The 56,954-nt window shown below is 66.1% G+C and carries 53 protein-coding genes (2 of these 53 only partly in view); 44 read left to right on the forward strand and 9 right to left on the reverse strand.

The features are described from left to right. On the forward strand, window positions 1-1,009 hold the 3' portion of the coding sequence (locus RCAP_RS07450) for a DegT/DnrJ/EryC1/StrS family aminotransferase (protein WP_013067228.1). Its footprint begins 188 nt before the window's first position; only the last 1,009 of its 1,197 coding nucleotides appear in the window; the start codon falls outside the window, past its left edge; it ends in the stop codon at window positions 1,007-1,009. Here the strand turns inward: RCAP_RS07450 and RCAP_RS07455 are convergent. The 3 genes from RCAP_RS07455 to RCAP_RS07465 form a co-directional block, all read right to left on the reverse strand. After that, the gene (locus RCAP_RS07455; RefSeq protein ID WP_013067229.1) at window positions 1,000-1,719 is read right to left on the reverse strand and encodes a hypothetical protein; all 720 of its coding nucleotides are present in this window, start codon (window positions 1,717-1,719) and stop codon (window positions 1,000-1,002) included. The genes RCAP_RS07450 and RCAP_RS07455 overlap by 10 nt on opposite strands. Window positions 1,720-1,833: 114 nt before the next feature. After that, on the reverse strand, window positions 1,834-4,512 hold the full coding sequence (locus tag RCAP_RS07460) for a hybrid sensor histidine kinase/response regulator (RefSeq protein WP_013067230.1): 2,679 nt from the start codon (window positions 4,510-4,512) through the stop codon (window positions 1,834-1,836). A 33-nt stretch (window positions 4,513-4,545) separates the two neighbouring features. After that, window positions 4,546-5,103: a hypothetical protein gene (locus RCAP_RS07465; RefSeq protein ID WP_013067231.1), complete on the reverse strand. Its 558-nt coding sequence runs from the start codon at window positions 5,101-5,103 to the stop codon at window positions 4,546-4,548. 242 nt (window positions 5,104-5,345) lie between these two features. Between RCAP_RS07465 and RCAP_RS07470 the strand changes: the two genes are divergently transcribed. Beyond that, window positions 5,346-5,966 carry a response regulator transcription factor gene (locus RCAP_RS07470; RefSeq protein WP_013067232.1) on the forward strand — a complete coding sequence of 207 codons (621 nt, stop codon included), beginning with the start codon at window positions 5,346-5,348 and terminating at the stop codon, window positions 5,964-5,966. A 119-nt stretch (window positions 5,967-6,085) separates the two neighbouring features. Here the strand turns inward: RCAP_RS07470 and RCAP_RS07475 are convergent, their stop codons facing one another. Further along, on the reverse strand, window positions 6,086-6,337 hold the full coding sequence (locus RCAP_RS07475) for a hypothetical protein (protein ID WP_013067233.1): 252 nt from the start codon (window positions 6,335-6,337) through the stop codon (window positions 6,086-6,088). Between the two features lie 211 nt (window positions 6,338-6,548). On the opposite strand from RCAP_RS07475, the gene RCAP_RS07480 reads away from it, so the two are divergent. The 32 genes from RCAP_RS07480 (at window position 6,549) to RCAP_RS07635 (ending at window position 37,445) form a co-directional block, all read left to right on the forward strand. After that, on the forward strand, window positions 6,549-7,709 hold the full coding sequence (locus tag RCAP_RS07480) for an acyl-CoA dehydrogenase family protein (protein ID WP_013067234.1): 1,161 nt from the start codon (window positions 6,549-6,551) through the stop codon (window positions 7,707-7,709). Then, on the forward strand, window positions 7,706-8,209 hold the full coding sequence (locus RCAP_RS18440; RefSeq protein ID WP_013067235.1) for a lysozyme inhibitor LprI family protein: 504 nt from the start codon (window positions 7,706-7,708) through the stop codon (window positions 8,207-8,209). The genes RCAP_RS07480 and RCAP_RS18440 overlap by 4 nt, the downstream gene beginning before the upstream one ends. Further along, window positions 8,206-9,810: a carboxyl transferase domain-containing protein gene (locus tag RCAP_RS07490; RefSeq protein ID WP_013067236.1), complete on the forward strand. Its 1,605-nt coding sequence runs from the start codon at window positions 8,206-8,208 to the stop codon at window positions 9,808-9,810. The genes RCAP_RS18440 and RCAP_RS07490 overlap by 4 nt, the downstream gene beginning before the upstream one ends. Before the next feature lie 144 nt (window positions 9,811-9,954). Then, on the forward strand, window positions 9,955-11,877 hold the full coding sequence (locus RCAP_RS07495) for an acetyl-CoA carboxylase biotin carboxylase subunit (RefSeq protein ID WP_013067237.1): 1,923 nt from the start codon (window positions 9,955-9,957) through the stop codon (window positions 11,875-11,877). Continuing rightward, window positions 11,874-12,521, forward strand: coding sequence for a glutathione S-transferase family protein (locus RCAP_RS07500; RefSeq protein WP_013067238.1), 648 nt, complete (start codon window positions 11,874-11,876; stop codon window positions 12,519-12,521). The genes RCAP_RS07495 and RCAP_RS07500 overlap by 4 nt, the downstream gene beginning before the upstream one ends. Then, a complete protein-coding gene (locus RCAP_RS07505; RefSeq protein WP_013067239.1) occupies window positions 12,514-13,377 on the forward strand; it encodes a hydroxymethylglutaryl-CoA lyase in 864 nt (287 codons plus the stop codon). The genes RCAP_RS07500 and RCAP_RS07505 overlap by 8 nt, the downstream gene beginning before the upstream one ends. Then, window positions 13,370-14,155, forward strand: a complete 786-nt coding sequence (locus RCAP_RS07510) for a crotonase/enoyl-CoA hydratase family protein (RefSeq protein ID WP_013067240.1) — start codon at window positions 13,370-13,372, stop codon at window positions 14,153-14,155. Before RCAP_RS07505 ends, RCAP_RS07510 begins: the two co-directional genes overlap by 8 nt. 287 nt (window positions 14,156-14,442) lie before the next feature. After that, window positions 14,443-14,799 carry an NADH-quinone oxidoreductase subunit A gene (locus RCAP_RS07515; RefSeq protein ID WP_044033652.1) on the forward strand — a complete coding sequence of 119 codons (357 nt, stop codon included), beginning with the start codon at window positions 14,443-14,445 and terminating at the stop codon, window positions 14,797-14,799. Further along, complete coding sequence (locus RCAP_RS07520; protein WP_013067242.1) at window positions 14,790-15,323, forward strand: NuoB/complex I 20 kDa subunit family protein; 534 nt, start codon at window positions 14,790-14,792, stop codon at window positions 15,321-15,323. Before RCAP_RS07515 ends, RCAP_RS07520 begins: the two co-directional genes overlap by 10 nt. 11 nt (window positions 15,324-15,334) lie before the next feature. Continuing rightward, window positions 15,335-15,934: an NADH-quinone oxidoreductase subunit C gene (locus RCAP_RS07525; protein WP_013067243.1), complete on the forward strand. Its 600-nt coding sequence runs from the start codon at window positions 15,335-15,337 to the stop codon at window positions 15,932-15,934. Between the two features lie 45 nt (window positions 15,935-15,979). Beyond that, entirely contained in the window at window positions 15,980-17,221 is a 1,242-nt protein-coding gene (locus RCAP_RS07530) for an NADH-quinone oxidoreductase subunit D (RefSeq protein ID WP_013067244.1), read from the forward strand. Then, window positions 17,221-18,390 (forward strand): NADH-quinone oxidoreductase subunit E, encoded by a 1,170-nt coding sequence (locus tag RCAP_RS07535; RefSeq protein ID WP_013067245.1) that lies wholly within the window; start codon window positions 17,221-17,223, stop codon window positions 18,388-18,390. Before RCAP_RS07530 ends, RCAP_RS07535 begins: the two co-directional genes overlap by 1 nt. A 99-nt stretch (window positions 18,391-18,489) precedes the next feature. Continuing rightward, complete coding sequence (locus RCAP_RS07540; RefSeq protein WP_013067246.1) at window positions 18,490-18,933, forward strand: hypothetical protein; 444 nt, start codon at window positions 18,490-18,492, stop codon at window positions 18,931-18,933. A gap of 192 nt (window positions 18,934-19,125) precedes the next feature. Beyond that, complete coding sequence (gene nuoF, locus RCAP_RS07545) at window positions 19,126-20,421, forward strand: NADH-quinone oxidoreductase subunit NuoF (protein ID WP_013067247.1); 1,296 nt, start codon at window positions 19,126-19,128, stop codon at window positions 20,419-20,421. A 6-nt stretch (window positions 20,422-20,427) separates the two neighbouring features. Next, window positions 20,428-20,904 carry a hypothetical protein gene (locus RCAP_RS07550; protein WP_013067248.1) on the forward strand — a complete coding sequence of 159 codons (477 nt, stop codon included), beginning with the start codon at window positions 20,428-20,430 and terminating at the stop codon, window positions 20,902-20,904. Then, window positions 20,904-21,188: a hypothetical protein gene (locus RCAP_RS07555; protein ID WP_013067249.1), complete on the forward strand. Its 285-nt coding sequence runs from the start codon at window positions 20,904-20,906 to the stop codon at window positions 21,186-21,188. The genes RCAP_RS07550 and RCAP_RS07555 overlap by 1 nt, the downstream gene beginning before the upstream one ends. Continuing rightward, the gene (locus RCAP_RS07560) at window positions 21,185-21,958 is read left to right on the forward strand and encodes a class I SAM-dependent methyltransferase (protein WP_013067250.1); all 774 of its coding nucleotides are present in this window, start codon (window positions 21,185-21,187) and stop codon (window positions 21,956-21,958) included. The genes RCAP_RS07555 and RCAP_RS07560 overlap by 4 nt, the downstream gene beginning before the upstream one ends. A gap of 57 nt (window positions 21,959-22,015) precedes the next feature. Then, window positions 22,016-24,013 (forward strand): NADH-quinone oxidoreductase subunit NuoG, encoded by a 1,998-nt coding sequence (gene nuoG, locus RCAP_RS07565; protein WP_013067251.1) that lies wholly within the window; start codon window positions 22,016-22,018, stop codon window positions 24,011-24,013. Window positions 24,014-24,016: 3 nt separating this feature from the next. Next, window positions 24,017-24,424 (forward strand): hypothetical protein, encoded by a 408-nt coding sequence (locus tag RCAP_RS07570; RefSeq protein WP_013067252.1) that lies wholly within the window; start codon window positions 24,017-24,019, stop codon window positions 24,422-24,424. Window positions 24,425-24,457: 33 nt separating this feature from the next. Continuing rightward, entirely contained in the window at window positions 24,458-25,495 is a 1,038-nt protein-coding gene (gene nuoH, locus RCAP_RS07575; protein ID WP_013067253.1) for an NADH-quinone oxidoreductase subunit NuoH, read from the forward strand. Then, window positions 25,492-25,779: a hypothetical protein gene (locus tag RCAP_RS07580; protein WP_013067254.1), complete on the forward strand. Its 288-nt coding sequence runs from the start codon at window positions 25,492-25,494 to the stop codon at window positions 25,777-25,779. Before nuoH ends, RCAP_RS07580 begins: the two co-directional genes overlap by 4 nt. Next, the gene (gene nuoI, locus RCAP_RS07585; protein WP_013067255.1) at window positions 25,779-26,270 is read left to right on the forward strand and encodes an NADH-quinone oxidoreductase subunit NuoI; all 492 of its coding nucleotides are present in this window, start codon (window positions 25,779-25,781) and stop codon (window positions 26,268-26,270) included. The genes RCAP_RS07580 and nuoI overlap by 1 nt, the downstream gene beginning before the upstream one ends. Further along, on the forward strand, window positions 26,267-26,677 hold the full coding sequence (locus RCAP_RS07590; protein WP_013067256.1) for a carboxymuconolactone decarboxylase family protein: 411 nt from the start codon (window positions 26,267-26,269) through the stop codon (window positions 26,675-26,677). The genes nuoI and RCAP_RS07590 overlap by 4 nt, the downstream gene beginning before the upstream one ends. Next, a complete protein-coding gene (locus RCAP_RS07595) occupies window positions 26,674-27,282 on the forward strand; it encodes an NADH-quinone oxidoreductase subunit J (protein ID WP_013067257.1) in 609 nt (202 codons plus the stop codon). The genes RCAP_RS07590 and RCAP_RS07595 overlap by 4 nt, the downstream gene beginning before the upstream one ends. A gap of 43 nt (window positions 27,283-27,325) precedes the next feature. Further along, complete coding sequence (nuoK, locus tag RCAP_RS07600; RefSeq protein ID WP_013067258.1) at window positions 27,326-27,634, forward strand: NADH-quinone oxidoreductase subunit NuoK; 309 nt, start codon at window positions 27,326-27,328, stop codon at window positions 27,632-27,634. Between the two features lie 4 nt (window positions 27,635-27,638). Next, a complete protein-coding gene (gene nuoL, locus RCAP_RS07605) occupies window positions 27,639-29,777 on the forward strand; it encodes an NADH-quinone oxidoreductase subunit L (RefSeq protein WP_013067259.1) in 2,139 nt (712 codons plus the stop codon). Further along, entirely contained in the window at window positions 29,777-31,315 is a 1,539-nt protein-coding gene (locus RCAP_RS07610) for an NADH-quinone oxidoreductase subunit M (RefSeq protein ID WP_013067260.1), read from the forward strand. Before nuoL ends, RCAP_RS07610 begins: the two co-directional genes overlap by 1 nt. 12 nt (window positions 31,316-31,327) lie before the next feature. Next, complete coding sequence (gene nuoN / locus RCAP_RS07615) at window positions 31,328-32,764, forward strand: NADH-quinone oxidoreductase subunit NuoN (RefSeq protein ID WP_013067261.1); 1,437 nt, start codon at window positions 31,328-31,330, stop codon at window positions 32,762-32,764. Next, on the forward strand, window positions 32,754-33,512 hold the full coding sequence (locus RCAP_RS07620; RefSeq protein WP_031321144.1) for a biotin--[acetyl-CoA-carboxylase] ligase: 759 nt from the start codon (window positions 32,754-32,756) through the stop codon (window positions 33,510-33,512). The genes nuoN and RCAP_RS07620 overlap by 11 nt, the downstream gene beginning before the upstream one ends. A gap of 9 nt (window positions 33,513-33,521) precedes the next feature. Further along, entirely contained in the window at window positions 33,522-34,298 is a 777-nt protein-coding gene (locus tag RCAP_RS07625) for a type III pantothenate kinase (RefSeq protein WP_013067263.1), read from the forward strand. A gap of 47 nt (window positions 34,299-34,345) precedes the next feature. Beyond that, window positions 34,346-35,971 carry a ribonuclease J gene (locus RCAP_RS07630; RefSeq protein ID WP_115503943.1) on the forward strand — a complete coding sequence of 542 codons (1,626 nt, stop codon included), beginning with the start codon at window positions 34,346-34,348 and terminating at the stop codon, window positions 35,969-35,971. A gap of 187 nt (window positions 35,972-36,158) precedes the next feature. Further along, on the forward strand, window positions 36,159-37,445 hold the full coding sequence (locus RCAP_RS07635; protein WP_013067265.1) for a DUF3422 family protein: 1,287 nt from the start codon (window positions 36,159-36,161) through the stop codon (window positions 37,443-37,445). 219 nt (window positions 37,446-37,664) lie between these two features. Here the strand turns inward: RCAP_RS07635 and ilvN are convergent, their stop codons facing one another. Beyond that, a complete protein-coding gene (gene ilvN / locus RCAP_RS07640; RefSeq protein WP_013067266.1) occupies window positions 37,665-38,225 on the reverse strand; it encodes an acetolactate synthase small subunit in 561 nt (186 codons plus the stop codon). A gap of 81 nt (window positions 38,226-38,306) precedes the next feature. Then, on the reverse strand, window positions 38,307-40,052 hold the full coding sequence (locus tag RCAP_RS07645; protein WP_013067267.1) for an acetolactate synthase 3 large subunit: 1,746 nt from the start codon (window positions 40,050-40,052) through the stop codon (window positions 38,307-38,309). Window positions 40,053-40,652: 600 nt separating this feature from the next. On the opposite strand from RCAP_RS07645, the gene RCAP_RS07650 reads away from it, so the two are divergent. The 5 genes from RCAP_RS07650 (at window position 40,653) to RCAP_RS07670 (ending at window position 46,912) form a co-directional block, all read left to right on the forward strand. Further along, window positions 40,653-41,225, forward strand: a complete 573-nt coding sequence (locus RCAP_RS07650; RefSeq protein WP_013067268.1) for a TRAP transporter small permease subunit — start codon at window positions 40,653-40,655, stop codon at window positions 41,223-41,225. A gap of 2 nt (window positions 41,226-41,227) precedes the next feature. After that, a complete protein-coding gene (locus RCAP_RS07655; RefSeq protein WP_050759969.1) occupies window positions 41,228-43,060 on the forward strand; it encodes a TRAP transporter large permease in 1,833 nt (610 codons plus the stop codon). Window positions 43,061-43,491: 431 nt separating this feature from the next. Continuing rightward, window positions 43,492-45,135 (forward strand): long-chain fatty acid--CoA ligase, encoded by a 1,644-nt coding sequence (locus tag RCAP_RS07660; protein ID WP_013067270.1) that lies wholly within the window; start codon window positions 43,492-43,494, stop codon window positions 45,133-45,135. Window positions 45,136-45,225: 90 nt separating this feature from the next. Next, window positions 45,226-46,353 carry a peptide chain release factor 2 gene (gene prfB / locus RCAP_RS07665; protein ID WP_013067271.1) on the forward strand — a complete coding sequence of 376 codons (1,128 nt, stop codon included), beginning with the start codon at window positions 45,226-45,228 and terminating at the stop codon, window positions 46,351-46,353. A gap of 4 nt (window positions 46,354-46,357) precedes the next feature. Continuing rightward, a complete protein-coding gene (locus RCAP_RS07670; protein ID WP_013067272.1) occupies window positions 46,358-46,912 on the forward strand; it encodes an AAA family ATPase in 555 nt (184 codons plus the stop codon). A 196-nt stretch (window positions 46,913-47,108) separates the two neighbouring features. On the opposite strand, the gene RCAP_RS07675 is transcribed toward RCAP_RS07670, so the two are convergent. The 3 genes from RCAP_RS07675 to RCAP_RS07685 all read right to left on the reverse strand — a co-directional run bounded on the left by RCAP_RS07675 (window position 47,109) and on the right by RCAP_RS07685 (window position 49,592). Beyond that, complete coding sequence (locus RCAP_RS07675; RefSeq protein ID WP_013067273.1) at window positions 47,109-47,615, reverse strand: bactofilin family protein; 507 nt, start codon at window positions 47,613-47,615, stop codon at window positions 47,109-47,111. Continuing rightward, the gene (locus tag RCAP_RS07680) at window positions 47,605-48,915 is read right to left on the reverse strand and encodes a DUF5930 domain-containing protein (RefSeq protein WP_013067274.1); all 1,311 of its coding nucleotides are present in this window, start codon (window positions 48,913-48,915) and stop codon (window positions 47,605-47,607) included. The genes RCAP_RS07675 and RCAP_RS07680 overlap by 11 nt, the downstream gene beginning before the upstream one ends. A 200-nt stretch (window positions 48,916-49,115) precedes the next feature. Then, window positions 49,116-49,592: a peroxiredoxin gene (locus tag RCAP_RS07685; RefSeq protein WP_013067275.1), complete on the reverse strand. Its 477-nt coding sequence runs from the start codon at window positions 49,590-49,592 to the stop codon at window positions 49,116-49,118. Between the two features lie 99 nt (window positions 49,593-49,691). Between RCAP_RS07685 and RCAP_RS07690 the strand changes: the two genes are divergently transcribed. The 5 genes from RCAP_RS07690 to lpdA all read left to right on the forward strand — a co-directional run. Beyond that, the gene (locus RCAP_RS07690) at window positions 49,692-53,015 is read left to right on the forward strand and encodes an AsmA-like C-terminal region-containing protein (RefSeq protein WP_013067276.1); all 3,324 of its coding nucleotides are present in this window, start codon (window positions 49,692-49,694) and stop codon (window positions 53,013-53,015) included. Further along, window positions 53,012-54,064, forward strand: coding sequence for a tRNA preQ1(34) S-adenosylmethionine ribosyltransferase-isomerase QueA (queA, locus tag RCAP_RS07695; protein WP_013067277.1), 1,053 nt, complete (start codon window positions 53,012-53,014; stop codon window positions 54,062-54,064). The genes RCAP_RS07690 and queA overlap by 4 nt, the downstream gene beginning before the upstream one ends. A gap of 24 nt (window positions 54,065-54,088) precedes the next feature. Beyond that, a complete protein-coding gene (locus tag RCAP_RS07700) occupies window positions 54,089-55,339 on the forward strand; it encodes an MFS transporter (protein ID WP_013067278.1) in 1,251 nt (416 codons plus the stop codon). A 136-nt stretch (window positions 55,340-55,475) separates the two neighbouring features. Further along, window positions 55,476-56,039, forward strand: coding sequence for a DUF924 family protein (locus tag RCAP_RS07705; RefSeq protein ID WP_013067279.1), 564 nt, complete (start codon window positions 55,476-55,478; stop codon window positions 56,037-56,039). A 119-nt stretch (window positions 56,040-56,158) separates the two neighbouring features. Further along, window positions 56,159-56,954, forward strand: partial view of a dihydrolipoyl dehydrogenase gene (gene lpdA / locus RCAP_RS07710; RefSeq protein WP_013067280.1) — the 5' portion only. The gene runs 599 nt beyond the window's last position; 796 of the gene's 1,395 nt are visible here — the first part of the coding sequence; it begins with the start codon at window positions 56,159-56,161; its stop codon lies beyond the right edge, outside the window.

Genomic DNA, 56,954 nt, shown 5'->3' on the forward strand with positions numbered 1-56,954 from the left:
CGCCGTCGCCTCGGGCGGCTATGCGATGGGCTGCGCTTTGCGCGCCGCGGGGGTTGGCCCGGGGGACCGGGTGCTGACGAATGCCTTCACGCTCGCGCCGGTGCCGGGGGCGATTGCCGCGCTCGGCGCCGCGCCGGTCTTCGTGGAAACCACCGAGGATCTGGTGATCGACCTTGAAGACCTTGATCTGAAAGCGAAAACCGCGGGCGCCCGAGTGCTTTTGCTCTCCCACATGCGCGGCCATATCTGCGACATGGATCGGCTGATGGAGATTGCCACCGCCGCCGGGCTTCTGGTGATCGAGGATTGCGCCCATACGATGGGGGCCAGCTGGCGCGGCGTGCCCTCGGGGCGGCATGGGGCGGTGGGCTGCTATTCGACGCAGACCTACAAGCACATGAATTCGGGCGAGGGCGGGCTGATCGTCTCGGACGATCCCGTTTTGATGGCAAAAATGATCCTGCTGTCCGGGTCTTACATGCTTTATTCCCGCCATGCCGCCGCCCCCCCGCCCGAGGTGTTCGAGGGGCTGAAATACGACACGCCCAATGTCTCGGGGCGGATGGACAATCTGCGCGCCGCGATCTTGCGGCCGCAGATCCCGGTGCTGCCGGACCGGATCGGGCGCTGGAACGCGCTTTACCGGGCGCTGGAGGCGGGGCTTTCTGCCACGCCGGGGCTGCGGCTGATCGAGCGGCCCCAGGCCGAGGCCTTTGTCGGCTCGTCCTTCCAGTTCCTTTTGCCCGGCTGGTCGGGCGATCGCATCCTGTCCCTTGTCAAGACTTGCGCTGCGCGGGGGGTGGAGCTGAAATGGTTCGGGGCAGAGGAACCCGTCGCCTTCACCTCGCGCCATCAAAGCTGGCGCTTTGCCCCCGCGCAGGCGCTGCCGCGCACCGATGCGGTGCTGGCCGGGCTGCTCGATCTGCGGCTGCCGCTCACCTTCTGCGAGGCCGATGCGGCGCTGATTGCCCGTATTGTCGATGACGAGGTGCGCGGGCTTCAGCGCTGATCGCCCAGAAGCCTTTCCTGCCAGGCGGCATTGTTGATCGGCGCCTCGGCCAGGGCGAATTCGAAACTGGCGAAAGCGCAGGGCAGGCGCAGCGTGATATCGGCCAGCACCAGCCGCTCGGTGCCGAAATCATGCGTCTCGACCTCTTCGCTCAGCAGCACCACGGAAATGTCGGGGCGGCCAAGCCGCAGCCGCATCAGCGGTTCCGTCATCTCCGAGATCCCGCCCAGCGTGTCGAGATCGACCAGCAGCAGCGCGCCCTGCGGCGCCGACCAGACCGGCGCGGTCGCGTGCAGCGCGCCGATGCGGCGGAACGGCAGGCCGTGATCGGCAAGCCAGTCGAGGCAGGTCAGACCCGCGCCGCTGCGATGCGACAGCACATAGACGACCGAGACCGCCTCCTCGTCGAGACCGTAAAAGCGGGCGGCTGCGGGGGCGATGGCGACCGGCGCCGGGGCGCCCCCCCGCAGGCTGGCAGTGGGGGTGATCGCGGGCGTTGCTGCGGCGTGGCGACCGATGCGCCGAAGGCCGATGCCGGGGGCGTCGGTTCCGGGCAGCTGATCGGCGGCGGCGATCACCGCGGCGGGCCATCCCGGGGCGGTCGGCGCGGGGCTCAGCGCGGCGCGCAGCCGCATCAGGATCCGGCCAAGCCAGGGCCCGAAAACCGCCGTCGTCGCGACGGGGTGCGAGGATGTATGCGTCCAGACCATGCGGCCCTCCCAGTGCTTAACCTGAGTGAAAGGTTAATTGCCGTTAGGGAATCCGGGCAATGTGTCGGAGGGATGACAGCGCGCGCGAAAGGATAGGTCCGTGGCCGCGGGCGCTCAGACCTGCGGCGCGGCGGAGGTTTCAAGCTCGGCGCAGGTATCGATCCAGATCGGGCCAAGGGCGTCGAGGGCGGCCCCCGTCGCCGCATCGGGGGCGGTTCCCGGCGTGGCGGGGCGCAGCGCCAGCTCGATCGTCTTGAGCCGGTGATGCAGCCGTTCCGCCCCGAGCAGCGCCGCCGAACCGGCGAATTTATGCGCCAGAGCCGCGGTTTCCGCCGGGCGCTCCTGCGCCGCCGCCCGCGTCAGCGCCGCGATCATCGCCGCACCCTCGGTCAGGAAGCGCTGCAGCGTCTGCGCCATCATCTCGGGGCCAAGCGACTGCGCCAGCTCGGCCCGGGTTTCGGCCTGCACCAGCGGCCGCTCGGCCTCCGCCTCGGGCTCGGGCGGGATCGACAGATTCTGTTGGCGCAGCCGCGGGCAGAGTTCTTCAGCCAGCACCTGATCCAGCATCTTGCGGGTGATCGGCTTCGAGATCACCCGGCAGACCCCGGCCGCCTCGAGCCGGTTGCGCGCCTCGGGCAGGACATTCGCCGTGACCGCGATGATCGGCGTCTCGTGGTTCGGCCCGGTTCCGGCCCGGATCGCCTCGGTCGCGTCGACGCCGTTCATCCGCGGCATGTTCAGGTCGATCAGGATCACGTCATAGCGCCGCTCTGCCGCCTTTTCGACCGCCTCGACGCCGTCGCGGGCCTCGGCGATGCTGTGCCCGGCGCGGCGCAGCATTTCGCACAGCACGACGCGGTTGATGTCATTGTCCTCGACCACCAGCACCTCGATTGGCGTCGACAGACGCAGCGCCGGGCTGCCGTCTGCGGAACAGGGGGCGGAACCGGCGGCGGCCGCGGTAGCAGGAGGCGCGGGCGGCTTCACCACCGGCACCGGCGCGACGGGGGCGGGCATGCTCAGCACCACCGGAGCGGGCAGGGTGATCCAGAAGGCCGAGCCCTGTCCGGGGTCGCTTTCCACCCCGATCTGGCCGCGCATCGCCCGCATCAGCCGCCGCGCGATCGACAGACCCAGCCCCGATCCCGTCGCCTCGCGCGAGAGTTCGGGGTCGAGCGTGACGAAATCGTCGAAGATCCGCTCGGTTTCGCCCTGGGGAATGCCGATGCCGGTGTCGATGACCCGGTATTCCAGCTGGCCCTGATCGCGGTGATATTCCGCCTCGAGGGTGATGGTGCCGTCGCGGGTGAACTTGATCGCATTGCCGACGAGATTCAGCAGCACCTGCCGGATCCGCATCGCATCGCCCTCGACCGCGTCGGGCAGGCGGCCGACCGCGCGCGTCTCAAGCCGGTTGCCGCGCGCCCCGGCCCCGGCGGCCTGCATCTGCACGATCTCGTCCAGCACCGACATCGGCGCAAAGGGCTCGCGTGAGAGCGAGAGCTTGCCCGCGTCGAGCCGCTCCACATCCAGCGTGTTGTTGACATGCGACAGCAGGATTTCGCCCGCCTTCTGCATCGAGCCGAGCAACGCGGCCTGGCTGGCATCGAGCGGGGTCTCGCGCAGAAGTTCAAGCGTGCCGAGCAGGCCGTTCAGCGGCGTGCGCATCTCGTGGCTCATCACCGCGACGAATTCGGCCTGCGCCTGTTCGCCCGCCATCGCGGCGTCGCGCGCGTCGATCAACTCCTTTTCGGCGGCGACGCGGTCGGTGATGTCGCGCATGTAGCCGACGAAGATTTCCTTGCGGCCGATCCGGGTCGCGGTCACCGAAATCTCGGCCGGAAAGACCGAGCCGTCCTTGCGCCGCGCCTGCAGCCCGATCAGCCCATGCCCCGCGATCCGCGGCACGCCGCCGGTGCGGTAGCGCTTGAACCCCGCCACCTTCGCCGATTTCATCGCCTCGGGCACGATCAGGTCGTTGAGATGCTGCCCCACCGCCTCGGCGTGGCTGTAGCCGAAGACCCGTTCGGCGGCGCCGTTGAATTCCAGCACCTTGCCCTCGTGATCGACGACGATCACCGCATCGAAAGAGGTGCCGATCACCGCTTCCAGCCGCGCCTTGGCCGCCGAGAGCGAGCCCGTCTGCCGCATCCCGAAGCGCCAGAGCGACCAGGTGATGACAAGCCCCGCGGTGATCGCGGCCAGAAGCGCCGTGGTCAGCGAGGCGAGCAGCATCAGCGAGGTGAACACCCGTTCGCGCTGCGCCATCGAGCGGGCGGCGAATTCGCGCACGCCTTCGAGCGAGATCGTGCGGACGTCGTCTTCAAGCGCCCCGGCGCGGCTGCGCAGTTCGGGCAGGACCGGGGCGAGCGCCTCGGGTCCGGCATCGACGAGCGTCGCGGTCTCGTGCAGGAAGGCGTCGATGCGGGCGATTTCGGGGCCTGCGACCTCGGGGGTGACGATCGCCGCAAAGCCGCGCCCCTCCATGATCGTGTGCACGCGGCTGTAGAAGACATCGAAGCTGCGGGAGAAGTCCGCCATCGTTTCAGGCGCTTCCGGGCGGGCGCGCAGCAGCGCCCCGTCCATGTGGAAATATTCGACCTCGAGTTGCGCCAGCGTCCATTGCAGGCTGTCGGAATTGGCGATGGCAAGATTGTCGATTTCCGACTGCACCATCACGCCGTAGCGATAAAGCGCCCCCACCGCGCCAAGGAACACCACGACAAGCCCCGCGAACAGGAACGGGCGCAGGCGTCGCGGAGGGTCGAGAAACGAGGGGAATCTGTCCGACATGAAACCGATGCGAGAGGGGGCAGGCACCCCGGGTTAAGGCAGGACCTCGATCCGGTCGACCTGCCAGACGGACCGGGAATAGACGATTTCGTTTCTGAATTCTGGCGCCGAATCATAGGGATAGACAAGCCAGAGCGGGCCCTTGTCGCGCACTTTCATCGGCTTGCCGTCGCGCAGGTCGGCCAGCAGGGCCCCGCCCGCGACCACCTCGGAAACCGGGATCTGCACCGAATAATCATTGACCGCGGTGATCTTCAGCGTGCCGCCGGTGACCCCCAGATGATCGATCAGGCTGCGCAACTCGACCCCCGAGAAGCTTTGCACGCCCTCGGTCCAGATCGTCGAGGTGGCGAAGCTCCGCCGCGGCAGCGCGGCCAGCATCGCGGCGTCGAATCTGGCAACCCCCGGGCCGTCGCTTCCCGCGATCCGGCCGGTAACCGTCAGCATGACCTGCCCCGCGGGGGCGGTCTGCGCGGAGGGGGGCGCGGGCTCGGCCAGCACGGCGGGCACCGCCAGCGCAAGGCCCGCGGCGACAGGAAGGGAGCGGCTCAGGATCAGCACGGCCTTGGCCGTCTTGGTGAAGATAGGCATGTCTTTCCCCCGTTGGATCATGCACGATCGCGGGATTGTCGCATAGCCCTCCGGTCAAGCCATGCGGAATTAAGTATGTTTACCTATCCGAAAGGATAGGAGTACCCTTCGATAGGGGGCGTCCGCAGCGCTTAGGGCGAGCGCGTCAGAAACTTCCCGTCGCGGTCTTGAAATAGCCCGCTTTCTTTAAGATTACCTTTCCGCAACCCCTGCGGGAGAGGCTCGGGCCGGGATTTTCGGAGGTGAAGGTGAGATTGCTGATTGCCGACGACCATGATCTCGTGCGCGATGCGATCGCGGCGCTGTTGCGCGCGGGCGGCTGCGACGAGGTCGCCGTGGCCGGAACCCTGCCCGAGGCGCTGGCGGCGGTGCAGGCCGCGGTGCAGGCGGGGGGCGGCTACGATCTGGTGCTGCTCGATTACGACATGCCGGGAATGGACGGGCTCGAGGGGCTGGCGCAGATGAAACGCGCCTTTCCCGCGCAGGCGGTGGCGATCATTTCGGGCGTGGCCCGGCCCGCCGCCGCGCGCGAGGCGCTGGAGGCCGGGGCGATCGGCTTCGTGCCGAAGGCGATGCCCGCGCGCTCGATCATCGGGGCGGTGACGCTGATGGCCTCGGGCTCGGTCTTTGCGCCTTTCGACTTTCTCAAGCAGGAGGAGCCGCCGGTGCAGGGCGGGCTGACGGCGCGCGAAACCGAGGTGCTGCGCGGCATCTGCGCCGGGCGGACGAACAAGGAAATCGCCCGCGAGATGGACCTGCAGGAGGTCACGGTGAAGCTGCATGTGCGCACGCTGACGCGCAAGATCGGCGCGCGCAACCGCACCCATGCCGCGATGATCGCGCGCGAAAACGGCTGGTTCTGAACGCCAGCCCGCTGTTCTCAATGATAAAGGCGGTGCCGAAGCACCGCCTTTCGCCGCCGGATCGAGTGGGACGGCGGCGTTGGGTCCGCCGATTGGGTCAGGCGCGGACCGACATGGGGTCATCTTCGGATCGGGAAGGGCAGCACCTCTGCGGTGCGGTCGCGCTCGGCGCGCGAGGTGAAGGGCGAGACCCGCCGCGGCCGCAGCGGTGCGGGGGCGGGTTGGGGAAACACCACCGGTTCCATCCGCTCGATCGCCCGGGTGAGGGCGGCGGAGACCTCGCCCAGCCCCTCGTTGCGGCAATAATCGTTCATCTCGATCAGCACGGCATAGATCCAGGCGTGCTGACTGGCAGTGGCGATCGGGCTCATGGCGCGGCTTTCTGTCGTTATCCTTGACACGATATTTACCAAACCCCGCCGCCCGTGGCGCCTGCGCCGAAGGTCAGCGGCCGCGCGCGAAAGCGTCTGCGCCATCCTTTCGGATAGTCGCCCCGCGCCGTGACGTTGCGGCACCTCGGCTTGACGGAATCGCCCGATGCGGGAATAAATGAACAATCGTTCAATAACCGGGGAGGGGAAGATGGTCGCGGGCTCGATGCGGTTCGATCTGGGGGAGGACATCGCTGCGCTGCGCGACATGGTGCAGGCCTGGGCGCGGGACCGGCTGGCGCCGATGGCGGCGGCGGTCGACCGCGACAACCTGTTCCCGAACGAGTTGTGGGCCGAGATGGGGGCGCTTGGCCTTTTGGGCATCACCGTGCCCGAGGAATACGGCGGCGCGGGGATGGGCTATCTGGCCCATGTGGTGGCGACCGAGGAGATCGCCCGGGTTTCGGCCTCGATTTCGCTCTCCTACGGGGCGCATTCGAACCTTTGCGTCAACCAGCTGAAGCTGAACGGCACGGCGGAACAGAAACGCAAATACCTGCCCGATCTGGTCTCTGGGGCCAGGATCGGCGCTTTGGCGATGAGTGAATCGGGGGCGGGCTCCGATGTCGTCGGCATGAAGCTGCGGGCGGAACGGCGCGGCGACGTTTACGTGCTCAACGGGCACAAATACTGGATCACCAATGGCTGCGATGCCGATACTTTGGTGGTCTATGCGAAAACCGATCCGGCCGCGGGCTCAAAGGGCATCACCGCCTTCATCGTCGAGCGGGGGATGAAGGGGTTTTCGAGCTCGGCGCATTTCGACAAGCTCGGCATGCGCGGCTCGAACACGGCGCAGCTGTTCTTTGACGATTGCGAGGTGCCCGCGGAAAACGTGCTGGGCCTTGAGGGCAAGGGCGTGCGGGTGCTGATGTCGGGGCTCGATTACGAACGCGTGGTGCTTTCTGGGATCGGGACCGGCATCCTGATGGCCTGTCTGGACGAGGTCTTGCCCTATGCCCGGACGCGCGAGCAGTTCGGCCAGCCGATCGGGAGCTTCCAGCTGATGCAGGCGAAGATCGCCGACATGTATGTCGCGGCGAATACCGCGCGCGCCTATACCTACGAGGTGGCCAAGGCCTGCGATCGCGGCGAGGTCACGCGTCAGGATGCCGCCGCGACGGTGCTTTATGCCTCGGAACAGGCGATGGTGCAGGCGCATCAGGCGGTTCAGGCGCTGGGCGGGGCCGGTTTCCTCAATGACTCGACCGTGTCGCGGCTCTTCCGCGATGCCAAGCTGATGGAAATCGGCGCTGGCACCAGCGAAATCCGGCGTATGCTGATCGGACGTGAACTGATGGAGAAATCATGATGCGTTCCGAACCGATTGTCTTTGCCCTTGCTTTTGCCCTTTCCGCGCCGCTTGGTCTGGCGCCCCTTGGCGCGCGCGCGCAGGATCTGCCGCCCGCGGCCACGGCCGACATTCCCGAGGCGGTGAAAGAGTGTTTTGCCGATTACGACCCGCGCGCCGGGGGGCCAAGCTGCCTTGGTCAGGCCGCGCAGGGCTGCACCGCCGCCGCCACCGACACGACGCGTGACACCATCGCCTGCATCGAGGCCGAGACCGCCGCCTGGGACGGGCTTCTGAACGCCGAATACAAGGCCCGCCGGGCCGAGATGACCGCGCCGGGCCTGGCCGAGCGGTTGCAGAATGCCCAACGCGCCTGGATCGCCTATCGCGACGCCGAATGCGGGCTCGAGTCGGCGCGCTGGGGCGATGCCACACTTGCGGGCGTGGTCGGGGCGAATTGCCGGATGGAGATGACCGCCACCCGCGCGTCGGAACTGCGTGACAAGAAGGCTGATCCATGAAGCTGACCTCCTCTGTTCTGTCCGGTTCGGACAGCTTCCGCGCCAATCGCGCGGCGCATCTGGCGCTATTGGACACTGTGCGCGCGGCCGCCGCCCAGGCGGCCGCAGGCGGCGGGCTTGACGCCACGAAACGTCACACCGCCCGCGGCAAGATGGCGCCGCGGGAGCGGGTGGCGGCGCTTCTGGACCCCGGCAGCCCGTTTCTGGAAATCGGCGCCACCGCCGCGCATGGGATGTATCACGGCGCCGCCCCTTGCGCCGGGGTGATCGCGGGCATCGGGCGCGTGATGGGCCAGGAGGTCATGGTGGTGGCAAACGACGCCACCGTGAAGGGCGGCACCTATTACCCGATGACGGTGAAAAAGCACCTGCGCGCGCAGGAGATCGCCGAGGATTGCGCGCTGCCCTGCGTCTATCTGGTGGACAGTGGCGGCGCCAACCTGCCCAATCAGGACGAGGTCTTCCCCGACCGCGATCATTTCGGCCGCATCTTCTACAATCAGGCGCGGATGTCGGCCAAGGGCATTCCGCAGATCGCGGTGGTGATGGGGTCCTGCACCGCGGGCGGCGCCTATGTGCCCGCGATGTCGGATGTGACGATCATCGTCAAGGATCAGGGCACGATCTTTCTGGCGGGTCCGCCCTTGGTGAAGGCGGCCACCGGAGAGGTCGTCTCGGCCGAGGATCTGGGCGGCGGCGACGTGCACACCCGGCTTTCCGGCGTGGCCGATTATCTGGCCGAGGATGACGCCCATGCCCTGGCGCTGGCCCGCCGTGCCGTGAGCCACCTCAACCGCGCCAAGCCCGCGACGGTGCAGTGGCAGGCGCCCGAAGACCCGGCTTACGACCCCGAAGAGATCCTCGGCATCGTCCCCGCCGACCTGCGCACGCCTTACGACATCCGCGAGGTGATCGCCCGGGTGGTCGACGGCTCGCGGTTTGACGAATTCAAGCCGCGCTTCGGCGAAACCATCGTCACCGGTTTCGCCCATGTGCAGGGCTGCCCCGTCGGCCTCATCGCCAACAACGGGGTGATCTTCTCGGAGGCCGCGCAAAAGGCCGCGCATTTCGTCGAGCTTTGCTCGATGCGCAACATCCCCTTGGTTTTCCTGCAAAATGTGACCGGCTTCATGGTCGGGCGCAAATATGAAAACGAGGGCATCGCCCGGCATGGGGCGAAGATGGTGACGGCCGTCGCCACGACGAACGTGCCGAAGATCACGCTGCTGGTGGGCGGCTCGTTCGGGGCGGGCAATTACGGCATGGCGGGCCGGGCCTATTCGCCCCGGTTCCTGTGGACCTGGCCCAACTCCCGCATCTCGGTGATGGGCGGCGAACAGGCGGCGGGGGTGCTTGCCACGGTCAAGCGCGAGGGGATCGAGCGCAAGGGCGCCACCTGGTCGCCCGAGGAAGAGGCCGAATTCAAACGCCCCACGCTCGAGATGTTCGAACGCCAAAGCCAGCCGCTCTACGCCTCGGCGCGGCTTTGGGACGACGGCATCATCGATCCGCGCAAGACCCGCGAGGTGCTGGCGCTCAGCCTCTCCGCCAGCCTCTGCGCGCCGATTGAGCCCACCCGCTTCGGGATCTTCCGGATGTGACTTTCGATGCCTCCGGCGGGGATATTTGGGGCAAGATGAAACCCATCCCTTTCATCTTGCCCCAAATATCCCGGGGGGCCCGGGGGCGCCCCCCGCCACTTCCGCCACGGGGCAGCGCCCCGGCCGTTGACGAAGGAGACCGCGATGTTTCAAAAGATCCTGATCGCCAACAGGGCCGAGATCGCCTGTCGGGTGATCGACACCGCCCGCCGTCTGGGCGTCGCCACGGTCGCGGTCTATTCCGATGCCGATGCGGGGGCGCGGCACGTCGCGATGGCCGATCAGGCCGTGCATATCGGCGGCCCGCGCCCGGCCGACAGCTACCTGCGCGGCGATGCGATCATCGCGGCCGCGCTCTCCACGGGGGCGCAGGCAATCCATCCGGGCTACGGCTTTCTGTCCGAAAACCCCGATTTCGTCGATGCCGTTCAGGCGGCGGGATTGGTCTTCATCGGTCCTTCGGGCGATGCGATCCGGGCGATGGGGCTCAAGGATGCGGCGAAGGCGCTGATGGCGCGGGCGGGCGTGCCCGTCGTGCCGGGCTATCACGGCGACAATCAGGACCCGGAGCATCTGGCGGGCGCGGCCGAGGCGCTGGGGTATCCCGTTCTGATCAAGGCGGTGGCGGGCGGCGGCGGCAAGGGCATGCGCCGGGTGGACCGCGCCGCAGATTTCGCGGCGGCGCTCTCCGGCGCGCAGGGCGAGGCGCAGACGGCCTTTGGCAACCCTTCCGTCCTGATCGAAAAATACGTCGAAAAGCCCCGCCATATCGAGGTACAGATCTTTGGTGACGGCACCCGCGCCGTGCATCTTTTTGAGCGCGACTGTTCGCTGCAACGCCGCCATCAGAAGGTGATCGAGGAAGCCCCGGCGCCCGGCATGACCGAGGAGATGCGCGCCGCCATGGGCCAGGCCGCCGTCCGCGCCGCCGAGGCGATCGGCTACAGCGGCGCGGGCACGGTCGAATTCATCACCGATGCCTCGGACGGGCTGCGGCCCGACCGGTTCTGGTTCATGGAGATGAACACCCGCCTGCAGGTCGAACATCCGGTGACCGAGGCGATCACCGGCGTCGATCTGGTGGAATGGCAGCTGCGCGTCGCCTCGGGCGAGCCCTTGCCCGCCCGGCAGGAGGATCTGCAGATCAGCGGCCATGCGTTTGAAGCGCGCCTTTATGCCGAGGATGTGCCCGCAGGCTTCCTGCCCGCCACCGGCACGCTGAAGCATCTGCGCTTTCCGCCCGGGCTGCGCGTGGAAACCGGGGTGCGGCCCGGGGACACGATCAGCCCCTGGTATGATCCGATGATCGCCAAGGTGATCAGCCACGGCCCGACGCGCGCCGCGGCGCTGAATGCGCTGGCGCGCGGGCTGACGGGAACGCAGGTGGCGGGCACGGTGACGAACCTTGGCTTTCTGGCCCGTGTTGCCCGCCATCCGGGTTTTGGCGCGGGCGATGTCGACACCGGGCTGATCGCCCGCGATCTGCAGGTGCTGACCGACCCGCAGCCGGTGCCGCCCGCCGCGCGCGCGCTGGCCGTGATCGCCGCCGCCGGGCTGCACGAGGCCACCGGCACCGGCTTCAGCCTTTGGGCGCCCCTGCGCCGCCCGGTGCCCTTCGAGGAGCCCGCGCAGCTGCAGGTCACCGGCCCGAACCGGATCACCGTCGAGATCGGCGGGCAGATGCACGATTGCGCGCGGCACCCGGACGGCTGGTGGGTCGATGGCGCCAAGACCGGGGCGCAGATCCATGTTGCCGCCGACGAGATCACCGTCTTTTTGCAGGGCGCGCATCGCTTTGCCCGCCCCGATCCGCTGGCCCGCGAAAGCCGCGGCTCCGCCTCGGGCCTCACGCTTGCGCCGATGCCCGGTCTGGTGAAAGCTGTCTTCGTCGCGCCCGGGGCGCAGGTGGCGGCGGGCGACCGGCTGGCCGTGCTGGAAGCGATGAAGATGGAACATACGCTTTGCGCGGCGCGGGCGGGCCTTGTGGCCGAGGTGCTGGCGGGCGCGGGCGATCAGGTGGAGGCCGGGGCGGCGCTGATCCGTCTGGCCGAGGAGGAAGCGGCATGACGATTCTGCATCACATCCCGGGCTCGCGTTCGCATCGGGTGCTGTGGCTTTTGGAAGAGCTGGGCGAGGAGGCCGAGATCCGGGTCTGGTCGCTGACCGACGGCAGCCTGCGCAGCCCCGAATTCCGGGCGCTCTCCCCGGCGGGCCGGGTGCCCGCGCTGGAGATCGACGGAAGGGTGATCTTTGAATCCGGCGCCATCACGCAATATCTGACCGAGACCCGCGGGCGGCTGGCGCCGATGCCGGGCGACCCCGAGCGCGGCGCCTTCCTCGAATGGGTGCATTTCGCCGAAACCCAGGGCAACATCCTGCAGGCGCTGAACATTCATCACATCTTCCTGCGTCCCGAAAGCGCCCGCTCGCTGCCCTTGATGCGGCTCGACACGAAGCGGCTCGAAATCACCCTGCATGCGCTTGAGGCCCGGCTGAGCGGGCGGGACTGGATCCTGGGGCCGTTCTCGGCCGCCGATTGCATGTTCGGCTTCAACATGGATGCGATGTTCCGCTTCGTCGCGCGCGCGCGCTTCCCCGCCATCGCCGACTGGATCGCCCGGGCGCAGGCCCGGCCCGCGCATCAGCGCGCCGTCGAACGCGGGGGGGCCACGATCTATGCCCGCGATTTCTACGAGCTGCCCGATGGCTGAGCGCGTCGAGATCGTCGAGATGGCGCCGCGCGACGGGCTGCAGAACGAGGCCGGTTTCATCGCCACCCCCGCCAAGATCGCGCTGGTCGATGCGCTTTCGCAGGTGGGCTTTCCGCGCATCGAGGTGGCCTCTTTCGTCAGCCCGAAATGGGTGCCGCAGATGGCCGATGGCGCCGCCGTGCTGGCGGGGATCGCGCGGCGTCCGGGCACGCGCTATGCGGCGCTGACGCCCAATCTGCAGGGCTTTCAGGCGGCACTCGCGGCGGGGGTGGACGAGGTGGCGATCTTCGCCTCGGCCTCCGAGGGGTTTTCGCGCGCCAATCTGAATTGCACCATCGCCGAAAGTCTGGCCCGCTTCGCCCCGGTGCTGCAGGCGGCGCAGGCCGGGCTGGTGCCGGTGCGGGGCTATGTCTCGATGGTCACCGATTGCCCCTTTGACGGGCCGATTGCGCCCGCGCAGGTGGCGCGGGTGGTGGCGGCCTTGCGCGATCTGGGCTGCTACGAGGTCAGTCTGGGCGACACGGTCGGGCAGGGGGACCCCGAGCGGGTGACGGCGATGCTGCGCGCGGTCCTGAACGAGATGCCGCCCGAGCGGCTGGCCGGGCATTTTCACGACACCGCCGGGCGGGCGCTGGAGAATGTCGAAGCCGGTCTGGCGCTGGGCCTGCGGGTTTTCGACGCCGCGGCGGGGGGCTTGGGCGGCTGTCCCTATGCGCCCGGGGCGGCGGGGAATGTGGCGACGGAAAAGCTCGCCGCGCGGCTGATGGCGCTGGGCTATGACACCGGGCTGGACCCGGCGGCGCTGGCGCGGGCGGCGGCGCGCGCGCGCAGGATGAAGGGGGGACAGGATGTTTGAGACGATCCGGATCGAGACCGATCCCCGCGGCGTGGCGTGGCTGTGGCTGGCGCGCGCGGCCAAGCACAATGCGCTGGATGCGCCGATGATTGCCGAACTCACCCGCGCCATCAGGGACTTGGGCGCCGATCCCGCGGTGCGGGTGGTCGTGCTGGCGGCCGAGGGGGCAAGCTTTTGCGCGGGCGGCGATCTGCGCTGGATGCAGGCCAATATCACCGCCTCGCCCGAGGACCGCGCGGCCAGTGCCCGGACCTTGGCCGCGATGCTGGCCGCGCTGAACGACTGCCCGAAGCCCGTCATCGGGCGCATCCACGGCAATGCCTTTGGCGGCGGCATCGGCATGATCTCGGTCTGCGATGTCGCGCTTGCCGTGCCCGAGGCGCGGTTCGGCCTGACCGAGACGAAGCTTGGCCTGACGCCTGCCACCATTTCCCCCTATGTCATCGCCCGGATGAGCCCGGCCAAGGCGCGGGCGGTCTTCATGTCCTCGCGGCTGTTTTCGGCGCAAGAAGCGGTGGGGCTGAACCTGCTTTCCCGGGTGGTTCCGGCGCCCGATCTCGATGCCGCGATCGCGGCCGAGGTCGCCCCCTATCTGGCCTGCGCACCGGGCGCCGTGGCCGAGGCGAAGGCGCTGGTGCGCAGCCTGACGCCGGGGCTCGACTCGGCCGCACAGGAGCGCACGATCGCCGCCCTAGTTGCCCGGTGGGAAAGCGCCGAGGCGCAGGAGGGTCTGGCGGCCTTCTTTGAGCGGCGGGCGCCTCACTGGCTTGTGAACTGACAGATTCGCAATATTATTTCGCGCATTGGCCGATTCGGCCCGGCTCTTGCCCCCGGTTCGGGGCGAGACATGTTGCCGCATTGCGGCAACGCCTTGTCGCAGCGGCGAAACGTCTCAAATCCGGTGTGCATCGGTATACAAAATGCGCGTCAAGCCCAGAATCCGGGCGTCGCGATGTTGACCGGAGGGGGGGAGAGGGCTATTCCATCCCTTGCCGCCTCCGCGCACGGGAAGGTGCAACCGGGGGCAAAAGGGGTCAAAAGATGCAAGACGCGCTCACGCATGGAATGTTGCGGGAATATCTTCCCATACTCGTCCTTCTGGCCATGGCGATCGGGCTTGCACTGATCCTGATACCCCCCGCCGCGATCATCGCCTATCGCAATCCCGACCCGGAAAAGGTGTCCGCCTATGAATGCGGCTTCAACGCCTTTGACGACGCGCGAATGAAGTTCGACGTGCGCTTTTATCTGGTGTCGATCCTGTTCATCATCTCCGATCTGGAAGTGGCGTTCCTGTTCCCCTGGGCGGTGGCCTTTGGCGACATGTCGATGACCGCCTTCTGGTCGATGATGGTGTTCCTCTCGGTGCTGACCGTCGGCTTTGCCTATGAATGGAAGAAGGGGGCGCTGGAATGGGCGTGATGACCGGCTCCAACACCGCCGCCGTCGACATGGACGTGGCTGCCGCGGCGCTCAACCGCGACCTTCAGGACAAGGGCTTCCTGCTGACCACCGCGGAAGACATCATCAACTGGGCGCGCAACGGCTCGCTGCACTGGATGACCTTCGGTCTGGCCTGCTGCGCGGTCGAGATGATGCACACCGCGATGCCGCGCTATGACGTCGAACGCTACGGCTTCGCGCCCCGCGCCTCGCCGCGTCAGTCGGACGTGATGATCGTCGCGGGCACGCTGACCAACAAGATGGCGCCCGCGCTGCGCAAGGTCTACGACCAGATGCCGGAACCGCGCTACGTGATCTCGATGGGCAGCTGCGCCAATGGCGGCGGCTATTATCACTACAGCTATTCGGTCGTGCGCGGCTGCGACCGCATCGTGCCGGTCGATATTTACGTGCCCGGCTGTCCGCCCTCGGCAGAGGCGCTGATGTATGGTATCTTGCAACTGCAGCGCAAGATCCGCCGCACCGGGACCCTGGTGCGCTGAGGAGGATGAGCATGAGCGAAAAGCTGCAAGACCTCGCGGCGCATGTCGCGCAACAGCGTCCGGGCGACGTGATTTCGGCCGAAGTGGTGCAGGGCGAGCTGACGGTGACCGTCAAGCCCGAGGGGATCGCCGATTTCGTGCGCTTCCTGCGCGATGATGCCGGGTGCCGCTTCACCACGCTGGTCGATCTGACCGCCGTCGACTGGCCCGAGCGGGTCGAGCGTTTCGAGATGGTCTGGCATTTCCTCTCGATGTGGAAGAACCAGCGCATCCGCGTCAAGGCCGGTCTGGCCGAAGACGCCATGTGCCCCTCGATCGTGGAGGTCTATCCGGCGGCGAACTGGTACGAGCGCGAAGTCTTCGACATGTTCGGCATCCTGTTCTCGGGCCACCCGGACCTGCGGCGGCTGCTGACCGACTACGGCTTCCGCGGCCATCCGCTGCGCAAGGATTTCCCGACGACGGGCTATATCGAGCTGCGCTACGACGAGGTGCAAAAGCGCGTCGTCTACGAGCCGGTGAAGCTGGCGCAGGAATACCGGCAATTCGATTTCCTCAGCCCGTGGGAAGGCGCGCAAAGCGTGCTTCCGGGCGACGAGAAGCGCAGCTGATCCGGCATCGGAACGGCTGAGGCAAGCAGCACAAGGGGAAGAGGCATGGACGGCGACATCCGGCACAACAGCTACGACGACGGCTCGGAAGACGTGCTGACCGGCGAGCAGAGCATCCGCAACTTCAACATCAACTTCGGCCCGCAACACCCTGCGGCGCACGGGGTTTTGCGGATGGTGCTGGAACTTGACGGGGAAATCGTCGAACGCGCCGATCCGCATATCGGGCTGTTGCACCGCGGCACCGAGAAGCTGATGGAAAGCCGGACCTATCTGCAGAACACGCCCTATTTCGACCGGCTCGACTATGTGGCGCCGATGAACCAGGAACATGCCTGGTGCCTGGCGATCGAGAAGCTGACGGGGACCGCCGTGCCGCGCCGCGCCTCGATCATCCGGGTGCTGTTTTCGGAAATCGGCCGCATCCTGAACCACCTGCTGAACGTCACCACGCAGGCGATGGACGTCGGCGCGCTGACGCCGCCGCTCTGGGGCTTCGAGGAACGCGAAAAGCTGATGATCTTCTACGAACGGGCCTGTGGCGCGCGTCTGCACGCGAACTACTTCCGCCCGGGCGGGGTGCATCAGGATCTGCCGCCCGATCTGATCGACGATATCGAGATCTGGGCCAAGGCCTTCCCGCAGGTGCTCGACGACATCGAGGGCTTGCTGACCGAAAACCGGATCTTCAAGCAGCGCAACGCCGATATCTGCATCATCACCGAAGCCGAGATCGAGAAATGGGGCTATTCGGGCGTGATGGTCCGCGGCTCGGGCCTGGCCTGGGATTTGCGCCGTGCGCAACCCTATGAATGCTATGACGAATTCGACTTCAAAGTGGCCGTGGGCAAGAATGGCGACTGCTATGACCGCTATCTGGTCCGCATGGCCGAAATGCGCGAGTCGACCAAGATCATCCTGCAGGCCTGCGCGAAACTGCGCGCGCCGGACGGTCAGGGCGACATTCTTGCGCGCGGCAAGCTGACGCCGCCGAAACGGGCCGAGATGAAGACCTCGATGGAGGCGCTCATCCACCATTTCAAGCTTTACACCGAGGGCTTCAAGGTCCCCGCGGGCGAGGTCTATGCCGCGGTGGAGGCGCCCAAGGGCGAATTCGGCGTCTATCTGGTCGCCGATGGCACGAACAAACCCTATCGCGCCAAGATCCGCGCGCCGGGCTATGCGCATCTGCAATCGATCGATGCCGTCGCCAAGGGACACCAACTGGCGGATGTGTCCGCCATCATCGGCACGATGGATGTCGTGTTCGGGGAGATTGACCGCTGATGCTGCGCCGCTTGCACGCCACCCAACCCGACAGCTTCGCCTTTACCCCCGCCAACCGCGCCTGGGCGGAAGCGCAGATCACCAAATACCCCGAGGGCCGTCAGGCCTCGGCGGTGATCCCGCTCTTGTTCCGCGCGCAGGAACAGGAAGGCTGGCTGACGAAGCCCGCGATCGAATACGTGGCCGACCTGCTCGACATGCCCTATATCCGCGTGCTCGAAGTGGCGTCCTTCTACTTCATGTTCCAGCTGCAGCCCACGGGCTCGGTCGCGCATATTCAGGTCTGCGGCACCACCAGCTGCATGATCATGGGCTCGGAAAACCTGATCGAGGTCTGCAAGCGCAAGATCTCGCATCATCCGCATGCGCTTTCCGCCGATGGCAAGTTCAGCTGGGAAGAGGTCGAATGTCTGGGCGCCTGTGCCAATGCGCCGATGGCCCAGATCGGCAAGGATTACTTCGAAGACCTGACCGAGGCGGGGCTGGAGCGGCTGATCGACGATCTGGCGGCGGGCAAGGCGCCGGTGCCGGGGTCGGAAATCGGGCGCTTCGGGGCGGAACCGGCCACCGGCCTGACCAGCTGCACGACGACCTCCGGCGCGCGCGAGGCGCAGAACGGCTCGGTCGCGCGGGCGGTTGCGGTGGGCGATGGCACGCGCCGGATCGACGGGACCGAGGTGCGGCTTTCCGCCCCATGGCAGGTCTCGGGGCAGATGGGCGCGATCGGTCTGATGACGGCGCGGCCGCGCTCGGCGGTGCAGCAGCAGGCGGCGGCCGAGGCGGCGAAAGCGGCGGCGGCGGCAGAGTCGGCCGGGGGGACGTCAACCCCGGCTGCACCGGTGGCCGGGGCGGCGGGGAAAGCCGCACAAACGGCTGAAACCGCTGCGCAGAAACCGCTTGCGCTGGTTGCACCCCGCGACGGCAAGGCCGATGAGCTGCAGAAGATCGAGAGCATCGGACCGGCGCTCGAGGCGCTTCTGCACGATCTGGGCATCTTCCATTTCGACCAGATCGCCGCCTGGGGCGCGGGCGAAATTGCCTGGATGGACGGCAATCTGAAGGGCTTTCCGGGGCGCGCCAGTGGCGACCGCTGGGTGGTTCAGGCGAAGATCATCGTCGAGGAAGGGCTTGACCGTTTCCTCGAACGGGCGAAGACAAACAATTACTGAAGACGGAATACTGATCTGAAGACTTGAACGACAACCTACAGAGGCCGGGACGGCGTGACGTCCGCCACCCGGCACGGAAAGAGGGAAAGGAAAGGCAAAATGTCGACGAACGACACAGACTGCCAGACGAAAGCCCGCAAGCTGGGTGGTTGGCTCGGAGCCGCGATTTTCTTTGCACTTTGGCTTCTGGGTTCGGTGGGGATCTGGATGGCGGCGATCGCCGGGGTGATCTCTGCGCTGATCCTGGCACGGCTGATCTGCTGGGCGACCTGCGGTCTGCCCGAGCCGAAAGCGCCGATGTCGGCCGAGGAAGGCGCCGCGCTGCGTCGGGCCGTTCCGGCCGCGGCGCCGACGGCGGCGGTGAAAGTGGCCGAGGCGCCGAAACCGGCGCCGAAAGCCGCCGAGCCGGTCAAGGCCGCGCCCGTGGCGGCGCCGGTCAAGACGCCCGAGCCGGTGGCCGCGGTGGCTGAAGCGCCGAAACCGGCGGCGAAGCCCGCCCCGGCGCCCGCGCCGAAAGGCAAGTCGAAGCCCCGTCGCGGCTGAGACAGACCCCGCCCGGCGCCTGGGGAGAGGCGCTGACGCGGCAGAAACCATCCCGAGCCCTGCGGGGCTCGGGATGTCCCGGACCAGATCCGGAAGCGCCGGGCTGCGGCCTGACGAGGGAGACCGTGTGTATCGGACAGCCGATGCCGCGCGGGCCGGACACCGGCCCCCGCCGAAACCGAGGGAATGGACATGCTCAACGATCACGATCGCATCTTCACCAACATCTACGGGATGCACGACCGCTCGCTGAAGGGCGCGATGGCGCGTGGTCACTGGGATGGCACGGCGGCGATCCTTGGCAATGGCCGCGACTGGATCATCGAGCAGGTCAAGGCCTCGGGGCTGCGCGGCCGCGGCGGTGCGGGCTTTCCGACCGGGCTCAAGTGGTCCTTCATGCCGAAGCAATCCGACGGGCGCCCCTCGTTTCTGGTGATCAACGCCGATGAATCCGAGCCGGGCACCTGCAAGGACCGCGAAATCATGCGCCACGATCCGCATACGCTGATCGAAGGCGCGCTGATCGCCGGTTTCGCCATGGGCGCGCGGGCGGCCTATATCTATATTCGCGGCGAATATGTCCGCGAAAAGGAGGCCCTGCAGGCCGCCATCGACGAATGCTACGAGGCCGGGCTGATCGGCAAGAACGCCTGCCGCTCGGACTATGATTTCGACGTCTATCTGCACCACGGTGCGGGCGCCTATATCTGCGGCGAGGAAACCGCGCTTCTGGAAAGCCTTGAGGGCAAGAAGGGGATGCCGCGGATGAAACCGCCGTTCCCGGCGGGCTCGGGGCTTTATGGCTGCCCGACGACGGTGAACAACGTCGAATCCATCGCCGTCGTGCCGACGATCCTGCGCCGTGGTGGTGCCTGGTTCGCGGGCATCGGGCGGCCGAACAACACCGGCGTCAAGCTGTTCGCGATGTCGGGGCACGTCAACACCCCCTGCGTCGTCGAAGAAGCCATGTCGATCAGCATGAAGGAGCTGATCGAAAAGCACGGCGGCGGCGTCCGCGGCGGCTGGAAGAACCTGAAAGCGGTGATCCCCGGCGGCGCCTCCTGCCCGGTCATTCCGGCGCATCTGTGCGAAGACGCGATCATGGATTACGACGGCATGCGCGAAAAGCAGTCGTCCTTCGGCACCGCCTGTCTGATCGTGATGGATCAGCAGACCGACATCATCAAGGCGATCGCGCGGCTGTCGAAATTCTTCAAGCACGAGAGCTGCGGCCAGTGCACGCCCTGCCGCGAGGGGACCTCGTGGATGTGGCGGGTGATGGAGCGACTGGTCACCGGCGAGGCCGAGGTCGAGGAGATCGACATGCTGTTTTCGGTGACGAAACAGGTCGAGGGCCACACGATCTGCGCCCTGGGCGATGCCGCCGCCTGGCCGATCCAGGGGCTGATCCGGCATTACCGCGAGGAGATCGAGGACCGGATCAAGGCGCGCAAGACCGGCCGCATGGGCGCGATGGCCGCGGAGTGATCTGAGATGGCCACCGGGTCGGGCAGCTTTCACAGGATCACGACGGGGGGGACGGCGACGGTTGCGGCGCTGGCCTGCGCCTGTCTGCCTGCGCTGGCCGAGGCGCCCGAGTACAGCCTGCGGGCCTCGGGCTACATTCCCGACCTGTCGCGGCATCTGCGCCTGTCCGAGGGCGTGCGCGGCGCGCGGGTGGACTATTACGGTCAGGTGATGACCGGCGGCCAGCACTGCGAAAGAAATGCGCAGGGGCTGGAGGAATGCCTTTCCTGGGACGGCTTCGCCTCGGCTTTCGAGGTCGAATACGAGGGCGTCACCGAAACCGACGAGCGCGCGCTCAAAAAGGGCGTGCTGCTGGTGGTCGATGTCGTCTGCCCCTCGTCGCGGGCGATCTCGCGCGATCCGGCCGAGGTGCGGCGGCTGGCGGCGGGCGTCTATCGGCTGGATCTGGCCTGTCCGCGGGTCAACGAGAGGAAGGGCTACTGATGCGGGCGCTGCTGCTTCCCCTTCTGATCGCGGGCTGCGCCGGTGCGGCGCCGCTGCCCGATGGCGGCGCCCGGGCGCCGCGTCTGGCTGCGGTTGCGGGCTATCAGGGCGCGTTCCTGCCCACGGGCGAGCTGGCCGTGCGCCGCACCGCCATGCCCTTCCGCATGGACGAGGGCGCCGAAGCGAAACGCGCGGCCAACGCGCTTTGCGGCGGCAAGGTCGTCTCGGGCGATCGTGACAATTTTATCGATGATGTTTGGGTCTTCCCCGGAGGCTGCGCATGACGACCGAAGCCAAGAAATCCGCCTGGAAATTCCGGTTCGAAGGCGAGGATGTCGCCGCCGACATCCGCACGAAATATGGCGCGGGCGGCGATCTGGTGGACATCTATGCCGCGGCGAACGGCCGCGAGGTGCACAAGTGGCACCATTACCTGCCGATCTATGAGCGCTATTTCGAGAAGTTCCGCGGCAAGCCGGTGCGGATGCTGGAAATCGGCACCTGGCGCGGCGGCTCTTTGGCGATGTGGCGCGACTATTTCGGGCCCGAGGCGGTGATCTTTGGCATCGACATCAATCCCCGCTGCAAGGACTACGACGGCGAGGCGGCGCAGGTGCGCATCGGCTCGCAGGCCGATCCGAAATTCCTGGCCGAGGTGATCGCGGAAATGGGCGGCGTCGACATCATTCTGGATGACGGCAGCCATGTGATGAAACATGTCCGCGCCAGCCTGCGCATGCTGTTTCCGCAGCTCGCCGAGGGCGGCGTCTACATGATCGAGGACATGCACACCGCCTATTGGAAGAAGTTCGGCGGCGGCATGGACACCTCGGACAACATCTTCAACTTCGTGCGCAAGCTGATCGACGACATGCACCGCTGGTATCACGGCGGCAAGCCGCGGGTGCCGCTGTTCGGGCCGATGATCTCGGGCATCCATGTGCATGATTCCATCATCGTTCTGGAAAAGGGCCCGGTGCATCCGCCGGTGGCCTCGATCCGTGGCGGCCGCACCGCCGAAACGCCTGCCGAGACGGACGCCAGCGTCCGCTGACCGGCCAAGACAACGACCCGGGCATCGCCCGCCACCGACTGCAAGTGGAGAAGAAGCGTGAGCACCCTGCGCAAGATCATCATCGACGGCATCGAGGTCGAGGTCGATCCCAGCCTGACCCTGATCCAGGCCTGCGAACAGGCGGGCATCGAAGTGCCGCGGTTCTGCTATCACGAGCGGCTGTCGATCGCGGGCAACTGCCGGATGTGTCTGGTCGAAGTGGTCGGCGGACCGCCTAAGCCCACCGCCAGCTGCGCCATGCAGATCAAGGATCTGCGCCCCGGCCCGAATGGCGAGCCCTCGGTGATCAAGACCAATTCGCCGATGGTGAAGAAGGCGCGCGAAGGGGTGATGGAATTCCTCTTGATCAACCATCCGCTCGATTGCCCGATCTGCGATCAGGGCGGCGAATGCGATCTGCAGGATCAGGCGATGGCCTATGGCGGCTCGGTCTCGCGCTTCCGCGAGGTCAAGCGCACCTCGGACAACCTGAACCTTGGCCCGCTGGTCAAGACCGAGATGACGCGCTGCATTTCCTGCACCCGCTGCGTGCGCTTCACCACCGAAGTCGCGGGCATCACCCAGATGGGCCAGACCGGGCGGGGCGCCGACAGCGAGATCACCAGCTATCTGGACATGACGCTCGACAGCAACCTGCAGGGCAACATCATCGATCTGTGCCCGGTCGGCGCGCTGACCTCGAAACCCTATGCCTTCACCGCGCGTCCGTGGGAACTGGTGAAGACCGAAAGCATCGACGTGATGGATGCGCTCGGCTCGAACATCCGCATCGACGCCAAGGGGCGCGAGGTCAAACGCATCGTGCCGCGCAACCATGACGGCGTGAACGAGGAATGGCTGTCCGACAAGGGCCGCTTCATCTGGGACGGCCTGCGCCGCCAACGCCTGGACACGCCTTACATTCGCGAGGCGGGCAAGCTGCGCAAGGCGAGCTGGTCCGAGGCGCTGACCGCCGCCGCCGCGGCGATGACCGGCAAGAAGGTTCTGGGGCTGATCGGCGATCTTTGCTCGACCGAGGCCGCCTACAGTCTGAAGACCCTGATCGAGGCGCAGGGCGGGTCGGTCGAATGCCGCACCGACGGCGCGCGTCTGCCGATCGGCAACCGCTCGGCTTACGTCGGCAATGTCGCCATCCAGGATATTGACGACGCGAAGGAAATCATCCTGATCGGCACCGATCCGCGGACCGAGGCGCCGGTGCTGAACGCCCGCATCCGCAAGGCCTGGGCCAAGGGCGCCGTGGTCCGGCTCATCGGCCCGGCGGTCGATCTGACCTATGACTATGACCATGTCGGCACCGACCGCGCGGCTTTGGCCGGGCTGAAAGCGGGCAAGGACGCGATTGTCATCCTCGGTCAGGGCGCGATTTCCGAGGCCGATGGCGATGCGGTCATTGCCAATGCGATGTCGCTCTCGGGCCGTATGCTGATGCTGCACACGGCGGCCTCGCGCGTCGGCGCGATGGATGTGGGGGCGGTGACGAATGGCGGTCTCATCGCCGCGCTCGAGGGCGTGCAGGTGATCTACAACATGGGCGCCGACGAGGTGGAGATTGCCCCGCGCTCCGAAGGCGGGCCCATCGTGATCTATCAGGGCAGCCACGGCGACCGCGGGGCTTCGCGCGCCGACATCATCCTGCCGGGCGCGGCCTATACCGAGGAACACGGGCTTTTCGTCAACACCGAGGGGCGGCCGCAGCTGGCCTTCCGCGCCACCTTTGCCCCGGGCGAGGCCAAGGAAAACTGGGCGATCCTGCGCGCGCTTTCGGCCGAACTGGGGGCCACGCTGCCCTGGGACAGCCTCGGCGGGCTGCGTCAGTCGATGCTGGCGAAACATCCGCATCTGGGCGACATCGACCATCTGGCCGACAATGGCTGGACCGTGCCCGAGCGGCGCGACATGGGCAAGGCCAGCTTCCGCCTTGCGCTGGGGGATTACTACTTCACCAACCCGATCGCCCGGGCCTCGGTGGTGATGCCGGAATGTTCGGCGCAGGCCAAGGGGCGCAAATCCCCGGCCGTGGCGGCGGAGTAAACCATGACCCTGGCCCCGATCCTTCCCGTGGCGCTTCTGACCGGCCTTGCGGCCGGGCTGAGCGGCTGCGCCGAAGCCGGGGGCGGGGCGGTCTCGGGCGCGACGATCACCTATGAGGGGGTCGAGACGCATCTGCTCGATGACGATCTGGTGGGATTTCAGGTGGCGCTGTCGGGCACCACCAGCAAGGCGGCGGTGACGGCTTATGCCGCCTGCGCCGCCGCACAATATGCGCAGATCCGCGGCTTCGGCTTTGCCCGGCATGTGCGCACCAACGTGACACGCTCGGGCGGCAGCCTGCAGGCGGATGCGGTTTACCTCATCTCGCCGGCGCTGCCGCGGGGCTTGCGCACGATCGATGCGGAAGTGACCGTCGCCGATTGCCACGAGCGCGGCATTCCGACGGTTTGAAACGAATGATGCAGGACGGATCCGAGGGACAACATGGCTGACTTCTGGGCAACATCACTTGGACAGACCCTCATCCTGCTGGCGCAGGGTCTGGGCATCATCGCTTTCGTGATGATCGGCCTTTTGCTGCTGGTCTGGGGCGACCGCAAGATCTGGGCGGCGGTGCAGATGCGCAAGGGCCCGAACGTGGTGGGCGCCTTTGGCCTTTTGCAATCGGTGGCGGATGCCGCCAAATATGTGTTCAAGGAAATCGTCGTCCCCGCGGGCGTCGACAAGCCGGTCTATTTCCTGGCGCCGATGCTCAGCCTGGTGCTGGCGCTGCTCGCCTGGGTCGTCGTGCCCTTCAACGAGGGCTGGGTGATGGCCGACATCAACGTCGCCGTGCTGTTCGTCTTCGCGGTCTCCTCGCTCGAAGTTTACGGCGTGATCATGGGCGGCTGGGCCTCGAACTCGAAATATCCCTTCCTCGGCTCGCTGCGCTCTGCCGCGCAGATGATTTCCTATGAAGTCTCGATGGGCCTGATCATCGTCGGCGTGATCATCTCGACCGGCTCGATGAACCTTTCGGCGATCGTCGAGGCGCAGCGCGGCGATTTCGGCCTCTTGAACTGGTACTGGCTGCCGCATCTGCCGATGGTGGCGCTGTTCTTCATCTCGGCGCTGGCGGAAACCAACCGCCCGCCGTTTGACCTGCCGGAAGCGGAATCCGAACTGGTTGCGGGGTTCATGGTCGAATATTCCTCGACGCCTTACCTTCTGTTCATGGCGGGCGAATATATTGCCGTCTGGCTGATGTGCGCGCTGACCTCGGTGCTGTTCTTCGGCGGCTGGCTTTCGCCCATTCCCGGCGTGCCCGATGGCGTGCTCTGGATGGTCGCCAAGATGGCCGCGGTCTTCTTCGTCTTCGCGATGGTGAAGGCCATCGTGCCGCGCTACCGCTATGACCAGCTGATGCGGATCGGTTGGAAGGTGTTCCTGCCGCTCTCGCTCGCCTGGGTCGTGGTCGTGGCTTTCCTTGCCAAATTCGAAGTTCTGGGCGGCTTCTGGGCGCGCTGGAGCATAGGAGCATGAACGTGAAAGATCCGAACCGACCGACCCTTTCCGTCACGCTCGATGGCCGCGAGGTGAAACTTGTCCCGGTGATCATCGAGGGCTACCGGCTGGAGGTGGAGGGCAAGAACGTCACCTCGTTCCTGTCGAAGACGCCGCCGATCATGCGGGCGGTGGGGGCCCTTGAAGGGCGCGGAGATTTTGGCGTGGGCGATCTTGAAGTCGCCTCCGACACCCGGAAATGGACCGTTTCCGGCCCAGTCAAGCAAGACACCGGCAAGACCGATCCGGCGGAGAAGAACTGATGGCTTTCGATTACGTTCGCGCAGCGAAATACTTCGTCCTGTGGGACTTCATCAAAGGCTTCGCGCTGGGGATGAAATATTTCGTGGCGCCCAAGCCCACGCTGAACTACCCGCATGAAAAGGGGCCGCTCTCGCCGCGCTTCCGCGGGGAACATGCGCTGCGCCGCTACCCCTCGGGCGAGGAACGCTGCATCGCCTGCAAGCTTTGCGAGGCGATCTGCCCGGCGCAGGCGATCACCATCGACGCCGAACCGCGCGACGATGGCTCGCGCCGCACCACCCGTTACGACATCGACATGACCAAGTGCATCTATTGCGGCTACTGCCAGGAGGCCTGCCCGGTCGATGCCATCGTCGAGGGGCCGAATTTCGAATACGCCACCGAGACGCGCGAGGAACTGTTCTACACCAAGGAAAAACTGCTGGAGAACGGCGCCCGCTGGGAAGCCGAAATCGCCCGCAACATCGAGATGGATGCACCCTACAGATGAACGCGGATTTTCAGAAGCTTTTCATGGCGATGATGGAGCAGGGGACAGAGATGGCCCGGATGTTCAACCCGGCTTTGGAAAGCTTCAACCCCAAGGCCTTCGAGAAGATGTTTCCGACCCTGCCGGCCGACATGCTGGAAATGTGGTTCGGCAAGACCTTCAACCGCGACGGGCTGGATGCGCGCACCCGGCTTCTGGTGACGCTGGCCGGTCAGGTGACGCTGGGCGCGCAGGCCGAGGCGCCGATCCGGCTGACCATCCGCCACGCGCTTGAGGCCGGGGCAACCGAGCGGGAGATCGCCGAGGTGATCTTCCAGATGAGCATGTTCGGCGGCGTGCCCGCCATGACCAAGGCGCTGGAACTGGCGCGCGAGGTCTTCGACGAGAAATCGGGGGAAAACACATGACGGTGTTCGTATTCGCCTTTTACCTCTTTGCCGTGGTGGCGGTGGTTGCGGGCCTCATGGTGGTTTTGTCGAAGAACCCGGTGCATGCGGTTTTGTGGCTGATCCTGACCTTCCTCTCGGCGGCGGGGCTTTTCGTGCTGATGGGGGCGGAATTCGTCGCCATGCTTCTGATCATCGTCTATGTCGGCGCGGTGGCCGTGCTCTTCCTCTTCGTCGTGATGATGCTCGACATCGATTTCGCGGCGCTGCGGGGGCAGCTTGTGCGCTATGCGCCGGTGGGCGGGCTGATCGCGCTGGTGATGCTGGCGCAGCTCGCCACCGGGCTGATGGTCTGGAACACGGCCGATGCGGCCAATGGCCTGCGCGCGGCGCCCGCGCCCGAGGGGGTCGAAAACACTGCCGCCCTCGGCATGATCCTTTATGACAGATACCTCTACCTCTTCCAGGGCGCGGGTCTGGTGCTGCTCGTCGCGATGATCGGGGCCATTCTGCTGACGCTGCGGCACCGCACCGACATCAAGCGGCAGAACGTGCTGGCGCAGATGCACCGCGATCCGGCCAAGGCGCTGGAGATGGTCGACGTCAAACCGGGGCAGGGGCTGTGATGAGAAAGAACAAGAAAACGGGGTCGGGCCCGGAGGGGAAGCGATGACGATCGGTTTGGAACATTATCTTGCGGTGGCGGCGATCCTGTTCGTCACCGGCATCTTCGGCATCTTCGTCAACCGCAAGAACGTCATCGTCATCCTGATGTCGATCGAACTGATGCTGCTGGCCGTCAACATCAACATGGTCGCGTTTTCGACGCATCTGGGGGATCTGGTCGGACAGGTCTTCACCATGTTCGTGCTGACCGTCGCCGCCGCCGAGGCCGCGATCGGTCTGGCGATCCTGGTGGTCTTCTTCCGCAACCGCGGCACCATCGCCGTCGAAGACGTCAACGTGATGAAGGGGTAAGGCCATGACCACGATCATCCTGCTTGCGCCGCTTCTTGGCGCGCTGATCGGCGGCTTCGGCTGGCGGCTGATCACGGAAAAGGGGGCGCTTGTCGTCACCACCGGCCTTCTGTTCCTGTCCTGCATCCTGTCCTGGGTCGTCTTCCTGACGCTTCCGGCCGAGACGCAGCACATCCATCTGCTGGACTGGATCCGTTCGGGGGCGCTCGATACCTCCTGGGGGATCCGGCTTGACCGGCTGACCGCGATCATGCTGATCGTCGTCACCACGGTCTCGGCGCTGGTGCATCTCTATTCCTGGGGCTACATGGCCCATGACGAGAACTGGACCCATCACGAGGCCTACAAGGCGCGGTTCTTCGCCTATCTGTCGTTCTTCACCTTTGCCATGCTGATGCTGGTGACGTCTGACAACCTGGTGCAGATGTTCTTCGGCTGGGAAGGGGTGGGGGTCGCTTCCTATCTGCTGATCGGCTTTTACTACAAGAAACCCTCGGCCAATGCCGCGGCGATCAAGGCCTTTGTCGTCAACCGCGTGGGTGATTTCGGTTTCGCGCTTGGCATCATGGGGCTTTTCTTCCTGACCGACAGCATCGACATGGATGTGATCTTTGCTTCGGCGCCGGAGCTGGCGAAGACCGAGCTGCATTTCCTCGCGTGGGAGTTCAACGCCGCGAACCTTCTCGCCGTGCTTCTGTTCATCGGCGCGATGGGGAAATCGGCGCAGCTTTTCCTGCACACCTGGCTGCCCGACGCGATGGAAGGCCCGACGCCGGTGTCCGCGCTCATTCACGCCGCGACGATGGTGACCGCGGGCGTCTTCCTTGTCTGCCGGATGTCGCCGCTCTTTGAATATGCGCCGGAAGCCAAGATGATGGTCGTCTATGTCGGCGCCGTCACCGCGTTTTTCGCCGCGACCGTCGGTCTGGTGCAGAACGACATCAAGCGCGTGATCGCCTATTCGACCTGTTCGCAGCTGGGCTACATGTTCGTGGCCGCGGGCTCGGGCGTCTATTCGGTCGCGATGTTCCACCTGCTGACGCATGCCTTCTTCAAGGCGATGCTGTTCCTGGGTGCCGGTTCGGTGATCCATGCGATGCACCACGAACAGGACATGCGCAACTACGGTGGCCTGCGCAAGAAGATCCCCTTCACCTTCGCGATCATGATGATCGGCACGCTGGCCATCACCGGCGTCGGCATTCCGTTCTTCTCGATCGGCGGCGTGCCGGTGGGCTTTGCGGGCTATCTCTCGAAAGACGCGATCATCGAAAGCGCCTTTGCCAGCGGCAACGGTTTTGCCTTCTACGTGCTGGTGGCGGCGGCGGGAATGACCTCGTTCTATTCCTGGCGGCTGATCTTCCTCACCTTCTACGGCGAGGCGCGGGGCGATCATCACAAGCATGACCACGCCCATGAAAGCCCGGCCGTGATGCTGGCGCCGCTCGCGCTTCTTGCCGTGGGCTCCGTGCTGGCCGGGATGGTCTGGTATCACAGCTTCTTCGGCGACAAGGTGGCCAGCTTCTTCAACCTGCCCGCCGCGGCGCATGGCGAAGCGCATGGCACCGAACACGCGACCGAGGGCCATGTCCCCGAAGCCGCGATGACGGCCGAGGCGGCGCATGAAGCCGCCATGGCGGGCACGATGGCGATGGCCGAACCGGCCGCGGAACATGCCGTCGCGAAGGCCCCGCAGGGCGCGATCTTCATGGCCGAGACGAACCATGTGATCCACGATGCCCATGGCGTGCCCGATTGGGTGAAACTCTCGCCCTTCGGCGCGATGGTCACCGGCTTCTTCTTCGCCTGGCTCTACTACATCGGCGACAAGCCGCTGCCGGGCCGGACGGCGCGGGCGCTGCCGGGGCTTTACCGCTTCCTGCTCAACAAATGGTATTTCGACGAGCTGTTCGACCTGCTCTTCGTGAACCCGGCGAAATCGCTTGGTCGCAAACTGTGGAAGGGCGGCGATGGCGCCGTCATCGACGGGGCGATCAACGGGCTCGCGCTTGGCTGGATCCCGTTCTTCACCCGCGTCGCGGGGCGGATCCAGTCGGGCTATCTCTTCCACTATGCGTTTGCGATGGTGCTGGGCATCGTTGCTCTGATGTTCTGGGTCGTGCGGACCGGGGGAATGAACTGATGCAAAACCTCCTCTCCATCATCACCTTCCTGCCGCTGGCCGCGGCGGCGGTGCTTGCCGTGGTCAGCCGCGGGTCAGGCCCGGCGGCCGATCGCAATGCGAAATGGGTGGCGCTGACCGCGACCGTGGTGACCTTCCTTGTGTCGCTTCTGCTGCTGGCGGGCTTCGATCCGGCCAATCCCGGCATGCAATTCGTCGAGGACCGGGCCTGGATCATGGGCCTGCATTACAAGCTGGGCGTGGACGGCATCTCGATCCTTTTCGTGATGCTGACCACCTTCCTGATGCCGCTCACCATCGCCAGCGCCTGGCATGTGGAAACGCGGGTCAAGGAATACATGATCGCTTTCCTTGTCCTGGAAGCGCTGATGATCGGCGTCTTCGTGGCGCTCGATCTGGTGCTCTTCTACCTCTTCTTCGAGGCGGGGCTCATTCCGATGTTCCTGATCATCGGGATCTGGGGCGGCAAGGAACGCATCTACGCGGCTTTCAAGTTCTTCCTTTACACCTTCCTCGGCTCGGTGCTGATGCTGGTGGCGATGGTGGCGATGTATATGATGGCGGGCACCACCGACATCGTGACGCTGATGAGCTTCGACTTCCCGCATGCGGATCTGCCGTTCCTTGGCTGGTGGACGCTGACGGGCGGGGTGCAGACGCTGCTGTTCCTGGCCTTCTTCGCCTCGTTTGCGGTGAAGATGCCGATGTGGCCGGTGCACACCTGGTTGCCCGATGCCCACGTGCAGGCGCCCACCGCGGGCTCGGTCGTGCTGGCGGCGGTGCTTCTGAAGATGGGCGGCTACGGCTTCCTGCGCTTCTCGCTGCCGATGTTCCCGGTGGGGGCAGAGACGATGACCACCTTCGTCTTCATCCTGTCCGCCGTGGCCATCGTCTACACCTCGCTTGTGGCGCTGGCGCAGGAGGACATGAAGAAGCTGATCGCCTATTCCTCGGTCGCCCACATGGGCTATGTGACGATGGGGATTTTCGCGGCGAACCAGCAGGGCGTTGACGGGGCGATCTTCCAGATGCTCAGCCACGGCTTCATCTCGGGGGCGCTGTTCCTTTGCGTCGGCGTGATCTATGACCGCATGCACACCCGCGAGATCGCCGCCTATGGCGGTCTGGTGAACCGGATGCCCGCTTACGCGCTGATCTTCATGTTCTTCACCATGGCGAACGTGGGCCTGCCGGGCACCAGCGGATTCGTCGGTGAATTCCTGACGCTGCTTGGCATCTTCCAGGTCAACACCTGGGTGGCGCTGTTTGCCACCTCGGGCGTGATCCTCTCGGCTGCCTATGCGCTCTGGCTTTACCGCCGCGTGGTCTTTGGCGAGCTGGTCAAGGAAAGCCTGAAGACGATTTCCGACATGACGACCCGCGAAAAGGCGATCTTCGCGCCGCTGGTCGCGATGACGCTGCTTCTGGGCGTCTATCCCAGCCTTGTGACCGATCTGATCGGGCCTTCGGTGGCCCATCTTGTCCAGAATTACCACGCCGACCTCGGCACTCTCGCGCAAGCGACTGCGGGCAACTGAGGAGAAAGACCCATGACAAAAGCGGAATTCTCTCTCGTCCTGCCCGAAGTGCTGCTGGCCATCTATGCGATGGGGGTGCTGCTCTTCGGCGTCTGGACCGGCAAGGACAGGGTGGCGAAACCCATCCTCTGGGCCTCGGCCGTCACCATGCTGGCGCTGGCGCTGATCATCGGGCTCGGCACCGGCAATGACACGGCCTTTGGCGGGCTTTTCATCGCCGACGGCTTCGCGCGCTTCTCCAAGGTGGTGATCCTTGTCTCCGCCGCCGCCGTTCTGGCGATGAGTTCGGATTACATGGGCCGACGCGGGTTGTTGCGGTTCGAATATCCGATCCTGATCGTGCTGGCCGTGGTCGGCATGATGATGATGGTCTCGGCGGGCGATCTGATGTCGCTTTACATCGGGCTCGAGCTGCAATCGCTGGCGCTTTACGTGGTGGCGGCGCTGCGGCGCGACTCGGCGGTGTCGTCGGAAGCCGGTCTGAAATACTTCGTCCTTGGCTCGCTCTCCTCGGGGCTGCTGCTTTACGGCGCCTCGCTCGTCTACGGCTTTGCGGGCACCACGACCTTCTCGGGCATCATCACCGTGGTCGAGCAGGGCCACCTGCCGATCGGTCTGCTGTTCGGTCTGGTGTTCCTGCTGGCGGGTCTGGCCTTCAAGGTCTCGGCCGTGCCCTTCCACATGTGGACGCCCGATGTCTACGAAGGCTCGCCGACGCCGGTCACCGCCTTCTTTGCCACCGCGCCGAAACTGGCGGCGATGGCGCTGATCGCGCGGGTCGTTCATGACGCCTTCGGCCAGGTGCCGGGCGAATGGGGGCAGATCCTGGCCGCGCTGGCGCTGGCCTCGATGTATCTGGGCGCCATCGCCGGGATCGGGCAGCGCGACATCAAGCGGCTGATGGCCTATTCCTCGATCTCGCACATGGGCTTTGGCCTGCTGGGTCTGGCGGCGGGCACGGCGGCGGGCGTGGAATCGATGCTGCTCTACATGACGATCTATATCGTGATGAACGTCGGCACCTTCGCTTTCATCCTGTCGATGGAGCGTGACGGCAAGCCCGTCACCGAAATCGCCGCGCTGAACATGCTGTCGAAGACCGACCCGGTGAAGGCCTTTGCGCTTCTGGTGCTGCTCTTCAGCCTGGCGGGCGTGCCGCCGATGCTGGGCTTCTTTGCCAAATTCGCGGTGATCAAGGCGGCGATCGGGGCGGGCTTCGTCTGGGTGCCGGTGGCGGCGGTCGTGGCCTCGGTGATCGGCGCCTTCTACTACCTGCGCATCGTCTATTTCATGTATTTCGGCGAGAAATCCGCGCCGCTCGACGGCCGGATGCCCGCGCTGCAATTCGCCTTCCTCGTCCTTGCGGCGGTGGCGATGCTGGGTGGCGCGATCAACATGGCGGGCGTCGAGGGCGCGGCGCAGGCGGCGGCGGCCTCCCTTGTCAACTGATCAAGATTGGCCCGAGGGCGTGGCCCGCCATGTCCTTGGGCAAACCGATACGACCATGGCCGAAGCGGCCCGGCTGGCCCCGCATCTTGCGGGGCCTGCTTGGGTTTTTGCGCATCGCCAGACCGCGGGCCGGGGCAGGCGGGGCCGCGACTGGCTGATGCCGTCGGGCAATTTCGCCGCCACGCTGGTCTTTCGCCCCGCCGTCACCCCCGCCACCGCGGCGCTTTATTCCTTTGTCGCGGCGCTTGCGCTCGAGGCGGCGCTGACCGAGGTCATGGGCCCCGGGCCCGTCACCGCGATCAAATGGCCCAATGACGTGCTGCTGAACGGCGGCAAGATCGCCGGGATCTTGCTGGAAAGCGTCGGCACCGGCGGGCAGATCAGCCATCTTGCCGTCGGCATCGGCGTCAATCTGGCAAAGGCCCCGCCCGCGGCCGCCCTTGAACCGGGCGCCGTCGCCCCGGTGTCGCTTTTGGGCGAAACCGGGCTGGTGATCGATCCGCTCGACTTCCTGGCGCCCTTGGCGCGCGGTTTCGCGCATTATGCCGCAACCTTCGAGCGTTACGGTTTTGCCCCCATTCGCGCGGCATGGCTTGCCCGCGCCGCCAGGATCGGGCAAAGGATCACCGCCCGCACCGGCACGGAAACCTTGACGGGCACCTTCGAGACGATCGACGACACCGGTGCGCTGATCCTTGCGACCGGCTCGGAACGGCGGGCGATCTCGGCGGCGGATATCTTCTTTTAGGGGCGCCCCATGCTTTTGTGCATCGACTGCGGCAACACCAACACCGTGTTTTCGGTCTGGGACGGGACGGATTTCGCCGCCACCTGGCGCATCGCCACCGATCATCGCCGCACCGCCGACGAATATTTCGTCTGGCTGAACACGCTGATGCAACTGAAGGGCCTGCAGGGCCGGATCTCCGAGGCGATCATCTCCTCGACCGCGCCGCGGGTGGTGTTCAACCTGCGCGTTCTGTGCAACCGCTATTTCGACTGCCGCCCCTATGTCGTCGGCAAACCGGGCTGCGAGCTGCCGGTGGCGCCGCGCGTCGATCCGGGCACCACGGTCGGGCCGGACCGGCTGGTCAATACGGTGGCGGGCTATGACCGTCATGGCGGCGATCTGATCGTCGTCGATTTCGGCACCGCCACCACCTTTGACGTGGTGGCCCCCGATGGCGCCTATATCGGCGGGGTGATCGCGCCCGGGGTGAACCTGAGCCTTGAGGCGCTGCATATGGCGGCGGCCGCGCTGCCGCATGTCGACGTCACGAAACCGCAAGGGGTGATCGGCACGAATACGGTGGCCTGCATCCAATCCGGGGTGTATTGGGGCTATATCGGCCTTGTCGAAGGCATCGTGCGGCAGATCCGGATGGAACGTGACCGTCCGATGAAGGTGATTGCCACCGGGGGTCTTGCCTCGCTCTTCGATCTGGGTTTCGATCTGTTCGACAAGGTCGAGGATGACCTGACCATGCATGGTCTGCGTCTGATCTTCGATTACAACAAGGGACTTGGGGCGTGAGCGAGCGACTGATCTACCTTCCTTTGGGCGGTGCCGGCGAAGTCGGGATGAATGCCTATGTCTATGGCTACGGTCCCGAGGGCAAGGAACGGCTGATCGTCGTCGATCTGGGCGTCACCTTCCCGGACATGGACGGCTCGCCCGGGGTCGATCTGATCATGGCCGACACGGCCTGGCTGGAGGCGAACGTCAACCGCATCGATGCGATCTTCCTGACCCATGGCCATGAAGATCACATCGGCGCCATGCCGCATCTGTGGCCGAAGCTGCGCGCGCCGGTCTTTGCGCGCCGCTTCACCGCCGCGCTGGTCGCGATCAAGATGGAAGAGGCGGGCCTTGCCTCGGACATGATCCGCGTCGTCGAACCGCGCCCGAAGGCGATCGATGTCGGCCCGTTCCGGGTGCAATTCGTCCCCGTCAGCCATTCGATCCCGGAAAGCTCGGCGCTGATCATCGACACGCCCGCGGGCCGCGTCGTGCATACGGGCGATTTCAAGCTCGATGGCAATCCGGTGGTGGGCGAGCCCTTCGACCCGCTCGAATGGCACGAGATCGCGAACGAGGGCGCGGGCATCAAGGTGCTGTGCTGCGATTCGACGAACGTCTTCACCCACAACCCGGGGCGGTCTGAATCGACGCTGGTGGCGCCCTTGCGGGATTTCATTGCCGCGCAAAAGGGGATGGTGGTGACGACCACTTTCGCCTCGAACGTGGCGCGGCTGAAGACCCTGGCCGAGGCCGGTCGGGCCGCCGGTCGGTCCGTCTGTCTTTTGGGCCGGGCCATGCGCAAGATGGTGCAGGTCGCCGAGGAGGCCAATGTTCTCAAGGGCTTCCCCGGCACGATCCAGCCCGAGGAAGCGGTCGATGTGCCGCGCCAGAACCTGATGCTGATTGTCACCGGCTCGCAGGGGGAACGGCGTGCGGCCACGGCGCAGCTCAGCCGCGGCAAATATCTGGGGCTCTCGATGAAGGAGGGGGACACGTTCCTTTTTTCCTCGAAGGTGATCCCGGGCAACGAGCGCGGCGTGATCAAGATCATGAACGCCTTTTCCGAAATGGGCGTCGATGTGGTCGATGACCGGGGCGGGCTTTACCACGTCTCGGGCCATGCCAACCGCCCCGATCTGGATGCGGTGCATGACCTGCTTCGGCCGCAGATCCTGATTCCGATGCATGGCGAGCATCGCCACCTGCGCGAACATGCCAAGATCGCGCAATCGAAGGGCATCGCCACCGAGATCGCGACGAACGGCACGATGCTGGATCTGACCGGCCCGGCGCCGAAAGTGGTGGAATATATCGAGACCGGGCGGCTTTATCTGGATGGGACGGTGCTGATCGGGGCGCTGGACGGGGTCGTGCGCGAACGCATCCGCATGGCGCTGAACGGCCATGTGCTGATCACCGTGATCATCGACGAGGATGACGTGCCCCTCGGCGATGCCTGGGTCGAGCTGATGGGCCTGCCCGAACGCGGCAAGTCGGGCGGCGACATGATGAAGATCATCGAGGACGAGCTTTCGGCCTTCCTCGAATCCGCGCCCGAGAAAATCGTCCGCGATGACGACAAGCTGGACGAGGCGCTGCGCCGCATCGCCCGGCAGGTCGCCATGGAAGAGATCGGCAAGAAACCCGAAGTGACGGTGGTGGTGTCGCGGCTGATGGCCGAGTGATCCGCAACCGATCGCGGGCAGGGGCCTCGGCTTTGCCGGGGCCCTGTGCATTTCGCTGTTGCAGCAATGCCCGTATGCGCCGGTATGCCGCAAGCGCGCGTGAATTCCGCCTCTTCCGTTCTTGCGTCATCGCCTTGCAGGATTATCTCGACGCAAGAGCACCAAGAAACCAGCCAAAGGCTTTGCCATGACGCCCATCGACGACCATCCCCTGCGCTATGCGCTGGTGAACGAGCTTCACGCCCGGCCCTTTCCCTCGGTCGGGGCGCCTGCCCATGTCGTCTATCTTGCGATCAAGGAACCCTTCGACGCCGCCAACCGCGACCGCGCCAGGGATCACGCGCATCTGTGCGATCTTCTGACCCGCTACGGCGCCGCGATCCCGCCCGGCGATGTCACGCATTATTCCGGCGAGATCGGGCGGCACACGCTGAAATGGGACAGCCACACCGAATTCACCACCTTTCTGGCCTATGCGCCCGGGGTCTCGGCGCGGCCTTTCGATCCGGCCGAGGCCGAGGTCTTCCCCTCCGACTGGATCCAATCGGCGCCGGGGCGGCGGCTGGCGGCGGTCTCGATCCGCATCGAGGACCTGCCCGAGGAGACCGAGGCGATCCTGCCGCTGATCGACAGCTGGTTCGTGCCCGAAAGCCTGGTCTGCACCTGGGTGCTGGAGGAAACCGCGGTGATCGCCACCGATTTCCGCATCGACTCGGCGGGGCAGATGCGCTTTGCGGTCTTTGCCAAGCCCGGCACGGGGCAGGGGCGCATTGGCCGGATCGTGCAGCGGATCTGCGAGCTGGAAACCTATCGCGCGATGTCGATGCTGGGTCTGGGGCGGGCGCGGGCGCTGACGCAGACGCTGAATGCGCTTGACCCCGAGCTGACCAATCTGGTCGCGCTGATGAATGACGACGCCCATCCGGCCGAGGACACGCTGCACCGGCTGCTCGAAGTTTCGACGGAACTGGAAAGCCTTGCGGTGACGAACACCTTCCGCTTCTCGGCCACAGCGGCCTATGAGGCGATCGTGAACGAGCGCGTCGAGGTGCTGCGCGAAAGCCGGTTTCACGGGCGTCAGAAGTTTTCGGAATTCATGAACCGCCGCTATGATCCGGCGATGCGGACGGTGAAATCGGCCGAGGTGCGGCTGAATGCGATGGTCGAACGCGCGGCGCGGGCGGGCGAATTGCTGCGCACGCGCGTCGATGTGGCGCGGCAGGCGCAGAACCAGAAGCTTCTGGAAAGCATGGACCGGCGCTCGGATCTGCAGCTGCGGCTGCAACGCACGGTCGAGGGGCTCTCGGTGGTGGCGATCAGCTATTACGCGGTCAGCCTCGCGGCCTATGCGGTCTATCCGATCGCCAAGGAAATCGGCATCAGCAAGGAAATGGCGGTGGCGGGGCTGACGCCGCTCGTCGTCGCGGTGGTCTGGCTGGCGCTGCGCCGGATCCGGAACGGCGTCGGGCATTGAGCCTGGTTTGACCCGAGCCGGTTTCGGGCGGATCCGGAAAGGCATCGCCTTTCCCCGCCCGCGCCGGAACGGCTCATGCCAAGACCGCATCCCCAAGCGCGACAGAGACCGGCGCCCGCCGGGGCGGGCGCTGGCCGAGTGCCTGAAGCACTCGGCGGTCATGGGGACAGGTGTCGCGTGACCTCGGCAATGGCCTCGGTCAGGGTGTCGTTGCGAAGCTCAGACGCCGCGGGCCAGCGCGGCCACGCCCGTGCGCGCCACATCGACCAGGCCGAGCGGCCGCATCAGCTCGGCAAAGGCGTCGATCTTTTCCGAGGTGCCGGTGATCTCGAAGATGAAGCTTTCGAGCGTGCTGTCCACCACCGAGGCGCGGAAGATATCGGCCAGACGCAAGGATTCCACCCGCTTTTCGCCAGTTGCCGTGACCTTGAACAGCGCCAGTTCGCGCTCGACCGCCTTCGCTTCGGTGGTCAGGTCGTGGACTTCGTGCACCGGCACGATGCGGCCCAGTTGCGCGCGGATCTGCTCGATCACGGCTTCCGTGCCGCGGGTGACGATGGTGATGCGGCTCCGGTGCCCCTTGTGGTCGATTTCCGCCACGGTCAGGCTGTCGATGTTGTAGCCGCGCCCGGAAAATAGCCCGATCACGCGGGCTAGAACCCCCGGTTCGTTCTCGACGATGACGGCCAAGGTGTGGCTGCGTTCGACATCCGAATGGAAGTCGCGCAGATCATAGGCGGAGTGGCTCGACGAGCCTTTCTTGATGTTCAGAGCGGCCATTGCCCTCTCCCTTCCGATACTGATTTATCTTGCCGGAAATATCCCGGGGGGTCCGGGGGGCAAGGGGCCCCCCGGCCGCTCTCACACCAGCGCGGCGCCGCCGCGGAAGGCCTCGGCATCGGCCGAGAGCAGCATTTCGTTATGCGGCTTGCCGGACGGGATCATCGGGAAGCAGTTCTCGTGCTTCTCGACCAGACAGTCGAACAGAACCGGGCCGTCGTGATTGATCATTTCCATGATCGCATCGTCGAGCTCCTTCGGATCGCGGCACAGGATGCCCTTCCAGCCGAAGCTTTCCGCCAGTTTCACGAAATCGGGCAGGCTTTCCGACCAGCTTTGCGAATAACGCCCGCCATGCAGCAGGTCCTGCCACTGCCGCACCATGCCCAGCCGCTCGCTGTTCAGGATGAACTGCTTGACCGGGGTGCGGAACTGCGTCGCCGTGCCCATTTCCTGCATGTTCATCAGCCAGGACGCCTCACCGGCGATGTTGATCACCAGCGCATCGGGATGCGCGATCTGCACCCCGATCGAGGCCGGGAAACCATAGCCCATCGTGCCCAGCCCTCCGCTGGTCATCCAGCGGTTCGGCGCCTCGAAGCCCAGATATTGCGCCGCCCACATCTGATGCTGGCCGACTTCGGTGGTGATGTAGCGGCTGCGCCCCTTGGTCAGGGCCTTCAGCCGCTCCAGCGCATATTGCGGTTTGGTGATGCTGTCCGAGCCGGTGTAGGCGAGGCAGCGGATCTTCTTCCACTCCTCGATCTTGCCCCACCATTTCGCAAGGCCTTCCTTGTTCACCTTGCGCCCGCGCGCCTTCCAGACCTTGAGCAGGTCTTCGAGCACATGGCCGATATCGCCCACGATCGGCAGATCGACGGTGACGATCTTGTTGATCGAGGAGGCGTCGATATCGACATGCGCCTTGGTCGAATGGGGGCTGAAATCGGCGACGCGCCCGGTGATGCGGTCATCGAACCGCGCGCCGAGGTTGATCATCAGATCGCATCCATGCATCGCCAGATTGGCCTCGTAAAGCCCGTGCATGCCCAGCATGCCCAGCCACGATTTGCCCGAGGCCGGATAGGCGCCCAAGCCCATCAGCGTCGAGGTGATGGGGAAGCCCGTCGCATCGACCAGCTCGCGCAGCAGTTGCGACGCCCCGGGACCCGAGTTGATCACCCCGCCGCCGGTGTAAAAGATCGGCCGTTCCGCCTTTTCGATCAGCTCCACCAGCTTGGTGATCGCCTCCAGATCGCCCTTGAGCCGCGGCTGGTAATTGTCCACCCGCGCCGTTTTCGGCCCCGTATACTGGCCGGTGGCGAATTGCACGTCTTTCGGCAGGTCGATCAGCACCGGGCCGGGCCGCCCCGAGGTGGCGACATGGAAGGCCTGATGGATGGTTTCCGACAGTTTCGCCGGGTCCTTCACCAGCCAGTTGTGCTTGGTGCAGGGCCGGGTGATGCCGATCGTGTCGGCCTCCTGAAAGCCGTCGGTGCCGATCATGAAAGTGGGCACCTGACCCGAGAAGACCACGAGCGGAATGCTGTCCATCAGCGCATCGGTCAGCCCGGTCACGGCGTTCGTCGCGCCGGGGCCCGAGGTCACCAGCACCACGCCCGGCTTGCCGGTCGAGCGGGCATAGCCCTCGGCCATGTGCACCGCGGCCTGTTCGTGCCGCACCAGGATGTGGCGGATGTCGTTTTGCTGAAAGATCGCGTCATAGATCGGAAGGACGGCGCCGCCCGGATATCCGAAGATCGTGTCGACCCCCTGATCCTTCAGCGCCTGCACCACCATTTCCGCGCCGGTCATCTGCCGCGACATCTTTTCCGTCCTTTCCGGGGGCATCCCACCCCGCCCGTTTCTCAACAAAAAGCCCCCGCTGGTCTGGCGAGGGCGCATGGGAACCATCATGGTCGACCGTCACCGGCCCATGCGTCCATCCTTCCCTACGACAAGAAGCGAGAGCATCGCTGATCCTTTCCCAATACTCGGGGCGGACATTAGGGGGCCGCGGCAACAGCGTCAACGGCAAATCCGTGAATATAATGTCGCGGTCTGGCCAAAAAGCGTTCCGAAAGTTGCGCAAACCGGCAAGTCGGGCGACATTTCCGAAAAATTGCCCCCGGTTCGGGCGGCGCAAGGGCGTATTTGCACCAAGAAGAAACCCCGTGCCGAGTCGGGGCGGGGGGCGGTTTCGCGCGCCGGTTGCAAAGGCCGGAGGCGGCGCGTTTTCGCTTTTCTTCATTTGGTCAAATCTTTATCCTTTCGCCCATTCGGACCATCGCCTCGCCGAATTTCCGTGGGATTGGTAAGATAATCGGACCGGAAAGGGCCGTTTTTCTTGATTTCCACCCCGCAACCCGGCAAGGAAGGCCGCAGCCCCCGCAGGGGGCAAGGGAAATAAGGGAAGGGGAGGAGACGATGGGCGCTTTGCTTGCCCTCGCACGGGTCATAGACCGCATCAACGAATTCATCGGCAAGTCGGTGTCCTGGCTCATTCTGGTGGCGGTTCTGGTCTCGGCGACCAATGCCGCCATCCGCAAGATCTTCGACATCTCGTCGAACGCCTGGCTCGAGGCGCAATGGTATCTTTTCGGCGCCGCCTTCCTGATGGCCGCCGCCTATACGCTGAAACAGAACGAGCACATCCGCATCGACATCGTCTATGGCGCCTTCTCGCGCCGGGTGCAGCACTGGATCGACCTTTTCGGCCATGTCTTCTTCCTGATGCCCTTCCTTGTGCTGATGCTGTGGCTGATGTTCCCCTGGCTGATGATGTCCGTGCGTTCGGGAGAGGTGTCGACGAACTCGGGCGGGCTGATCATCTGGCCGGCGAAATCGCTGTTGCTGATCGGCTTTGCGCTGCTTTTCGCGCAGGGCCTGTCGGAGATCATCAAGAAGATCGGGGTGATGCGGGGGCTGATCGCGGATCCGCACACCTTCACCGGCCATCACGGCGCGGCCGAGGCTTTCGTTGAAGAGGACGGCATCTGATGCTGATGGAACTCATCGCGCAGAACATGGCGCCGATCATGTTCGTCTCGCTCATCGTCTTTCTGCTGCTGGGCTATCCGGTGGCCTTCTCGCTGGCGGCGAACGGGCTTGTCTTCTTCATCATCGGGGTCGAACTGGCGCCGCTTTCGGGCGGCTCGATCAATCTGGACTGGCCGCTTCTGAATGCGATGCCGGAACGGTTCTGGGGGGTCTTGTCGAACGAGACATTGCTGGCCATTCCCTTCTTCACCTTCATGGGGATCTTGCTGGAAAAATCCGGCATGGCCGAGGATCTGCTCGACACGATCGGCCAGCTTTTCGGGCCGATCCGCGGCGGGCTGGCCTATGCGGTGATCCTTGTCGGGGCGCTTCTGGCGGCGACGACCGGCGTCGTTGCGGCCTCGGTGATCGCGATGGGGCTGATCTCGCTGCCGATCATGCTGCGCTATGGCTATGACCGGCGCATCGCGAGCGGTGTCATCGCCGCCTCGGGCACCTTGGCGCAGATCATTCCGCCGTCCCTCGTGCTGATCGTTCTGGCCGACCAGCTGGGCCGGTCGGTGGGCGACATGTACAAGGGCGCGCTGATCCCGGGTCTGGTGCTGACCGGGCTTTACATGCTTTACGTGCTGGTGATGTCGATCCTGCGGCCGAATTCCATGCCCGCGCTGCCGAAAGAGGCGCGCACGCTGGGCCAGGGCGTGCTGTCGTTCTTTGTCGCCATGGGCATCGGCATTGCCATCTTCGTGGCGGCGCAGCACTGGCTGGCGGGCACCGGCGCGGCGAAGAACGCGGGGATCCTTGCGGCCTCGATCGCGGTGATCTTCGTCTATGTCATGGCGCTGATCGACAAGGCCACCGGCCTGGACCGGATGAGCCATCTGGCGCAGCAGGTCATCATCGTGCTGATCCCGCCGCTTGCGCTGATCTTCCTGGTTCTGGGCACGATCTTCCTTGGCATCGCCACGCCGACCGAGGGCGGTGCGATGGGCGCGGTGGGGGCGCTGATCCTCTCGGCGGTGAAGAAGCGGCTCTCGCTGGAAGTCGTGCGCGAGGCGCTGGCGGCCACCACCCGGCTTTCGGCCTTCGTGATGTTCATCCTTTTGGGCGCGCGGGTGTTCTCGCTGACCTTCTACGGGGTGAACGGCCATATCTGGGTCGAGCATCTGCTGGTGTCGCTGCCGGGCGGCGAGACCGGGTTCCTGATCTTCGTCTCGCTTCTGGTGTTCTTCCTCGCCTTCTTCCTCGATTTCTTCGAGCTGGCCTTCATCATCGTGCCGCTGCTGGTTGCGCCCGCCGAGGCGCTTGGCATCGATCTGATCTGGTTCGGGGTGATCCTGGGGGTGAACATGCAGACCTCGTTCATGCATCCGCCCTTTGGTTTCGCGCTGTTCTTCCTGCGTTCGGTGGCGCCGAAGGTGCCCTTCCTCGACAAGGTGACGGGCAAGCTGACCGAGCCGGTGAAGACCTCGCAGATCTATTGGGGGGCGGTGCCGTTCGTCTGCATCCAGATCGTGATGATCGCGGTGGTGATCGCCTTCCCGCAGCTGGTGATGCATTACAAGGGCAAGCCGGTCGATGTCTCGCATGTGACGGTCACCGTGCCGGGCGGCATCGGGGGCGGTCTGGGCGGTGGTCTGGGCATGCCGGGCGGGCTCGGCCTGCCGCCGATCGGGGCGCAGCCGGGGGCGGTTCCCGCGCCGGGGGGCCTGGGCGGTCTGCCGCCGGGTCTGGGCGCGCCCGCGGGGCAGCCGGTCACGCCGCCTGCCGGGGGCGCAAGCCTTGGCATCCCGGCGCCGCTGGGTCTGGGCGGGGCGCCGATCACCGGCAACTGAGCCTGATGACAAGACAAGACGGCGGTCCCCCGAGGCCGCCGTTTTCGTTTGGCCGAGGCCATCGCCGAGGCCCCGTGCGACATCGGCCCCGTGACGGCCGGGGGCCCAAAGGCCCTCGGTGAGCCGCCCGCCCCGCCCATGGCGGGCGCTTCTCGCCCGCCGGGACGGGCGCTGGCCTCTGTTGCGCTTGGGGAAACGGTCCAGGCCAGACCCTGTGCACTTGCGGGCGGGGAAACGCGATGCGTTTCCTTTTCCGCCCGAACCTGCCGCATTGCAGCAAATGCCGTAACGTCAATTCTGCGCTGCGGCCTTTCGCCCGTGCGACCGCTTGACACGAGAAGCCCGAGCCGTCGGAATACGCCCGAGGAGTGAGGACCCCGGCCGCAGCCCCGAGGAAGGCCGCCGCCGGGGTCGTATCGAGGGAGGAACCGATGCAGAATTCGATGATGCACCTGCCGCTGGTGATCGGGTCTTTGGCCGATCACGTCGAGCGGTTTCACGCCGCGACCGAGGTGGTCTCGGTCGAGACCACGGGCGAGGTGACCCGGACCGGCTGGGGCGCGGTGATCGGCAATGCCCGCCGTCTGGCCTCGGCCTTGGAGATGCACGGGGTGATGCAGGGCGACCGCTGCGGCACCATCGCCTGGAACACGCGCCGCCATCTGGAAATCTATTTCGGCGTCTCGGGCGGCGGCATGGTCTGCCACACGCTGAACCCGCGCCTTGCGGCGGAACAGCTCGTTTACATCGTCAACGATGCCCGCGACCGGGTGCTGTTCATCGACCGCGGCTTTGTTCCCACCATCGCCGGGCTGATCGACCAGATGCCCACCGTGAAGATGGTGGTGATGATGGGCGCGCGCGACGAGGCGCTGGCGGCGCAGCTTGACGGGCTGCAGTTCTATGACGAGCTGATCGCGCAGGGCGATGCCGCCTTCCAATGGCCGCAGATCGCGGAAACCGAGCCCTCGTCGCTGTGCTACACCTCGGGCACGACGGGGCATCCGAAGGGCGTGCTTTACACCCACCGCTCGACGCTGTTGCACACTTTGGCGGGCAATTCGCCTGACGGGCTGGCGCTCTCGGCGCGCGACAGCGTGATGCCCGCGGTGCCGATGTTCCATGTCAACGCCTGGGGCGTGCCCTATATCGCCGCGGCGGTGGGGGCGAAACTGGTGCTGCCCGGCCCGAAGCTGGACGGCGAAAGCCTGGCGCGGCTGATCGCGGCCGAGCGGGTGAGCCTTGCGCTTGGCGTGCCCACGGTCTGGCTGGGGCTCTTGCAGGGGCTGGAGGCCACCGGGGCGGATGTGTCCTGCCTGAAACGCGCGATGGTGGGGGGGACCGCGCTGCCGCCCTCGATGATCGCGGAATTCCGCGACCGCTATGGCGTCGATCTGGTGCATCTGTGGGGGATGACGGAAACCAGCCCCTTGGGCACGGTGAACCAGCTCTTGCAAAAGCACGTCGCCCTGCCGCCCGAGGCGCAGGCCGAACGCCGTCTGGCGCAGGGGCGTCCGCCCTATGGCGTGCAGCTGCGGCTGGTGGACAGCGCCGGTCACGTCCTGCCGCATGATGGCGTGACGCAGGGCGAATTGCAGATCCGCGGTCACTGGATCGTCGACACCTATTACAACAAGGACCGCTCGGCGCTGACTTTTGACGGCTGGTTCGACACCGGCGACATCGCGACGATCGACCCGGATGGCTACATGGTGATCCGGGATCGGTCGAAGGACATCATCAAGTCGGGCGGCGAATGGATTTCCACGGTCGAGCTGGAAAACATCGCCATTGCCCATCCCGCGGTGGCCAATGCCGCCGCCATCGCCGCGCGGCATCCGAAATGGGACGAACGCCCGGTGGTGATCGTGCAGCGCCATCTGCGCATGGAGGTGAGCGAGGAGGAGATCCTCGCCTGCTACAAGGGCAAGGTGCCGAACTGGCAGATCCCGGACCGGGTGCTCTTCATCGACAACCTGCCCTTGGGCGCGACGGGCAAGGTGGTCAAGGCGCGGCTGCGCGAGCTTTACGGCGAGGTGCTGATGCCCGAGACGGCGGAAGCCGAACCGGCCTGAGCGCGGGCGGGCGGGTCTGCGCACCCGCCCCCCTTGCCCGGGACGCGCGGGGATTGTATGACCCGGCCAACCCCGCGAAAGGACAGTGCCATGCGCGCCGAAATGCTCAACATCGTGGAAGCCGTCCGCAAGACGCTCAGGCTGCTTGCGCAGCGCATGGATCTGGAAACCGCGCCGCACCGGCTGGAAGAATTCAACGCCATGATCGAGCATGGCGATCTGTGGTCCGATCCGGCCCGCGCGCAAAAGCTGATGCGCGAGCGGCAGATGCTGATGGACAAGCTGGAAACCTATCGCCGCATCGACCGCGATCTGACCGACAACATCGAGCTGATCGAGCTGGGCGAGATGGAGGACGATCCCGAAATCGTCGCCGAGGCGGAAAAATCGCTGCGCGCACTGAAGGAACTGGCCGCCGCCAAGGAGCTGGAAGCGCTTCTGGATGGCGAGGCGGACGGCAACGATACTTTCCTTGAGATCAACGCGGGCGCGGGCGGCACGGAAAGCTGCGACTGGGCCTCGATGCTGGCGCGGATGTACACCCGTTGGGCCGAGAAAAAGGGCTATACGGTCGAGCTGCAATCGGAAACCGCGGGCGATGAGGCGGGGATCCGCTCGGTCGCCTACAAGATTTCCGGGCAGAATGCCTATGGCTGGCTGAAATCGGAATCGGGCGTGCACCGACAGGTGCGGATTTCGCCCTATGACTCGGCGGCGCGGCGGCATACGTCGTTCAGCTCGGTCTGGGTCTATCCGGTCGTCGACGACAATATCGAGATCGACATTCCGGCCAGCGACATCCGCATCGACACCTATCGGTCCTCGGGCGCGGGCGGGCAGCACGTCAACACCACCGACTCGGCGGTGCGGATCACCCACTTGCCGACGAATATCGTGGTGACCAGCTCGATGAAATCGCAGCACCAGAACCGCGAGGCCGCGATGAACGCCCTGCGGGCGCGGCTTTACCAGATGGAACTCGACAAGCGCAACGCCGCGATCAACGCCCAGCACGAGGCCAAGGGCGAGGCGGGCTGGGGCAACCAGATCCGCTCTTACGTGCTGCAGCCCTATCAGATGGTGAAAGACCTGCGCACCGGCCACGAGACCTCGGACACCCAGGGCGTGCTGGACGGCGATCTGGATGCGTTCATGGCGGCGACGCTGGCGATGGATGTGGCGGGCAAGTCGCGCGCCGACGCGAATTCGGACGATTGAGCCGGTGGCGGCACGGGTCTATATCACCGGCGCCGCCGGGTCCGGCACCTCTACGCTTGGCCGCGCCTTGGCGGCCGAGCTTGATCTGCCCTTTCTGGATACCGACGATTTCTACTGGGCGCCGACCGCCCAGCCCTTCACGCAAAAGCGCCCCGTGGCCGAGCGGCTGGCGCTGATCTCGGCGGCGCAGCTGGGGCAGGGGCGTGAGGGCGGCTGGGTGCTGGCGGGCTCCTGCGACGGCTGGGGCGACACGGCCATTGCCGGGGCCGGGCTGATCGTCTTCCTGACCGCGCCGACGCCGGTGCGGCTGGCCCGCATCCGCCGCCGCGAGGGCGAGAAATTCGGCGACCGCATCCGTCCGGGCGGCGACATGGAACTGGCGCATGCGCAATTCCTGAAATGGGCGGCAAGCTATGACGACCCCTATTTTTCTGGCCGGTCGCTGACGCGGCACCGCAACTGGCTTTCGGGCCGCCCCGAGCCGGTGCTGGAACTGTCGGGCTCGATGCCGCTGGAAGATCTGCTGGCCAAGGTGCTGGCTCGTCTCAAGGCGCTCTGATCGCGCTATTTTATCTTGCCACAAATATCCCGGGGTGAGACGGGATCGAAAAGCCTTCCGGTGGAAGGCTTTCCCGTCGAACGGGCTGCCCATGGCAGCCCTGCGGGCAGAGCCCCGGCCTTGCCCGGTCACCCCCTGCAACGCCAAAAGAAAAGGGCGGCCGAAGCCGCCCTTTCGTCCCGTTCCCGGGAAAGACTTACTGGCCGCTATAGGGCTGGTCCGGCGTGGGGGCCATCAGCTTGGGCGCATTCGCGCCCTGCAGCGGATCGTCCTGCCGCTGCACCGAGCCCTCGAAATGGGCGCCCGATTCAATCGCGATCGTCTTGTGGATGATGTCGCCTTCGACCCGCGCGGTCGAGGTCAGGCGCACCTTCAGCCCGCGCACGCGGCCGACGACGCGGCCATGCACGACGACGTCATCGGCGACGATTTCGCCCTTGATCGTGGCGCTTTCGCCCACCGTCAGCAGATGCGCGCGGATGTCGCCCTCGACGATCCCTTCGACCTGAACGTCGCCCGTGGTCTTGATGTTGCCCGTCACCGTCAGATCCGCCGACAGCACCGAAGCCGCCGCCTTGGGCCGCGTCGTGGCGGGGACGAATTCGCCCAAGGACCGCGGCGGCACCGCGCTTGCCTCGGGTTTCTTCTCGGGTTCGGAGGCCGTTTTCGGGCCGGGTTCGTGGATCTTGCTTTTAGAAAACATCCTGAGCCGCCTTGATGAAGGTCATCGGGTTGATGGGGGCGCCACCGACCCGGATTTCATAGTGCAGATGCGGTCCCGTGGACCGTCCGGTATTGCCTGTATCACCAATTATCTCCCCGCGCGACACCTTTTGCCCGACCTTCACGCGGATTTTGGACAGATGGCCATAGACGGTCGAGACGCCGAATTTGTGCCGCAGCTTGATCACCTGGCCATAGCCGTTTTCCCAGCCCGCATCGGTCACCACGCCATCGGCGGGGGCATGCACGTCCATCCCCACCGGCCCGGCCAGATCGATCCCCGCATGCAGCCGCCCCCAGCGCCAGCCAAAGGGCGAGGTGAAGCGGTAGCCGCCCTTGATCGGGATCGCGAAGGGCAGCTGATCGACGGCGATGCGATACATGTTCATCTCGTCAAGCTGCTGCAGGATGCCCTTGGCGCGGGCGATGTCGGCGCCGTCGTCGATCACCCCCTTGGTCGAGATCGCCGCCGACAGAAGCGGCCCGCCGGTGCCGGAATAGCCGCGGCGGATCTCGCGCAGGATCGCATCCGGGTCCATGCCCGACTTGCGGAACATCCGGTCGAGCGGCTCCATCGAGATCGTAACCGCGCCTTCCAGCGTGTCGAAGATCTCGGCGTTGCGTTCCTCGATCAGGCGGCGCTCCTGCAGCGCCTGATCGGCCTCGGCGCGGGCGTTTTCGGCGGCGCGGGTGGCGCGGTCGCGTTCATGCGCGGCCTGATCCAGCGCCGAGGCGAGCAGATCGACGGTGCCGTCCATCTCGCCCACGCGCTGGCGCAGCGCCGCCGCCGAGCCGCTGCCGCGGCTTTTGTCCAGTTCCGCCCGCGCCGTGTCGCGTTCGGTCATCGTGCGCTTCAGCGTCGCCTGAATCACGTTGATCCCGGTTTCCAGCTCGCGGCGGCGTTCCTCGGATTGCAGCAGCTGCGACTGCATCCGCGACACCTGATCGAGCGCGAGCTGAAAGCGTTTTTGCGCCGCCAGCGCCTCGGCGGCGCGGGCATCGCGTTCCTGCGAAAGACTGTCCAGACGCGCCTCGAACTGCGCCCGCGCGATCGCCGATTGCTCGCGCGCGCCGCCCGAGGAAATCTGGTCGATGAACAGAAGCGAAGTGGCGATGACCGACCACAGGAACAGCACCGACACCGCCGCCAGCGTCATCGCCTGGGTCAGCGGGCGCATCCGCACGAAGCGGGTGGCATCTTCGGATTTCAGGAACAGCCGTTGTTCCGGCAGCCATCGGTCGAGCACCGCATTGGTGCGGTCGAGTATCCGTCTGGGCAAAGCGGTTTTCCTGTCTTGCGGGCAGGGCCCGGTCCTTACGCCCCGGGGGGGCACCGGGTCCTTGCCGGACTTAGCAAGCGTCAGGCCCGCGGCGCAACCGCTTTCCCCCGGGCGCGGCGAAGCCCCGCCCCGGGGGGGTGGTTTTGGGCGAAAATCTGCCGAAACTCGCCCATCGGGTCAGTTGCGGGGCAGCGCGGCGCTCAGCCGAGCGCCTGCACCGCCGCCAGAACCGCCTCGGCATGGCCCTTGACCGAGACCTTGGGCCAGACCTGCGCCACCGTGCCCGTCGCATCGATCAGGAAAGTGGCGCGCTGGATCCCCATCGAGGTGCGGCCATACATGTTCTTTTCCACCCAGGTGCCATAGGCGTCGCAGACCGTGCCCGCCTCGTCCGAGACCAGCCCCACACCCAGCGCATGTTTGGCGCAGAATTTCGCATGCGATTTCGCGCTGTCCTTGGAAATCCCCACGACAATCGCCCCCGCGGCGTCGAAATCCGGGCCGAGGCGGGTGAAATCCAGCGCCTCGGTGGTGCAGCCGGGGGTGTCGTCCTTGGGGTAGAAATAAAGCACCACCTTGCGCGGGGCGAGGGCGGAGAGGGTCAGCTCCTCCGGTTCGGCGCCCGTGCGGGTGACGGGCAGGGTGAAATCGGGCGCCTTTTCGCCGATAGCGATCATTTGCGTTCCTCCTTGTCGGATGCGACATTAGAAGTAGGGCAGAAAAACGCGCGGTCAAAGGGCCGGACGCAGGGCAAAGCCGGGGCAGAGCAGGGCAGGATGACCGAGCCGGGGGAAAACCAGACACCGCGCAAGCGGCAGGCGGAGCGGACGCGCCGCAGGCTGGGGATCTGGCTGATCCTCGGGCTGGCGGTCTGCAGCCTGGCTTTGGGGGTTGCGGGGCTGGCGCTGACGCATCTGCCGGTGCCGGTGCCCCATGCGCTGCTGTCGCGGATCGAGGCGCGGGCCAATGCCGCGCTGGCCGGGCGGATGCGGGTGCATCTGGGCTCGGCCGCGCTGGTGATCGAGGCCGGTTTCGCCCCCGAGGTGCGGCTGGCCATGGTGCAGATCGCCCAGCCCTCGGGCCTGCCGCTGGCGGTCTTTCCCGAGGTGCGGACCCGGCTGCGCCCCGAGGCGCTGCTGCAGGGGCGGATCTTGCCGCAAAGGCTGCAGATCGGCGGCGCCTCGGTGGCGCTGTACCGGGCCGCCGACGGGCGGATCGATCTGGATCTGGGCGATGCCGGGGCGGGGGCGATCAAGCTTGATCTGACCGATCCGCTGAAGGTGAGCGACAGCATCGAGGCTCTGTTTGCCACGCCTGCGCTGCGCGGCGTGGCCGAGGTCTCGGCCGAGGATCTGCATATCCGCATCGTCGATGAACGCGCCGAGCGGATCTGGGAGGTGTCCGAGGGCCGGTTCCGCCTGAGCCAGAGCGCCGAGGCGATCGCGCTGACGCTCGGTTTCGATGTCGGCGAACAGGACGCGCTGCCCGCGCAGGTGGCGCTGACCGCCTCGACCTCGAAGCGCGGCCCGGCGGCGGAATTCGGCGCCGCGGTGACCGGCATGCCCGCCGCCGATCTGGCGGTGCAATCGCCCGCGCTGGCGGTGTTGCGCACGCTCGATGCGCCGATCTCGGGCACGCTGCGCTCGGGGATCACCGAGGATGGCACGCTGCGGCGTCTGGATGCGAGCCTGCATATCGGGCCGGGGGCGCTGCGCCCCTCCGAGGCGGTGAAGCCCGTCCCCTTTGACGGCGCCGATCTGAAACTGGCCTACCGGCCGCGCAGCGGCGTGGTGGAGATCACCCGGCTCGATCTGCAAAGCCGGGCCCTGCGGCTGGCGGCGACCGGGCAGGTGCGGCTGCGCGATTTCGAAAAGGGCCTGCCGCGCGAGGCTCTGGCGCAGGTGCAGCTTTCCGACATCGCCTCGGACCCCGAGGGGCTTTTCGAAAAACCGGCGCGGTTTTCGCAAGGGGCGCTCGATCTGCGGCTGAGGCTTGATCCGTTCCGCGTCGATCTGGGGCAGGTGCAGCTGGTCGAGGGCACGCGGCGGATCTCTGCCACCGGGCAGGTTCTGGCCGGTCCGGCGGGCTGGCGGGTGGCGATGGATGCGGCGGTGGGAGAGATCAACAGCGCCGATCTTTTGGCGCTCTGGCCGAAATCGCTGGTGCCGCCGACCCGCGAATGGCTGGCCGAGAACGTCGCCACGGGCGAATTGCGCAATGTGCGCACGGCCTTGCGGCTGGTTCCGAAGCAGCCGCCGCGGGTCGAGCTGGGCTATGAATTCCGCGGCGCCGAGGTGAAGGTGCTGCGCACGCTGCCCCCCGTGCGCGAGGGCCGCGGCTTTGCCGGCATCACCGAGAACAAGCATACGCTGATGGTCGAAGAGGGCACCTTGCGCGCCCCCTCGGGCGGGCAGATCGAGGTGGCGGATTCGGTGATGACCGTGCCCGACATCCGCGAAAAACCGGCCCGCGCCGAGGTGAAACTGGTCACCCGCGCGCCGATTCCGGCGGCGCTGGCGCTTTTGGACGAGGAACCCTTTCACTTCATGTCGAAGGCCGGGCAGGGCACCGACATCGCGACCGGCTGGGCCGAGGCGCGCACCCGGCTGCGCTTTCAGATGAAGAAGCGGATCCTGACCGAGGATGTCGATTTCGAAGTGGCGGCGCGGCTGACCGATGTCGTGTCCGACAGGATCGTGCCCGGCCACAAGATCACCGCGCCGCGGCTGACGCTGACCGCCGACCGGGCGGGGATGGTGATTTCGGGGGCGGGGCTGTTCGACATCGTGCCGTTTCAGGGCCGCTGGGCGCAGCGCTTCGGGCCCGAAGCCCGCGGCATCTCGCGCGTGGACGGCTTCGTCGAGGTGACGCCCGCGGCGCTGGATCACTTCCGCATCGCGCTGCCGAAAGGGGCCGTGCGGGGCGAGGGCTGGGGCTCTTTGGTGATCGATCTGCACAAGGGACAGCCGCCCGCCTATCGCTTTGCCTCCGATCTCAAGGGGCTGGTGCTTTCGGTGCCCGAGGTGGGCTGGTCGAAGGGGGCCCCGGCGGCGGGGCGGATCGAGCTGGCGGGCCATCTGGGGCCGGTGGCGACGGTCGACAGCCTGAAGGCCACGGCCCCGGGGCTGAGTGCCGAGGGGCGGTTGCAGCTGTCGGACAAGGGCTTCGAGAAGGCGATCTTCGGCAAGCTGTCGATCGGCAGCTGGTTTGACGGCGCCGTCGATCTTGTGAGCCGCGGCAAGGGGCGCGTGCCCGATGTGGTGGTGCATTCCGGGCGGCTCGATCTGCGCACGGCGCGGTTTGGCGGCGCCTCGGGGGCGGGCGGCGGTGGCGGCGGGGCCCCGGCCAAGGGCGGCGGCAACCGGATCGAGGCGCGGCTGGACCGGCTGACGGTCTCGGGCGGGATCGCGCTGGCGCCGATGGCGGGGCAGTTCACCACGCGCGGCGGCTTTTCGGGCGATTTCCGCGGCAGGATCAACGGCGGCCCCGAAGTGACGGGCGCGGTCGTTCCGGCGCAAAACGGGCGTGCGGCGGTGCGGATCACCGGGCCCGACGCGGGCGCGGCGCTGGCGGCGGCGGGGGTGTTTTCCAAGGCCCGCGGCGGCACGCTCGATCTGACGTTGATGCCGGTCGAGACGAAAAGCTATGACGGGCGGCTGGCGATTTCGAACCTGCGGGTGCAGGATGCGCCGGTGCTGGCCTCGATGCTCTCGGCCGCTTCGGTGATCGGGCTTCTGGAGCAGCTCAATGGCGATGGCCTGTTGTTCACCGATGTCGCCGGGCGGTTCCATCTGTCGCCGCAGGGGGTTTCCGTCACCTCGGGGCAGGCGGTCGGCGCCTCGATGGGCGTCACGATGAGCGGCAACTACTACCCCGACAGCAAGGCCATCGACATGCAGGGCGTGGTGACGCCGTTCTATCTGGTCAATGCGATCGGGCAGATCTTCGCGCGCAAGGGCGAGGGGCTGTTCGGCTTCAACTACCGCATGCGCGGCACGTCCGAGGCGCCGCGCATCACCATCAACCCGCTTTCCATCTTTACCCCCGGCATGTTCCGCGAGATCTTTCGCCGCGCACCGCCGAAACTGGTCACAGAATGAACCTTTCCGATTTCGATTTCGAGCTGCCCGAGGGGCGGATCGCCATAAGGCCCGCCCGTCCGCGCACGGCGGCGAAACTGCTGGTGGCGACGCCCGATGCGATCCGCGATCTGACCGTGGCCGATCTGCCCGATCTTCTGGGCCCGGGCGACCGGCTGGTCTTGAACACGACCAAGGTCATTCCGGCGCGGCTCTCGGGGAGGCGCACGCGGCAAAGCGCGCAAGGGGAGGTGGTGGCCCGGGTCGAGGTGACGCTTCTGGAACCCGCGCCCGGCGGCGACTGGATGGCGCTGGCCAAGCCCCTGCGCAAGCTGAAGGAGGGCGAAGAGATCGTCTTTTCCGATGCGCTGTCGGCCCGTATCGCGGCGATCGCCGAGGGGCAGATGCGGATCCGCTTCAACCTGACCGGCCCCGATTTCGACGCGGCTTTGGCCGAGGCCGGGGCGATGCCGCTGCCGCCCTATATCGCCGCCTTGCGCGCCCCCGACGAGCAGGACAAGACCGATTACCAGACCGTCTTCGCGCAAAAGCCGGGCGCCGTCGCCGCGCCCACGGCCAGCCTGCATTTCACCCCGGACCTGCTTGAAAAGCTGCGCGACAAGGGCGTCCAATTCACCGAGGTCACGCTGCATGTCGGCGCCGGAACCTTCCTGCCCGTCAAGGTCGAGGATGTGACGACGCACAGGATGCATGCCGAATGGGGCGAGGTGACCCCACAGGCCGCCGCCGAGATCAACGCGACGAAAGCCGCGGGCGGGCGGGTGATTCCCGTCGGCACGACGGCGCTGCGGCTGATCGAATCGGCCGCCACCGGGCCGGGCGTCATCGCGCCCTTTGCCGCGACGACCGACATCTTCATCTATCCGGGCTACCGTTTCCGCATCGCCGACGCGCTGATGACGAATTTCCACCTGCCGAAATCGACGCTTCTGATGCTCGTCTCCGCCCTGATGGGGCAGGACCGCATCCGGGCGATCTACGATCACGCGCTCACGAAGAATTATCGCTTCTTCTCTTATGGTGATGCCTCGCTTCTGCTACCCGGGTGAGTGTCCCCAACTGCGAGAATTGCGATGCTGTCCGTCCTGCGCACCACCTGGCCTTTGCTTCTGGGCGTGATGCTGCTCATGGTCGGCAACGGCATGCAGGGCACGCTTCTGGGCATCCGCGGCGCTTTGGAGGGCATCGGCACCTACAAGATGTCGGTGGTGATGTCGGCCTATTTCGCGGGCTTTCTGCTGGGCTCGCATTTCACCCCGCAACTGATCGCGCGGGTGGGCCATGTGCGGGTTTTCGCGGCCCTCGGCTCGCTGATTTCCGCGGTGCTGATCCTTTACCCCGCCGTGCCCGACTGGATCGCCTGGTCGGCGATGCGGGTGGTGATCGGCTTTTCCTTTTCCGGCGTCTATATCACCGCGGAAAGCTGGCTGAATGCCTCGGTCGGCAACCGGATGCGGGGGCAGGCGCTCTCGGCCTACATGATCGTGCAGATGATCGGCATCATCTCGGGGCAGGCCTTGATGAATGTCGGCGATCCGGGGGGCTATCTGCTTTTCGTCATCCCCTCGGTGCTGGTGTCGGTGGCCTTCACGCCGATCCTGTTGTCGGTCGCCCCCGCCCCCGAATTCGCCGAGGTGCGGCGGCTCGATTTCCGCAAGCTCTTCGCCGTCTCGCCGCTCGGCGTCGTCGCCATGTTCCTGATGGGCGGGGTGTTTTCGGCGCTCTTCGGGATGGTCTCGGTCTGGGGCACGGCGGCGGGGCTTTCGGTGCGCCAGATCTCGATCTTTGTCGGGGCGATCTATCTGGGCGGGCTCGTCGCGCAATATCCGATCGGCTGGATCTCGGACCGGATGGACCGGCGCAAGCTGATCCTGCAGGTCGCGGTGATCGGCGCGGGCGCGATGTTCGCGGCGGCGCTGCTGGCGCCCGGCTTCTGGACGCTGGTCGGCCTTGGCGCGGTGATCGGCGGCGTGGCGAACCCGCTTTACGGCCTGCTCATCGCCTATACGAACGACTATCTCGACAAGACCGACATGGCCGGGGCCTCGGGCGGGCTTCTGTTCGTCAACGGCGTCGGCGCGATCACCGGCCCGCCGGTCACCGGCTGGCTGATGGAGCGCACGGGCTCTTCGGGCTTCTTTCTCTATGTCGCGATCCTGATGACGCTGATCGCGCTTTACGCGGGCTGGCGGATCCTGCGCGCGCCGGGACGGGCAGGGGCCTTCCCCGCCTCTTTCGCCGTCGTCTCGCCCTCGGCCACCGCGCTGGCGGTCGAGGCCGTGCTCGACTCGGGCGAGGGCGGCAAGGCTTCGCGGTCTGCCTGAAGCTTGGGCGGGCCGCCCATCCTTTGGGCAAAATGGGGCAGAGTTGCAGACCGATCCCGCGCGCGGGCGGGTTGCGCTTGCAATTCCCGGGCCAGTTGGCACGCTAACAGGGCTGCTCCTAACCCAAGGGGGGACCATGGACGAGATCACCGAAGTGATCGCCTTCTGGCACGACGAGGTCGGGCCGGATCGCTGGTACAATGCAACACCCGAGCTCGATGCGGAGATCCGCACCCGCTATCAGGGGCTGTGGGACCGTGCCCGCGCGGGCGCCTGTGACGACTGGGCGCAATCGGCGGTGGGCGCGCTGGCTTTGTGCATCCTTTTCGATCAGATGCCGCGCAACATGTTCCGCGGCGAGAAACTGGCCTTCGCGACCGATGCGCAGGCCCGCAAGGTGGCCGATGCCGCGATCGAGCGCGGCTTCGACATGGAAATCGTCGATCCGCTGCGGCAGTTCTTCTACGTGCCCTTCATGCATTCCGAAAGCCTGGCCGATCAGGAACGCGGCGTGCGTCTGGCGGCGGAACGGATGCCGGACGAGCATCTGCTGCATGCCAAGGCCCATCGTGCGGTGATCGCGCGGTTCGGCCGCTTCCCGTGGCGCAATGAACTGGTCGGCCGCTATTCCTCGGACGAGGAGGCGGCCTTCCTGTGGCAGGGCGGCTATGAACGGATGCTGGCCCACGTCGCGCGCTGATCCGGCGGCACAGCTTGAAACGCGCCCTTTCGGGTGCGCGTTTTCCATTTCGGGGTGCGGCTTCTTGAAGCGGGCGCAAAAATAGTTTAATGCCAAACCATCTTGAGATGGAGGGACGGATGGCCGCCAAGAGCTTCGACATGATCGTGATCGGTGCGGGACCGGGGGGCTATGTCGCGGCGATCCGCGGCGCGCAGTTGGGGCTTTCGGTGGCCGTGGTCGAGCGCGAGCATCTGGGCGGCATCTGTCTGAACTGGGGCTGCATCCCGACGAAGGCGCTTTTGCGCTCGGCCGAGGTGTTTCACCTGATGCACCGCGCCAAGGAATTCGGGCTGAAGGCCGAGGGGCTGGGCTATGATCTTGATGCGGTGGTGGCGCGGTCGCGCGCGGTGGCCAAGCAGCTGTCGGGCGGCATCGGGCATTTGCTGAAGAAGAACAAGGTCACCGTGCTGATGGGCGAGGCCACGCTGCCGCGCCCGGGTGTGGTGGCGGTGAAAACCGGCGCGGGCACCGAGGAGATCACGGCGAAGAACATCATCCTGGCCACCGGTGCGCGGGCGCGGGTGCTGCCGGGGCTCGAGGCCGATGGCGATCTGGTCTGGACCTACAAGCATGCGCTGACGCCGAAACGGATGCCGAAGAAGCTGCTGGTCATCGGCTCGGGCGCGATCGGGATCGAATTTGCCTCCTTCTTCAACACCTTGGGCGCCGATACGACGGTGGTCGAGGTGATGGACCGGGTTCTGCCGGTGGAGGATGCCGAGATTTCGGCCTTTGCGAAGAAGCAATTCGTCAAGCAGGGGATGAAGATTCTCGAAAAGACGACGGTTGTGAAGCTGGACCGCAGCCCGGGCAAGGTCGTCGCGCATCTGCAGGACGCCAAGGGCACGGTCACCGCGGACTTCGACACGGTGA

This window comes from Rhodobacter capsulatus SB 1003 (assembly GCF_000021865.1).
GTDB lineage: Bacteria > Pseudomonadota > Alphaproteobacteria > Rhodobacterales > Rhodobacteraceae > Rhodobacter > Rhodobacter capsulatus_B.

Bases quoted from the DNA above. Each gene is read 5' to 3' on its own strand.
- RCAP_RS07535 (WP_013067245.1), top strand. From the start codon at position 17,221: ATGCTGCGCCGCTTGCACGCCACCCAACCCGACAGCTTCGCCTTTACC.
- RCAP_RS07555 (WP_013067249.1), top strand. From the start codon at position 20,904: ATGCGGGCGCTGCTGCTTCCCCTTCTGATCGCGGGCTGCGCCGGTGCG.
- RCAP_RS07570 (WP_013067252.1), top strand. From the start codon at position 24,017: ATGACCCTGGCCCCGATCCTTCCCGTGGCGCTTCTGACCGGCCTTGCG.
- RCAP_RS07650 (WP_013067268.1), top strand. From the start codon at position 40,653: ATGGGCGCTTTGCTTGCCCTCGCACGGGTCATAGACCGCATCAACGAA.
- RCAP_RS07645 (WP_013067267.1), bottom strand. From the start codon at position 40,052: ATGTCGCGGCAGATGACCGGCGCGGAAATGGTGGTGCAGGCGCTGAAG.
- RCAP_RS07675 (WP_013067273.1), bottom strand. From the start codon at position 47,615: ATGTTTTCTAAAAGCAAGATCCACGAACCCGGCCCGAAAACGGCCTCC.
- ilvN (WP_013067266.1), bottom strand. From the start codon at position 38,225: ATGGCCGCTCTGAACATCAAGAAAGGCTCGTCGAGCCACTCCGCCTAT.
- RCAP_RS07560 (WP_013067250.1), top strand. From the start codon at position 21,185: ATGACGACCGAAGCCAAGAAATCCGCCTGGAAATTCCGGTTCGAAGGC.
- RCAP_RS07515 (WP_044033652.1), top strand. From the start codon at position 14,443: ATGTTGCGGGAATATCTTCCCATACTCGTCCTTCTGGCCATGGCGATC.
- RCAP_RS07635 (WP_013067265.1), top strand. From the start codon at position 36,159: ATGACGCCCATCGACGACCATCCCCTGCGCTATGCGCTGGTGAACGAG.
- RCAP_RS07455 (WP_013067229.1), bottom strand. From the start codon at position 1,719: ATGGTCTGGACGCATACATCCTCGCACCCCGTCGCGACGACGGCGGTT.
- RCAP_RS07540 (WP_013067246.1), top strand. From the start codon at position 18,490: ATGTCGACGAACGACACAGACTGCCAGACGAAAGCCCGCAAGCTGGGT.
- RCAP_RS07520 (WP_013067242.1), top strand. From the start codon at position 14,790: ATGGGCGTGATGACCGGCTCCAACACCGCCGCCGTCGACATGGACGTG.
- RCAP_RS07700 (WP_013067278.1), top strand. From the start codon at position 54,089: ATGCTGTCCGTCCTGCGCACCACCTGGCCTTTGCTTCTGGGCGTGATG.
- queA (WP_013067277.1), top strand. From the start codon at position 53,012: ATGAACCTTTCCGATTTCGATTTCGAGCTGCCCGAGGGGCGGATCGCC.
- RCAP_RS07630 (WP_115503943.1), top strand. From the start codon at position 34,346: ATGAATGCCTATGTCTATGGCTACGGTCCCGAGGGCAAGGAACGGCTG.
- RCAP_RS07705 (WP_013067279.1), top strand. From the start codon at position 55,476: ATGGACGAGATCACCGAAGTGATCGCCTTCTGGCACGACGAGGTCGGG.
- RCAP_RS07505 (WP_013067239.1), top strand. From the start codon at position 12,514: ATGGCTGAGCGCGTCGAGATCGTCGAGATGGCGCCGCGCGACGGGCTG.
- RCAP_RS07480 (WP_013067234.1), top strand. From the start codon at position 6,549: ATGGTCGCGGGCTCGATGCGGTTCGATCTGGGGGAGGACATCGCTGCG.
- nuoI (WP_013067255.1), top strand. From the start codon at position 25,779: ATGGCTTTCGATTACGTTCGCGCAGCGAAATACTTCGTCCTGTGGGAC.
- RCAP_RS07500 (WP_013067238.1), top strand. From the start codon at position 11,874: ATGACGATTCTGCATCACATCCCGGGCTCGCGTTCGCATCGGGTGCTG.
- nuoL (WP_013067259.1), top strand. From the start codon at position 27,639: ATGACCACGATCATCCTGCTTGCGCCGCTTCTTGGCGCGCTGATCGGC.
- RCAP_RS07610 (WP_013067260.1), top strand. From the start codon at position 29,777: ATGCAAAACCTCCTCTCCATCATCACCTTCCTGCCGCTGGCCGCGGCG.
- RCAP_RS07460 (WP_013067230.1), bottom strand. From the start codon at position 4,512: ATGTCGGACAGATTCCCCTCGTTTCTCGACCCTCCGCGACGCCTGCGC.
- prfB (WP_013067271.1), top strand. From the start codon at position 45,226: ATGCGCGCCGAAATGCTCAACATCGTGGAAGCCGTCCGCAAGACGCTC.
- RCAP_RS07465 (WP_013067231.1), bottom strand. From the start codon at position 5,103: ATGCCTATCTTCACCAAGACGGCCAAGGCCGTGCTGATCCTGAGCCGC.
- nuoF (WP_013067247.1), top strand. From the start codon at position 19,126: ATGCTCAACGATCACGATCGCATCTTCACCAACATCTACGGGATGCAC.
- nuoH (WP_013067253.1), top strand. From the start codon at position 24,458: ATGGCTGACTTCTGGGCAACATCACTTGGACAGACCCTCATCCTGCTG.
- RCAP_RS07685 (WP_013067275.1), bottom strand. From the start codon at position 49,592: ATGATCGCTATCGGCGAAAAGGCGCCCGATTTCACCCTGCCCGTCACC.
- RCAP_RS07490 (WP_013067236.1), top strand. From the start codon at position 8,206: ATGAAGCTGACCTCCTCTGTTCTGTCCGGTTCGGACAGCTTCCGCGCC.
- RCAP_RS07590 (WP_013067256.1), top strand. From the start codon at position 26,267: ATGAACGCGGATTTTCAGAAGCTTTTCATGGCGATGATGGAGCAGGGG.
- RCAP_RS07595 (WP_013067257.1), top strand. From the start codon at position 26,674: ATGACGGTGTTCGTATTCGCCTTTTACCTCTTTGCCGTGGTGGCGGTG.
- RCAP_RS07530 (WP_013067244.1), top strand. From the start codon at position 15,980: ATGGACGGCGACATCCGGCACAACAGCTACGACGACGGCTCGGAAGAC.
- RCAP_RS07580 (WP_013067254.1), top strand. From the start codon at position 25,492: ATGAACGTGAAAGATCCGAACCGACCGACCCTTTCCGTCACGCTCGAT.
- RCAP_RS07660 (WP_013067270.1), top strand. From the start codon at position 43,492: ATGCAGAATTCGATGATGCACCTGCCGCTGGTGATCGGGTCTTTGGCC.
- RCAP_RS07625 (WP_013067263.1), top strand. From the start codon at position 33,522: ATGCTTTTGTGCATCGACTGCGGCAACACCAACACCGTGTTTTCGGTC.
- RCAP_RS07550 (WP_013067248.1), top strand. From the start codon at position 20,428: ATGGCCACCGGGTCGGGCAGCTTTCACAGGATCACGACGGGGGGGACG.
- nuoN (WP_013067261.1), top strand. From the start codon at position 31,328: ATGACAAAAGCGGAATTCTCTCTCGTCCTGCCCGAAGTGCTGCTGGCC.
- RCAP_RS07690 (WP_013067276.1), top strand. From the start codon at position 49,692: ATGACCGAGCCGGGGGAAAACCAGACACCGCGCAAGCGGCAGGCGGAG.
- RCAP_RS07525 (WP_013067243.1), top strand. From the start codon at position 15,335: ATGAGCGAAAAGCTGCAAGACCTCGCGGCGCATGTCGCGCAACAGCGT.
- RCAP_RS07495 (WP_013067237.1), top strand. From the start codon at position 9,955: ATGTTTCAAAAGATCCTGATCGCCAACAGGGCCGAGATCGCCTGTCGG.
- RCAP_RS07510 (WP_013067240.1), top strand. From the start codon at position 13,370: ATGTTTGAGACGATCCGGATCGAGACCGATCCCCGCGGCGTGGCGTGG.
- RCAP_RS07475 (WP_013067233.1), bottom strand. From the start codon at position 6,337: ATGAGCCCGATCGCCACTGCCAGTCAGCACGCCTGGATCTATGCCGTG.
- nuoK (WP_013067258.1), top strand. From the start codon at position 27,326: ATGACGATCGGTTTGGAACATTATCTTGCGGTGGCGGCGATCCTGTTC.
- RCAP_RS18440 (WP_013067235.1), top strand. From the start codon at position 7,706: ATGATGCGTTCCGAACCGATTGTCTTTGCCCTTGCTTTTGCCCTTTCC.